The 56,891-nt window shown below is 65.3% G+C and carries 48 protein-coding genes, 2 tRNA genes and 1 pseudogene (1 of these 51 running past the window's edge); 15 read left to right on the top strand and 36 right to left on the bottom strand.

Going from position 1 to position 56,891, the window contains the following annotated elements; genetic code table 11:
- Positions 1 to 142, bottom strand: the 5' end (the start) of a protein-coding gene (glmU, locus tag FBZ87_RS08215) for a bifunctional UDP-N-acetylglucosamine diphosphorylase/glucosamine-1-phosphate N-acetyltransferase GlmU (protein ID WP_145609873.1). The gene continues 1,226 nt to the left of window position 1, outside the view; 142 of the gene's 1,368 nt are visible here — the first part of the coding sequence; its start codon is at positions 140 to 142; its stop codon lies beyond the left edge, outside the window.
- Positions 143 to 305: 163 nt separating this feature from the next.
- Between glmU and gph the strand changes: the two genes are divergently transcribed.
- Positions 306 to 980 carry a phosphoglycolate phosphatase gene (gene gph, locus FBZ87_RS08210; protein WP_145609872.1) on the top strand — a complete coding sequence of 225 codons (675 nt, stop codon included), beginning with the start codon at positions 306 to 308 and terminating at the stop codon, positions 978 to 980.
- A 40-nt stretch (positions 981 to 1,020) separates the two neighbouring features.
- On the top strand, positions 1,021 to 2,100 hold the full coding sequence (locus FBZ87_RS08205) for a hypothetical protein (protein ID WP_186454650.1): 1,080 nt from the start codon (positions 1,021 to 1,023) through the stop codon (positions 2,098 to 2,100).
- 45 nt (positions 2,101 to 2,145) lie between these two features.
- Here FBZ87_RS08205 and FBZ87_RS08200 read toward each other — a convergent pair whose 3' ends face one another.
- The 5 genes from FBZ87_RS08200 to FBZ87_RS08180 form a co-directional block, all read right to left on the bottom strand.
- Complete coding sequence (locus tag FBZ87_RS08200; protein ID WP_145609870.1) at positions 2,146 to 2,661, bottom strand: hypothetical protein; 516 nt, start codon at positions 2,659 to 2,661, stop codon at positions 2,146 to 2,148.
- A 157-nt stretch (positions 2,662 to 2,818) separates the two neighbouring features.
- Positions 2,819 to 5,467 carry a valine--tRNA ligase gene (locus tag FBZ87_RS08195; protein ID WP_145609869.1) on the bottom strand — a complete coding sequence of 883 codons (2,649 nt, stop codon included), beginning with the start codon at positions 5,465 to 5,467 and terminating at the stop codon, positions 2,819 to 2,821.
- Between the two features lie 112 nt (positions 5,468 to 5,579).
- Complete coding sequence (locus tag FBZ87_RS29645; RefSeq protein WP_484213839.1) at positions 5,580 to 6,149, bottom strand: PopZ family protein; 570 nt, start codon at positions 6,147 to 6,149, stop codon at positions 5,580 to 5,582.
- A gap of 326 nt (positions 6,150 to 6,475) precedes the next feature.
- Positions 6,476 to 7,849, bottom strand: a complete 1,374-nt coding sequence (locus tag FBZ87_RS08185; RefSeq protein ID WP_246134304.1) for a TolC family outer membrane protein — start codon at positions 7,847 to 7,849, stop codon at positions 6,476 to 6,478.
- Between the two features lie 313 nt (positions 7,850 to 8,162).
- Positions 8,163 to 8,816: a protein-L-isoaspartate O-methyltransferase family protein gene (locus FBZ87_RS08180; protein WP_145609866.1), complete on the bottom strand. Its 654-nt coding sequence runs from the start codon at positions 8,814 to 8,816 to the stop codon at positions 8,163 to 8,165.
- Between the two features lie 309 nt (positions 8,817 to 9,125).
- Between FBZ87_RS08180 and FBZ87_RS08175 the strand changes: the two genes are divergently transcribed.
- Positions 9,126 to 9,199 (top strand) — tRNA-Cys (locus tag FBZ87_RS08175).
- Between the two features lie 139 nt (positions 9,200 to 9,338).
- On the opposite strand, the gene FBZ87_RS08170 is transcribed toward FBZ87_RS08175, so the two are convergent.
- From FBZ87_RS08170 to FBZ87_RS08150, 5 genes are all read right to left on the bottom strand, one after another.
- Entirely contained in the window at positions 9,339 to 10,280 is a 942-nt protein-coding gene (locus FBZ87_RS08170) for an aldo/keto reductase (RefSeq protein ID WP_145609865.1), read from the bottom strand.
- 2 nt (positions 10,281 to 10,282) lie between these two features.
- Positions 10,283 to 11,770, bottom strand: coding sequence for an efflux transporter outer membrane subunit (locus FBZ87_RS08165; RefSeq protein WP_145609864.1), 1,488 nt, complete (start codon positions 11,768 to 11,770; stop codon positions 10,283 to 10,285).
- A 17-nt stretch (positions 11,771 to 11,787) separates the two neighbouring features.
- Positions 11,788 to 13,275: a DHA2 family efflux MFS transporter permease subunit gene (locus FBZ87_RS08160; protein WP_145609863.1), complete on the bottom strand. Its 1,488-nt coding sequence runs from the start codon at positions 13,273 to 13,275 to the stop codon at positions 11,788 to 11,790.
- Positions 13,272 to 14,399 carry an HlyD family secretion protein gene (locus tag FBZ87_RS08155; protein WP_145609862.1) on the bottom strand — a complete coding sequence of 376 codons (1,128 nt, stop codon included), beginning with the start codon at positions 14,397 to 14,399 and terminating at the stop codon, positions 13,272 to 13,274. The genes FBZ87_RS08160 and FBZ87_RS08155 overlap by 4 nt, the downstream gene beginning before the upstream one ends.
- 75 nt (positions 14,400 to 14,474) lie before the next feature.
- A complete protein-coding gene (locus FBZ87_RS08150) occupies positions 14,475 to 14,846 on the bottom strand; it encodes a hypothetical protein (RefSeq protein WP_145609861.1) in 372 nt (123 codons plus the stop codon).
- Between the two features lie 259 nt (positions 14,847 to 15,105).
- Between FBZ87_RS08150 and FBZ87_RS08145 the strand changes: the two genes are divergently transcribed.
- The 7 genes and pseudogenes from FBZ87_RS08145 (at position 15,106) to glgX (ending at position 28,407) form a co-directional block, all read left to right on the top strand.
- On the top strand, positions 15,106 to 15,729 hold the full coding sequence (locus tag FBZ87_RS08145; RefSeq protein WP_145609860.1) for a TetR/AcrR family transcriptional regulator: 624 nt from the start codon (positions 15,106 to 15,108) through the stop codon (positions 15,727 to 15,729).
- A gap of 14 nt (positions 15,730 to 15,743) precedes the next feature.
- A complete protein-coding gene (gene mug / locus FBZ87_RS08140) occupies positions 15,744 to 16,277 on the top strand; it encodes a G/U mismatch-specific DNA glycosylase (RefSeq protein ID WP_211106892.1) in 534 nt (177 codons plus the stop codon).
- Between the two features lie 408 nt (positions 16,278 to 16,685).
- Entirely contained in the window at positions 16,686 to 19,100 is a 2,415-nt protein-coding gene (locus tag FBZ87_RS08135; protein WP_145610421.1) for a glycogen/starch/alpha-glucan phosphorylase, read from the top strand.
- Positions 19,101 to 19,110: 10 nt separating this feature from the next.
- Positions 19,111 to 21,330, top strand: coding sequence for a 1,4-alpha-glucan branching protein GlgB (gene glgB / locus FBZ87_RS08130; RefSeq protein WP_145609858.1), 2,220 nt, complete (start codon positions 19,111 to 19,113; stop codon positions 21,328 to 21,330).
- 129 nt (positions 21,331 to 21,459) lie between these two features.
- A pseudogene (gene glgC / locus FBZ87_RS08125) lies at positions 21,460 to 22,689 on the top strand (glucose-1-phosphate adenylyltransferase); the annotation flags it as partial.
- A gap of 49 nt (positions 22,690 to 22,738) precedes the next feature.
- Positions 22,739 to 24,193, top strand: coding sequence for a glycogen synthase GlgA (gene glgA / locus FBZ87_RS08120; RefSeq protein ID WP_145609856.1), 1,455 nt, complete (start codon positions 22,739 to 22,741; stop codon positions 24,191 to 24,193).
- Positions 24,190 to 28,407: a glycogen debranching protein GlgX gene (glgX, locus tag FBZ87_RS08115; RefSeq protein ID WP_145609855.1), complete on the top strand. Its 4,218-nt coding sequence runs from the start codon at positions 24,190 to 24,192 to the stop codon at positions 28,405 to 28,407. Before glgA ends, glgX begins: the two co-directional genes overlap by 4 nt.
- Positions 28,408 to 28,416: 9 nt before the next feature.
- Here glgX and FBZ87_RS08110 read toward each other — a convergent pair whose 3' ends face one another.
- The gene (locus FBZ87_RS08110; RefSeq protein ID WP_145609854.1) at positions 28,417 to 29,052 is read right to left on the bottom strand and encodes an NUDIX hydrolase; all 636 of its coding nucleotides are present in this window, start codon (positions 29,050 to 29,052) and stop codon (positions 28,417 to 28,419) included.
- A gap of 300 nt (positions 29,053 to 29,352) precedes the next feature.
- On the opposite strand from FBZ87_RS08110, the gene FBZ87_RS08105 reads away from it, so the two are divergent.
- From FBZ87_RS08105 to FBZ87_RS08090, 4 genes are all read left to right on the top strand, one after another.
- Positions 29,353 to 29,428, top strand: a tRNA-Asn gene (locus FBZ87_RS08105).
- A 216-nt stretch (positions 29,429 to 29,644) separates the two neighbouring features.
- Positions 29,645 to 30,886 (top strand): tyrosine-type recombinase/integrase, encoded by a 1,242-nt coding sequence (locus FBZ87_RS08100; protein WP_186454649.1) that lies wholly within the window; start codon positions 29,645 to 29,647, stop codon positions 30,884 to 30,886.
- Between the two features lie 340 nt (positions 30,887 to 31,226).
- Entirely contained in the window at positions 31,227 to 32,651 is a 1,425-nt protein-coding gene (locus tag FBZ87_RS08095; protein WP_145609852.1) for an SMEK domain-containing protein, read from the top strand.
- On the top strand, positions 32,648 to 34,054 hold the full coding sequence (locus FBZ87_RS08090; protein ID WP_145609851.1) for an argonaute/piwi family protein: 1,407 nt from the start codon (positions 32,648 to 32,650) through the stop codon (positions 34,052 to 34,054). The genes FBZ87_RS08095 and FBZ87_RS08090 overlap by 4 nt, the downstream gene beginning before the upstream one ends.
- 127 nt (positions 34,055 to 34,181) lie before the next feature.
- Here FBZ87_RS08090 and FBZ87_RS08085 read toward each other — a convergent pair whose 3' ends face one another.
- The 15 genes from FBZ87_RS08085 to FBZ87_RS08015 form a co-directional block, all read right to left on the bottom strand.
- Positions 34,182 to 34,490, bottom strand: coding sequence for a DUF736 domain-containing protein (locus FBZ87_RS08085; RefSeq protein WP_246134303.1), 309 nt, complete (start codon positions 34,488 to 34,490; stop codon positions 34,182 to 34,184).
- A 2-nt stretch (positions 34,491 to 34,492) separates the two neighbouring features.
- On the bottom strand, positions 34,493 to 34,789 hold the full coding sequence (locus FBZ87_RS08080; RefSeq protein ID WP_145609849.1) for a DUF2274 domain-containing protein: 297 nt from the start codon (positions 34,787 to 34,789) through the stop codon (positions 34,493 to 34,495).
- Position 34,790: 1 nt separating this feature from the next.
- Complete coding sequence (locus tag FBZ87_RS08075; RefSeq protein WP_145609848.1) at positions 34,791 to 36,011, bottom strand: TraB/TrbI/VirB10 family type IV secretion system protein; 1,221 nt, start codon at positions 36,009 to 36,011, stop codon at positions 34,791 to 34,793.
- On the bottom strand, positions 36,008 to 37,009 hold the full coding sequence (trbG, locus tag FBZ87_RS08070) for a P-type conjugative transfer protein TrbG (protein WP_145609847.1): 1,002 nt from the start codon (positions 37,007 to 37,009) through the stop codon (positions 36,008 to 36,010). The genes FBZ87_RS08075 and trbG overlap by 4 nt, the downstream gene beginning before the upstream one ends.
- Positions 37,006 to 37,725, bottom strand: coding sequence for a conjugal transfer protein TrbF (gene trbF, locus FBZ87_RS08065; RefSeq protein WP_145609846.1), 720 nt, complete (start codon positions 37,723 to 37,725; stop codon positions 37,006 to 37,008). Before trbF ends, trbG begins: the two co-directional genes overlap by 4 nt.
- A 4-nt stretch (positions 37,726 to 37,729) precedes the next feature.
- Positions 37,730 to 38,920 (bottom strand): P-type conjugative transfer protein TrbL, encoded by a 1,191-nt coding sequence (gene trbL / locus FBZ87_RS08060; RefSeq protein ID WP_145609845.1) that lies wholly within the window; start codon positions 38,918 to 38,920, stop codon positions 37,730 to 37,732.
- Positions 38,921 to 38,931: 11 nt separating this feature from the next.
- Positions 38,932 to 39,648 carry a P-type conjugative transfer protein TrbJ gene (trbJ, locus tag FBZ87_RS08055; RefSeq protein ID WP_145609844.1) on the bottom strand — a complete coding sequence of 239 codons (717 nt, stop codon included), beginning with the start codon at positions 39,646 to 39,648 and terminating at the stop codon, positions 38,932 to 38,934.
- Positions 39,645 to 42,089, bottom strand: a complete 2,445-nt coding sequence (gene trbE / locus FBZ87_RS08050; protein WP_145609843.1) for a conjugal transfer protein TrbE — start codon at positions 42,087 to 42,089, stop codon at positions 39,645 to 39,647. The genes trbJ and trbE overlap by 4 nt, the downstream gene beginning before the upstream one ends.
- Entirely contained in the window at positions 42,083 to 42,370 is a 288-nt protein-coding gene (locus tag FBZ87_RS08045; RefSeq protein ID WP_145609842.1) for a VirB3 family type IV secretion system protein, read from the bottom strand. The genes trbE and FBZ87_RS08045 overlap by 7 nt, the downstream gene beginning before the upstream one ends.
- Positions 42,370 to 42,681, bottom strand: a complete 312-nt coding sequence (locus tag FBZ87_RS08040) for a TrbC/VirB2 family type IV secretion system protein (RefSeq protein WP_145609841.1) — start codon at positions 42,679 to 42,681, stop codon at positions 42,370 to 42,372. Before FBZ87_RS08040 ends, FBZ87_RS08045 begins: the two co-directional genes overlap by 1 nt.
- A gap of 14 nt (positions 42,682 to 42,695) precedes the next feature.
- Positions 42,696 to 43,664, bottom strand: coding sequence for a P-type conjugative transfer ATPase TrbB (trbB, locus tag FBZ87_RS08035; protein ID WP_145609840.1), 969 nt, complete (start codon positions 43,662 to 43,664; stop codon positions 42,696 to 42,698).
- Positions 43,661 to 44,059 (bottom strand): ribbon-helix-helix domain-containing protein, encoded by a 399-nt coding sequence (locus FBZ87_RS08030; RefSeq protein WP_145609839.1) that lies wholly within the window; start codon positions 44,057 to 44,059, stop codon positions 43,661 to 43,663. Before FBZ87_RS08030 ends, trbB begins: the two co-directional genes overlap by 4 nt.
- Positions 44,060 to 44,195: 136 nt before the next feature.
- Positions 44,196 to 46,268: a DUF4238 domain-containing protein gene (locus FBZ87_RS08025; RefSeq protein ID WP_145609838.1), complete on the bottom strand. Its 2,073-nt coding sequence runs from the start codon at positions 46,266 to 46,268 to the stop codon at positions 44,196 to 44,198.
- A gap of 352 nt (positions 46,269 to 46,620) precedes the next feature.
- Complete coding sequence (locus FBZ87_RS08020) at positions 46,621 to 48,669, bottom strand: conjugal transfer protein TraG (RefSeq protein WP_145609837.1); 2,049 nt, start codon at positions 48,667 to 48,669, stop codon at positions 46,621 to 46,623.
- 84 nt (positions 48,670 to 48,753) lie between these two features.
- Positions 48,754 to 49,323, bottom strand: a complete 570-nt coding sequence (locus tag FBZ87_RS08015; RefSeq protein ID WP_145609836.1) for a hypothetical protein — start codon at positions 49,321 to 49,323, stop codon at positions 48,754 to 48,756.
- Between FBZ87_RS08015 and FBZ87_RS08010 the strand changes: the two genes are divergently transcribed.
- Positions 49,322 to 49,525, top strand: a complete 204-nt coding sequence (locus FBZ87_RS08010; protein WP_145609835.1) for a helix-turn-helix domain-containing protein — start codon at positions 49,322 to 49,324, stop codon at positions 49,523 to 49,525. The two genes, FBZ87_RS08015 and FBZ87_RS08010, sit on opposite strands and share 2 nt — an antisense overlap.
- Before the next feature lie 129 nt (positions 49,526 to 49,654).
- Here FBZ87_RS08010 and FBZ87_RS08005 read toward each other — a convergent pair whose 3' ends face one another.
- The 9 genes from FBZ87_RS08005 to FBZ87_RS07965 all read right to left on the bottom strand — a co-directional run bounded on the left by FBZ87_RS08005 (position 49,655) and on the right by FBZ87_RS07965 (position 56,888).
- On the bottom strand, positions 49,655 to 50,149 hold the full coding sequence (locus FBZ87_RS08005) for a Ros/MucR family transcriptional regulator (RefSeq protein WP_145609834.1): 495 nt from the start codon (positions 50,147 to 50,149) through the stop codon (positions 49,655 to 49,657).
- A 153-nt stretch (positions 50,150 to 50,302) separates the two neighbouring features.
- Positions 50,303 to 51,661, bottom strand: a complete 1,359-nt coding sequence (locus FBZ87_RS08000; RefSeq protein WP_145609833.1) for a hypothetical protein — start codon at positions 51,659 to 51,661, stop codon at positions 50,303 to 50,305.
- Positions 51,658 to 53,643 (bottom strand): relaxase/mobilization nuclease RlxS, encoded by a 1,986-nt coding sequence (rlxS, locus tag FBZ87_RS07995; protein ID WP_145609832.1) that lies wholly within the window; start codon positions 53,641 to 53,643, stop codon positions 51,658 to 51,660. The genes FBZ87_RS08000 and rlxS overlap by 4 nt, the downstream gene beginning before the upstream one ends.
- Positions 53,644 to 53,923: 280 nt before the next feature.
- Positions 53,924 to 54,289 (bottom strand): hypothetical protein, encoded by a 366-nt coding sequence (locus FBZ87_RS07990; protein WP_145609831.1) that lies wholly within the window; start codon positions 54,287 to 54,289, stop codon positions 53,924 to 53,926.
- A gap of 285 nt (positions 54,290 to 54,574) precedes the next feature.
- Positions 54,575 to 54,835, bottom strand: coding sequence for a hypothetical protein (locus tag FBZ87_RS07985; protein WP_145609830.1), 261 nt, complete (start codon positions 54,833 to 54,835; stop codon positions 54,575 to 54,577).
- 213 nt (positions 54,836 to 55,048) lie between these two features.
- Positions 55,049 to 55,642 carry a lytic transglycosylase domain-containing protein gene (locus FBZ87_RS07980; protein ID WP_145609829.1) on the bottom strand — a complete coding sequence of 198 codons (594 nt, stop codon included), beginning with the start codon at positions 55,640 to 55,642 and terminating at the stop codon, positions 55,049 to 55,051.
- Positions 55,630 to 56,178 (bottom strand): conjugative transfer signal peptidase TraF, encoded by a 549-nt coding sequence (gene traF / locus FBZ87_RS07975; RefSeq protein WP_145609828.1) that lies wholly within the window; start codon positions 56,176 to 56,178, stop codon positions 55,630 to 55,632. Before traF ends, FBZ87_RS07980 begins: the two co-directional genes overlap by 13 nt.
- Complete coding sequence (locus FBZ87_RS07970) at positions 56,175 to 56,414, bottom strand: helix-turn-helix transcriptional regulator (protein ID WP_145609827.1); 240 nt, start codon at positions 56,412 to 56,414, stop codon at positions 56,175 to 56,177. Before FBZ87_RS07970 ends, traF begins: the two co-directional genes overlap by 4 nt.
- 177 nt (positions 56,415 to 56,591) lie before the next feature.
- Complete coding sequence (locus FBZ87_RS07965; RefSeq protein ID WP_246134352.1) at positions 56,592 to 56,888, bottom strand: DUF736 family protein; 297 nt, start codon at positions 56,886 to 56,888, stop codon at positions 56,592 to 56,594.
- Positions 56,889 to 56,891: the final 3 nt, after the last annotated feature.

Genomic DNA, 56,891 nt, shown 5'->3' with positions numbered 1-56,891 from the left:
CCGACGCCGCCCGCAACACATGGGCCACCATGGGCTCATTGGCGATGGGGTGCAGGACCTTGGGCAGGTCGGACTTCATCCGGGTGCCCTTGCCCGCGGCCAGCACGATGCAAGCGAGGGCGGTCGACGTCTGAGCGGTCATGGCGATAACCTTATTCACGGCACTGTTTGGATTCACGGCACTGTTTGGGGCGCGACACGTCGTCAGATGGGATGAGCCCCAGCCCGACGCCATTGCCAGCGAGGCCCCCTTACTGCCACAACGATGGTGTCTCGCGAAACCGCCATCGCCCGGATGCCGCCCCATGAGCCTCATGCCCGCTGCCGTCCTGTTCGACTTCGACGGAACGCTGATCGACAGCGCGCCCGACATCCTGACCGGCATCAACCGTCTGCTGGATGAGGAGAACCTGCCCAACCTGGACCTGGCGCAGGTGCACCAGTTCATCGGCGACGGCGCCCCGATGCTGGTGACCCGCACCTTCGCCGCCGTCGGCCGGCCGCTGGATCCCGACTCGGTCCCCGCCATGACCGACCGCTACATGGCGATCTATGAGTCCCTGCCGGCCGATCCGTCCTGCGTCTTCCCCGGCGTGGCCGAGACGCTGGCGCGGTTGAGTGCCGACATCCCCCTGGCCCTGGTGACCAACAAGCCGGAGCGGGCGACCCACGCGGTGCTGGAGGCCATCGGCCTTGCCCCCTATTTCAAGGCCGTGGTCGGGGGCGACAGCCTGCCGACGCGCAAGCCGCACCCCGGCCCGCTGTTGCACGCCATGGCCCACCTGGCTGCCGCGCCCGGCAAAACCATCATGGTGGGTGACGGCGCCAACGACGTGACGGCCGGCCGCGCCGCCGGCTGCCAGGTCGTATGCGTTACCTATGGCTATCCGCGCATGCCCGTGGAACAACTGGGGGCGGATCGGTTGGTGGATCATTTCCGCGACCTGCCGTCCGCCCTGGCGGATTTGGCGGCGGGGTGACACCAGGCCGACGTCACCGGCTTATTGGGGAAAGTCGCATATGCGTGGTTTGGATTTGCGGGCCGATCGGGAGGAATACCTGGACGCCCTGCTGGTCACGGGCACGGCCTTCATCCTGGCGGTGGCGCAGTGGCGCCACATCGTCCACTTCTTCGATCAATACCTGCTGCAGAACCTGCAGGCTGAGGTGGGGGTGCTGCAAGGCTATCCGCACTGGCGCTTCTTCCAGTCGCGCGTACTGGCGCCCTTCCTGGAACATCTGATCGAGCTTACGGGCGTGAACCTGACCAGCGCCCACGCCGTGGTCGCCGTGTTCGGCCTGACCGGTGCCGGCCTAGCCCTGTTTTACGCCGCCCAGGCGGCGGCCGGCCAGGGAGCGGCCAGCCAACGAGTGGACGGACGGCAGAAGGCCTGGACGGCCTTGCTGGCCATGCATGTCCTGTTCATGGCGCTGATGTCGAAGCCTTGGCTGTACATCTGGGACTTCGTGCTGCTGTTGACCACGGCGGTGTTTTACCTGCTGGTCCTGACCCGGGCGCCGTGGTGGGCCTTCCTGGCCCTGCTGGGCGTGGCCTGCTTCAACCACGAATCGGCCGTGTTCATCGGCGGCTACATGATGGCCAAGGCCGTCATCGACGCATGGGTGGAAAAGCGCCGGCCGGACTGGCGCTGGCTGGCGTCCGGCCTGCTGGGCAGCGTCGCCGCCTTCGCCATTATCGAATTCCTGCGCAAGATGCTGCTGAAGGAAGAAGTCGGCTATAAGATCTTCCGCGACATTCAGAAGTCATCCTCCACCACGTTCGACGCCTATTTCCATATCCAGGTGGGGGAGAATTTTGGCCAGTTCTACGACTGGATCACCGATCCCAGCCTGTCGCTGGATCTTCTGATCCCCGTCTACCTGGCCACGGTGCTGGGCCTGACGGCGGTGATGGTGAAGCGGCACGGCGTCCGCGCCCTATCGCTTGCTGCCTTCGTCCTGGTGCAGGTGCTGGCCGTGCTGGCCTTGGGCCTGACCAATGAGACCCGCACCCTGTTGCACCTGATCCCCTTCGTGGCCCTGGCGGGCATCTGGCTGAAGAAGCCGACGGCGGCAGCGCCCGGCCCCTTCGCACCTTGACGCGGGGGCCCCCTGAAGCGGCCCTGGCGCGACCGGGCACCATCCTCAAGGTGCGATGGGCTTGGGCGGGGCAGCGCCCTGGACGTTGCCCTGAATGTTGATGGTGTAGGTCTGTTTCTGGGCCGTTCCCATGGGATAGAAAACCTGCACCTCCAGCACGTCCGCGCCGGTATAGCCGGGGGCGGGCTGGTACCACAGTTGTTGGGCGGGCATGGCCTTCTTGTTGCAGGCGGCGCGGGGATTGCCGGCGGGGAAGGTCGGATAGTCCGTCCCATCGCGCAAGCTGGCGGTGCCGTGGGCTGGCGCGGTGAGGATTTCCACCGTGATGCCAGAAATCGGGGCGCAATCCTCATGCAGGCCCTGATAGAAATTCAGCTCGCGCTCCTGTCCCACGGGAACGGTGCGGGTCAGCATGACCTTTTCCGGCGTGCCGACCGTACCAGCCGGCCGGGGCGCCGTGCCGCCGTTCATGGTGACGGGTATGACCTGCACATGCTGCACCGCACAACCGGCCACGAGGGCCACGGCCGCCATCATCACCGTCCAACGCCCAGCGGTCATTTCATCCTCAGGGTGGGAATCAGGACGCCGCCCTGCGCGGCACCTCCCGCATAGGTCGCATTATTCCAATGAATACATCCATGTGACAAACGGCCGCCCCGGGGCTTTTCCCGGGGCGGCCGTCCATCACATCATCCTTACCCAGGCGAGCCCGGCATCAGCCCAGGCGAGACAGCGCCTCGGCCAGCTTGGCACGGGTGCTGTCGGCCTCGGCCCGGCGCTCGCGCTGTTCCTCAATCACCTCGGGCGGGGCCTTGTCCACGAAGTTGGGGTTGCCCAGCTTGGCATCGACCTTGGCGATCTCACCCTCCAGCTTCTGGATTTCCTTGGCCAGGCGGGCCTTCTCCTTGGCCAGGTCGATGAAGTCCGCCAGGGGCAGGACCAGGGTCGCCTCATCCACCACCGCCTGCACGGCGCCAGTGGCCGGCGCCTCCTCCGTCAGGGTGATGTCGGACAGGCGGGCCAGCTTCAGGACCAGGTCGCGGTGGGTACCCAGGCGCGCAGCCGTCTCGGCCCCGGCGCCCTTCACCAGCAGCGGCAACTGGGCCGATGGCGGCACGTTCATTTCCGACCGGATGGTGCGGATGGTGGAGATGAAGCGCACCACCCAGTCCATCTCGGCCAGGGCGCCGGCGTCCTTGTAGGCGGCCGGGTACTGCGGCCAGGCGGCGGTGATCAGGTCGCCGCGCTGCTGGCCCTCGCCCAGCTTCTCCCACAGCTCTTCCGTCAGGAAGGGCATGATAGGGTGCAGCAGATAAAGAACCTGGTCCAGCACCCAGGCGGTGACGGCGCGGGTCTCGGCCTTCGCCGCCTCATCCTCGCCGTTCAGGATGGGCTTGGTGAATTCCAGGTACCAGTCGCAGAAGCTGCCCCAGGCGAAGTGGTACAGGGCGTTGGCGGCATCATTGAAGCGATAGCCCTCCAGCGCCTCGGTCACCTGCGCCGCGCAGTCGGCCACGGCGCCCACGATCCAGCGGTTGACCGTCTGGGTCAGGCCGGTGGGGGCAAAACCCGGGACGGGCGCCACCTGGTTCATCTGGGCGTAGCGTGCGGCGTTCCACAGCTTGGTCGCGAAGTTGCGGTAGCCCTCGACGCGCGAGGTCGCCAGCTTGATGTCGCGGCCCTGGGCCGCCATGGCGGTCAGCGTGAAGCGCAGGGCGTCGCAGCCGTACTGGTCGATAAGGTCCAGCGGATCGATGACGTTGCCTTTGGACTTCGACATCTTCTGCCCCTTCTCATCCCGCACCAGGGCGTGGATGTAGATGGTGCGGAAGGGCACGTCGCCCATGAAGTGGATGCCCATCATCATCATGCGGGCGACCCAGAAGAAGATGATGTCGAAGCCGGTGACCAGCACATCGCCGGGGTAATAGCGCGCCAGCTCCGGCGTCTTCTCCGGCCAGCCCAGGGTGGAGAAGGGCCACAGGGCGGACGAGAACCAAGTATCCAGCACGTCGGCGTCGCGGGTCAGGGGCGTGGCGGCGCCGTAATGGGCATCCGCCTCGGCCTGGGCTTCGGCCTCCGTCTCGGCGACGAAGAACTTGCCGTCCGGCCCGAACCACGCCGGGATCTGGTGGCCCCACCACAGCTGGCGGCTGATGCACCACGGCTGGATGTTGCGCATCCACTCGTAATAGGTGTTTTCCCACTGCTTGGGCACGAACTGGGTCCTGCCCTGCTCCACCGCCTCCAGCGCGGGCTTGGCCAGGGTGACGGCGTCGCAATACCACTGGTCGGTCAGCCAGGGCTCGATGACCACGCCGCTGCGGTCACCGTGCGGCTGCATCAGGGTGTGCGGGTCGATCTTCTCCAGCAGGCCCAGGGCCTCGATCTCCTCCACCACCTTCTTGCGGGCGGCGAAGCGATCCAGCCCCTGATACTCGGCCGGCGCATGCTCGTTCAGCTTCGCGTCGCGGTCGAACAGGTTGATCATAGGCAGGTTGTGCCGCTTACCCACCTCGAAATCGTTGAAGTCATGGGCGGGGGTGATCTTCACCGCGCCGGTGCCGGTCTCCGGATCGGCATACTCGTCGGCGACGATGGGGATGCGGCGGCCGGTGATGGGCAGGATGACATGGCGGCCCACCAGATCCTTGTAGCGCTCATCGTCCGGATGCACGGCGACGCCGGTGTCGCCCAGCATGGTCTCGGGCCGCGTGGTGGCAACGGTGATAAAGGTGTCCGCCATGCCTTCCACCGGATACCGGAAGTACCACAGGCTGCCCTTCACCTCCTTCTGCTCGACCTCCAGGTCGGAGATGGCGGTGTGCAGCTTGGGGTCCCAGTTCACCAGGCGCTTGTCGCGATAGATCAGGCCCTGGCGGTACAGCTCGACAAACACCTTGCGGACGGCGGCGTTCAGCCCCTCATCCATGGTGAAGCGCTCACGCGACCAATCGGGCGAGGCGCCCAGGCGGCGCAGCTGGCGGGTGATGGTGCCGCCGGACTCGGCCTTCCACTCCCAGACCTTCTGCAGGAAGGCCTCACGGCCCATCTCGGCCCGCGTCTTGCCTTCCTTGGCCAGGTTGCGCTCCACCACCATCTGGGTGGCGATGCCGGCGTGGTCCGTGCCCGGCTGCCACAGGGCGTCGCGCCCGCTCATGCGGTGATAGCGGATCAGCAGGTCCTGCAGCGTGAAAGTCAGTGCGTGGCCCATGTGCAGGCTGCCCGTCACGTTGGGCGGCGGCATCATGATGGTGTAGGGCTGGGCGTTGCTGTCCACATGGGCGGCGAAGGCGCCGGAGCGCTCCCAGCGCTCATAGCGGCTGCGTTCGACATCGGCGGGGGAGAAGGTCTTGTCCAGCATGGCGGGCACCTGAATCACGGGCTCAAAACAAAAGAAAAGGGCGGCGCGGGGTAGAGCGCCGCCCCCTATGAAATTACCTGGGGCTTGGCAAGGTTTATCGAAGCGGCGCGCCTCAGTCGAGTCCGCGCCGTACCACCTTTTCAATCTCGCGCTTGACCAGGCGCTCGACCAGGGAGGGCAGGTTCTCATCCAGCCATTCGCGCAGGATGGGGCGGACCAGGACGTGCACGATCTCCTCCAGCGTAACGTCGGAGCGGCCGATGGGCCCCTCCCCCGTCAGGCTGGGGCCGCCGCGACGGAAGCCCGACAGACTGGAGAAGGCGCGGCTGGCGGCTTCTTCCGTGAACTGCGACATCAGCCGGTCGTCGTCCATGGGCGGCGGCGGGCGGCGCGGCGGCGGGGGCGGCGGCTCATACGCGAAGGGGTCCGGCAGGGGCTCGGGCTCCGGCTCGGGCTCGTCCGGGATGATGTCCGTCAACTCCAGCACGTCGTCCTCCGGCGGCGGAGGCGGAGGAGGGGGAGGAGGAGGCGGCGGCGGAGGCGGCATGGGCACCGCCTCGAAAATGTCGTCCTCCGGCGGGGGCGGAGGGGGAGGAGGAGGAGGAGGCGCCTCCGGCTCGGGCGGCGGCGCGTCGGTGTCTTCAGAAATGATCCGCCGGATGGAGGCGAGGATTTCCTCCATCGAAGGTTCTTGTTGTGACTTGTCAGCCATTGTTTGCCTAACCTGACCTGTAACGGCGTGGACCTGTAAGCGCGCCGGCCCCGCACCGACGTATGGGTACCGACATTCGGGGCAGCCTAGGGCAAGAACAGTAAAAATGCCATTGGGTTAATCACGGGCGCGCCGGTCGCCAATGCTGGCCCGCGTCATCCCACCCTGCCCTATTCGCCCCCGCTATTGCTTCTCCTCAAGAATAGGGTGCGCCGCCGCCTGTCCACAAAAGAAAAAGGCGGCCCCAAGCCATGGAGCCGCCCCGTCCGGCGCGTGCGATCAGGCTCGATCGCCGCTTACTTTTCGATGGAAGGGCCCCAGAGCTTGTCCTTGACCTCTTCATAGTGGGCCTTGGCGTCGTACAGCGGGACGTTCAGGCCCAGCTTGGCGGCAGTCAGGTCGCCCACGGCCGACAGCACCTCGTAGGACGCCACCTGCTCGTCATGTTGGGCGCGAACCAATTGGACCTTGGCGTTCACCAATTCCTGCTCGGCGTTCAGCACGTCGAGGATGGTGCGGGAACCCACCGACTGTTCCTGACGCACGCCTTCCAGCGCGATCTCGTTGGAGGCGACGGCGCTCTTGTAGGCCTCGATGGCGGCGCGGGCCGTCACCAGGGCCTGCCAGGCCTTCACCGCCGTCTCGTCGGCCGAACGCACGGCCTCCATCACTTGGGTGCGGCGCTGCTGTTCCGTCTGCTTGGCGCCGCGCACCTTGGCCGAGGTGCCGCCGCCCTCATACAGCGGAATGGTGACGCGGGCGGAAATGACGGCCGTGTCGTACTGCACGCCCGGAAGCGACTGGTCCCAGTTGCGGTAGTATTGGGCGCTGGCCGACAGCTGCGGCAGCATCTGACCAAAGGCGCCGTCAACCGCGTCCTGCGACGCCTTGTGATTGTAGCGCGCGGCAACGACCACCGGGGCCGATACCTCGGCCGCGGCCATGGTCTCTTCCTGGTTCACCGGCAGGTGCACCAGGCGGGTCGGCTGCTTCAGCGTGCCGGGCACCTGGCCCATCAGCTTGGCATAGGTGGCGCGGCTGGCGGCCAGGGCGCCCTGGGCCGAGATGCGGTCGGCGGTGGCGCCGGCCAAGCGCGACTCGGACTGGCTGACGTCGGTGCGGGTCAGCTCACCCACGCGGAAGCGATCGCGCGACGCCTCCAGCTGCCGGGTCAGCACCTGTTCGTTGTTGATGTTCAGGTCCAGAACAGCCTGGTCGCGCACCACGTCCAGATAGGCGGTGGCGGCGGCCAGCAGCACCTGCTGTTCGGTGTCCAGCAGGCTGGCCCGGCCGGCCTCCACCTGATTCTCAGCCTGGCTGATGCCGGCCTGGATGCTGCCGCCGGCGTAGATCGCCTGGTTGATGGTGACGCCGGTCTGCGCCGGATTCATGTGCGTGATGGCGTTGCCCTGGCTCAGCCGCTCCTTGCCCAGGTTGCCGTCGGCCGTGACGGTGGGCAGCATGCTGGCGCGGGCCTGGGGCACGCCTTCATCCGTGGCGCGTTGGCCGGCGCGGCCGGCTTCCAGCGTGGGATTGTTCTGGTAGGCCTGGCTCAAGGCGTCTTCCAGCGACTGCCCGTGGGCTGCGGTCGCCACGGTCAAGGCCAGCGCCGTCAGCGGCAGGGCGGCGGCCAGCCGGCGCGCCCGCTTCACCCAATGTCCGGTTCCCATGCCCTCTGCCCCACATCCAGCGGTGTTCACTTGCATCGCCATTTTCCCCAAACACCTTAAATAAATATTATAGGCGGGGCGCGACCGACGCACGCGACCGTAGCGGAACCGCACCCCGAATCCCCATCGGCGCCAACGCGCCCCTTAAAAAACACTCTGTAACATGATCGGTGGAACCGCAAAGGTCCACTTAAGGCCATGTTTCGGGGGACCGTCTCTCCCCCAATCCGCCCCTTCCCGGCCCAGGTCGGCCGTGAAAGGGAGAAACGAAACCCCACGGCGGACAGCGAGCATCCGGCCGTGAGGCTTCGGATCAGAACACGAATTCGGCACGACGCTCGAAGCCCGGCAGGGGCCGGACGGCGGCGTCGAACAGGATGCGGTGCGACACCACGCCACCCACCTTGCGGTAATAGCGCGCCTCGCCCAGGCCGGCGGCGTTGATGACCACCGCCACCAGGCGCCCGCCCTCGGGCAGCTGGTCCAGCAGGCTGGCCGGCACCTCGGGCACCGAGCCGTCGATCAGGATGGCACCGTAGGGCGCCTTGGCGGGGTGACCGGCGGCCAGGTCACCCTGCACCACGGTGACACCCGCGACACCGGCCAGGGCCTTGCGCGCGGCCTCGACCAGGGCGGGGTCGCTTTCCAGCGCCACCACCGAACCGGCCATCTCGGCCATGATGGCGGCGGCGTAGCCGGTGGCCACACCCACGGCCAGCACCTTGTCGGCGCGGGTCAGGGACAGTTCCTGCACCAGGCGGGCCAGGACCATCGGCTCCATCAGGTAGCGGCCGGGGGCCACGGGCACATCCTCGTCGACATAGGCGACGCCGGCCAGCGCCTCGGGCACGAACCGCTCACGCGGGATGGCCAGGAAAGCCTCAACCACGAAGGGGTCGGTGACCTTGTTGGGGCGAATCTGTCCCTCGATCATGTTGACGCGGGCGGCGGTGTAGTCGGCGGCCATGGGATATACCGATCTGATGGAAACGAGGCGGAGGAAGATGCGCGCCACAGGGCCGTTCGACCCGCACACGCTTGAAAAACCAGGATCGGTATATATCTCCCCCGCCGCCCGAAGACAATTGATGCCTGCACCGGGCGTCCATCCGCCGCCCCCCGCCAAGCCCTCGGCCCGGCCGTGGCCCCGTGCCGTCACCGAAACGTCAGAAAGCGACGCCAGCATGCTTGACCGCCCCGACGGGCGACGCTATAGAGGCGCCCTGCCCTGACCGCAGGCGCCGCTGGACGGCCCCTCCGGTCGGTTCTCGTGGATGGCGCGGTGGCAGAATGGTGATGCAACGGACTGCAAATCCGTGAATCCGGGTTCGATTCCCGGCCGTGCCTCCAACTCCCTTTTTATATATTTGTGTTAAGCGGCCCAAAGGTTGCGCAAAACGGCGCATAATCCTGCGCGATTCGGCGCATAGCCGGCCAGTCCAAGGCGCGCAGCGTCCAGAACGAAGCCGGCGGCACGGGCAAGACCGCACTATCTCGTCCGGGGGATGAAGCCGGGCACCCCGGTTTCGACCACTGTATTGAACCGGATGTTCGTCCCGATGTCGTAGCGGATCTCCTGCATGGCCGCTTCCGGCAGTGCCGTGATCTCGAAGTTTTCCCGTATATGGTCGGGATTGATCGATGTCGTCAGAAACGCGGTGCCCCGCTGCACGGCCCAGGCCAGCGCCACCTGCGCGGGCATCCGGCCAAGACGGGCCGCGATGGCGACCAGCACCCTGTCGTCCAGCACACGGGGTTCCATGGCGTGCCCCAAAGGCGCGAATGCCTGCATGAGGATGCCGTGCTGCCGGCAGAAATCGAGCAATTCCCACTCCTGCAGATAGGGATGGGATTCCACCTGCACCATGGCGGGCTTGATCCGGGCGATGGCGACGATGTCCCGCAGCGCATCCAGCGTAATGTCCGACAGGCCGACCGAGCGGCACCGTCCCTCCTCCACCAGGCTTTCCATAGCGCGCCAGGTGTCCGCCAGCGTGACATCGAGATCATAGATCACCTGCCCCTGCGCATCCCGCGGATCCTGCTCCTCACCTGGGCGAAAGGCGAAGGGCGTGTGGATGATGTAGCAGTCAATGTAATCGACCCCCAGCCGCCGGCAGCTCGCCTCGAAAGCGGGGCGGACGCGCTCCGGGCGATGGTTCGTGTTCCATAATTTGGTGGTCAGGAAGACATCTTCACGCTGAACCCCGCCCGTCCGAAACGCCTCCTGCAGCGCCTCGCCCACCGCCGCCTCGTTGCGGTAGCGTTCCGCGCAATCGAAATGCCGGAACCCCGCCTCCAAGGCGGCCTTGACCGCCCGTTTCGTGGCCGCGGCGTCGGGGATCAGGGTACCGAAGCCCATGACCGGGATCTGTCCCGCCCCATGGTCGGACGGGAAGGTCGTACGGAAAAACGTCTCATTGGTGGTCATGATCATGGTTCCTTGCTTGCGCTGGCCACACGCCCGTAAGAGCCGGAGGCATTGCCGCCGAGCGCGATGAAGAATTGCACCGTGTCCAGATACCGGGCCGTCTTCGCCCGGATCTGGCCCAACAGAGCGCGTTGATAGGCCCGTTCGGCATCGAGCACCTGCAGGACACCTGTCTCACCCGCCCGGTAGCCGTCCCAGTTCAAGCGCAAGCTGGTCGCCGCGGCGGCCAGCGCCCGCTCCTGGGCCCAATACTCGTCGCCGTCGTGGTCGAGCGCCTGAAGCACATCAGCGACCTGTCCCAATGACCGGACCACGGTCCGCTGATAAGTCGCACGCGCCGCGATGTAGCCGTCAACCGCGGCCCGGCGGTTCGCTTCCAAGGCACCGCCGTGGAAAAGGGGGCCGGCCAGGCCGGCGGCGACACCCCAAAGCGAATTGCCGGCCTGGAACACCGATGTGGGATCGGCACCGGCCTGGGTCAGCGAGCCAGACAAGGTCAGGTGGGGGTAAAGGTCGGCCGTGGCCACGCCCACGGCCGCGCTGGCGGCCCGCAGGGCGGCCTCGGCCTCAAGCAGGTCGGGGCGGTCGTGCGCCATTTCCGACGGCAGGCTGAGCGGCAGATCCAGCGGCAAGGTGAAATCATCCAGGTCGAAGTCCGGCACCATCCCCTCCGCCGGCCCCTGCCCCGCCAGGACAGCCAGCGCGTGGCGCGCCGCGTCCCCTTGCTGAGCCAGCGGCGGCAACAGGGTCTGGTCCTGCGCCAGCTGCGTTTCAGCCAGTGCGACGTCGGGCTGGGCGACACCGCCCTGCATGTGCGCCCCGCGCAGAAGGGCCAGCGTGCGCTCGTCGTCGGCCAGCAAGGTCCGCACCGCCGCGATCTGGGCCTGTGCGGATGCCAGCAGAAAGGCTTGGCTCGCGACATCGCCGGTCAAGGTTAGATAGGCCGCGTCGAAACGATGTTTCTGCGCGTCGGCCAAGGCACCCTGTTGCTCGATAAGCCGCTTCGTCCCGCCGAAAATATCGAGGTCGAAGCTGACCCGCGGGCCGACGGCATAGAAGGTGGAGGTCGCAGGCGTCGGCGCGTCCGACCGGCCCCGGCCGATCTGGGCCCCCCAATCCACTTGCGGATAGAGATCGCCCCCAGCCGCCCGGACGGCCTCCGACGCCTGTGCTATCCGCGCGTCAGCGATCTTGAGATCGAAATTCGCGTCGATCGCCCCGCGCATGGTGAGGTTGAGCCGCGGCGAGTGGAACACCGTCCACCAGTCCCCGTCCAACGCTTCGCCAAGCTTGATGCGCTGGTCGCCCGGCCGATCACCGCCAGAGGCGAGCCGGCTTTCCGCCTCGCGATCATAATGCGTCGATACCGGCGGCGCCGGCGGCGTGTAATCGGGACCGACGGTACAGGCCGGCAGGAGGACCAGCGACAAAACCGCCGCCACAGCCGTCCGGGGAAGGCGCCTGTCGGGCAGGGATGCAAGGGACGCCATTTCACGGACCTCCTGGATTAGCGATTGGCGGTGCGCGGCGTGCGGAGAAGCGCGACGAGCGGGCTTACGGCCAGCACCGCAAGCATCAGGATCTTGAATTGGCCGACAATGGCGACCGTGGCCGCCTGGCCAGTGACCAATTCATTGAACCGGGCCAGCGTCGGTCCGGCGGCCCGCGCCAGACCATGGGCCGCGGCGCGATAAGGCGTCAGATCCTTGGCCAGCGCCAGGTGCATGGCCTGGGTGTTGCCGTAGAAGAAGATCTGGACCACCGCGATGCCGATGGTGCTGCCGTACAGGCGCGACAGGTTGAAAAGCGCGGCACCGTCCGGGTGGAACGTCCGATCGAGCGTGCTGAACGCCGCCCGCCCCAGTGCCGGCAGCACGATGCCAAGGCCCAGACCTTGCAGCAGGCCGGCAATGGCAACCGGCCGCCAATCCATCGCCGGCGAATAGCCCAGCATGCGCCAGTTGGCGTACACCACCAACGCCAGGCCAATCAGGATAAGGACGCGATTATCCACACGCGGCGGCATCCGGCCGGCCAGCATCAGCGCCCCCACCAACGCGACGCCGCGCGGGATGGCCATATAGCCGGTGGTATCGACCGGATACCCGAAGAGTTCCTCCAGCATCGGCGACGTCAAGGCTAGGGTCGGCAGCAGGACGAACCCAGCGGCGAAAACCATGATGACCGACAGGACGAAATTACGATCCTTGAACAGCGCCTTGTCCAGAAAGTGGGCCTGCGCCGTCAGGACATGGACGATGAAAAGATAGAAACCGAGCGCCGCGGCGATGGCCTCCGCCCAAATCTCCGGCGCGGCGAACCACTCCAGCCGCTCACCCCGGTCGAGAAGCATCTGCAGACCGACGATGCCCAGGGAAAAGGCCGCCCAACCGAAGAAATCAAAGTGCGGGTTGCGCTCGGCCTTCTTCTCCGGCAGCCAGAGCGCCATCGCCAGGAACACGAACCCCGCCAGCGGCAAGCTGATATAAAAGATGGAGTGCCAGCCGTGATAATCGCTGAGCCATCCGCCGAGAGGCGGGCCGCTGCTGATGCCGAGCAGCGTGCATGCCGTGTGCGCCACCCCGGCCTGGGCGTGCCGCGCCGGTGGCTGCACATCAAGCAGGAGTGCCAACGCTAGGGGACCGAGCGGGCCACTCGCCGCCCCCTGGATGATGCGGGCCAGGACGAACTGGGTAGAGGTCTGTGCCAAGACATCGAACACGAGGCCGGCGGCAAAGACAGCGATTGACCACTGGAAGAGTGCCTTCTGCCCCAAGCGGCCAGCGAGCCAGCGTGTCATGGGCAGAACAACGATGCCGGCCGTGACATAGGCGGTGAATATCCAGCCGATCTGATCATCCGCCATCGACAGCGTGCCCTGCATGTGCGGCAGGGCGGCATTGGGGATGGATATGTTGACGCCCTGCATGAAGGTCGCCGCGAAGGCCGCGATGGTGAGCACCCGGCGGCCTTCGGAAGGGGCTCCAGCGGTCATTTGGCGCCCCCCGCCCCGGACGCGGGCTCAAAAGGTGCGAACCAGTTACGCCGGTGCGCGGTATCGACCCGGGCCGTGACGCTGATGCCGGAGAACAGCGGCCCGTTTGGCGTCGGGCCATCGAGTTCCAGGCGCACCGGCAGGCGCTGCACCACCTTAACCCAATTGCCGGTCGCGTTCTCAGGCGGCAGGACGGCGAAGTCCGACCCCGTGCCCGGGCTCATGCTGACGACATGGGCGCGGAAGCGGCTGTTGGGAAAGGCATCGATGCGGATGGTCGCGGACTGGCCAGGTTTCATATGGGTCAGGTCGGTTTCCCGGAAATTGGCTTCCACCCAGACATGCTGGCTGGACAACAGGGTGAACACGGGTGCGCCGGGGGTGACGAAGTCACCGACCTGCAGCTCATCGACCCGAGTCACGATGCCGTCGTCGGGCGCGGTCACGGCCGTGTAGGAGAGGTCGAGCCGGGCCCGGTCGAGTTCGGCCCTGGCCGCACGCACAGACGGGTGGCGGTCGATTGCGACATCCGGATCCCCGTCCAGGGCGACCACGGTGCTCGCCATTTGTTGCTCCAGGGATGAGATGCGCCGGCGTGCGACCTTGAGGTCCGTCTCCGCCCGCTCATAAACGGCGCGCGAGGCGAAATCCGACGCGACGAGCGCCTTCTTACGGGCATAGTCGCGATCATAGAATTCGGCGGAGTCCCTGGCAGACTGCAGCTCCGCCAACTGTTGGCGGTAGGTCGCCTTCAACGCGCCGATCTGAAGGCGCGCCGTGTCGAGCCGCGCCTCCGCTTGGTCGACCACCAAGCGGTAAGGCTGGGGATCGATCTGGAACAGCAGTTGCCCTTTGCTGACGCGCTGATTGTCCCTGACGGCTACGTCGACAGCCTGGCCACCAACACGGGCGTTGACCGATTCCTTGGCCATGCGGACGAAGGCGTCGTCAGTCGAAACATAGGGTTCGTCGGCGATGTACAGCCGGGCGCCCGCCGCGGCCAGCACCAGAGGGAACGCCACAAACAGGGGCAGGCGCAGTCGTTCCCTGAGGCTCTTCCCCGGCTTCGCCGCCGCCGTCCCCGGCGGGTGAACATCAAGCGGCCTTTCGATTTGCGCGTCCATCACGGGACCTCCCGTTCGAGGATGGTTGATCCGGCGGCCGCGCCCCCTGCCGCGGGGACGCGGGCCGGAACCAGGTCAATTGGGGGCCAGGCGGGCCTGGATCAGCGCGCCTTCCAGGTTGGCGGCACAGCGGGCATAGCCCGCGCTGCCGGGCAGCAGGCCGACCTCGGTGCAGGCGGAGCTGCCGCCGGGCGCACTGTGCCGCTCTGCAGGCAAGGCCACGGCCAATGCCTGTTCCAGCGTGGTGACGCAGGCGGCATAGTCCACGTCGTTGATCGTCAGGCCCAGGGTCTGGTGGCAGGTGTGCCGGACGGCGGCGGCGTCCCCGGCCGCGATCGGCGCGGTGGCCGCCGCGGCGAAGGCAGCCGGAGCGCCCAGAACCGCTGCCCCCGCCAGCACGGCGGCAGTGATGTATTTGATCGAATTAGACAAAGTCCGGGTATTCATGGCCTTTACTCCATGGTCGAGTGGGTCGGATTTTCAGTGGGGTGATCTTCAGCGTCGCCCATGACGGCGACGGGCAGTCGCCTCAGCCGGGGGGACTGGAGCCGGAATGCCGAGGCGCCGAATGGCGCGTCGGCGGCCCTTCACGTTGCGCGTTCATCATGGAACCTCTTTCAGGAAGGCGGCACTGCGCTGCCCTTGTTTTTGTACTGCTCAGTATATATATCCATCCCAAGACCCGCGTCAAAGGATTTTATGCGATATGGTACAAAAAAAAGATGGCGACGAAGCGAAGCGTCGCGGCCGCCCCCGCGCCTATGACCCGGAGGAGGCCCTTCGGCGAGCGATGGACGCATTCTGGAAAAGCGGCTACTCCGGCACCTCGCTCGATGACCTTTCCGCCGCGACAGGCATGAACCGGCCCAGCCTCTATGCCGCGTTCGGCGACAAGCGCTCGCTCTATCTCAAGGCGTTGGCTTATTATTGGCAGGTCGCCTTGGGCACCATGCGCGCCGATCTTGCCCAGGACAGGCCCTTGGCGGATTCGCTGATGCGGGCCTATGAGGGGGCCCTATCGATCTATTTTTCGGGAGACGATCGCCCACGCGGCTGTTTCGTGGTGGGCACCGCGGTCACGGAAGCGATGGAGGACGCCGAAATCAGAGAAAGCCTGATGACGGGCTTCCTGGAATTCGACGCGGACTTCGAGGCGCGGTTCCGGATGGCGCGGGACAATCGCGAGCTGCGGGAGGACGCGGACCCGGCCACGCTGGCGACGCTCGCGACCGCGGTGATGCACACCATCGCCATCCGGGCCCGGTCCGGCACCCCTCGCGCCGACCTTGCGGAATTCGCACGCAAGGCAGTCAGTGCCATTTGCGGATGACGGTAACATCGACATTGCCGGACATCCTGGCGCCCGACCTGGACGTCGTCTTCTGTGGCATCAACCCTGGCCTGGCCGCCGCGGCGGCCGGCCACCATTTCCTCGGCCGGGGGAACCGTTTCTGGCGTGTCATCCACCTCGCCGGCTTCACACCGGTGGAAATCCGGCCCGAGAACGACCGGTCGATCTTGCAGTACCGGTGCGGATTGACGGCCGTCGTTGATCGCCCAACGGCCCAGGGGGCGCAGGTGGCGGTGCAGGAGTTCGTCGCCGCGACCGCACGCTTCGAACGAAAGATCACGCATTATGCGCCACGCTTTGTCGCCTTCCTGGGAAAGGCCGCCTATGCCGCCCTGTCCGGCCAGGCCGCCCCCGCGTGGGGCCCTCAGAAGCAACTTTTTGGCGGGGCGACCGTGTGGGTTTTACCGAATCCCAGTGGGCGGAACCGGGCCTTTACCGTCGAACAGTTGGTAAGCGCCTACCGCCGTCTCCATCGGGCGGTGGCCGAAGACCGGCAAAGCGGCATGCCTCTTGCCACCCGGCCATAGGCGCGCCGTCCGTCGTGATTCGGCCGCGCCGCCCCTGGCCTCATGCCCCACCCCCGGTATCCGCGATGGAACCAGCGGGCAGGGATGACGGTTGCCACCGCCGAGACCACCGTCCGCGGCCCCCATTTCCATTTCCCGACAGGGCGTCGCATGGCGGCGCGTCCCCCGCAAAATATTGTCATATCAAAGAGGTGACGCGGGCGGGTGGCGGCCTATCTGATGGTGTCGGTCAATATTGCCGCGGTGCAACAGACATGCAAAGCTGATGCGGCGATGTCTTGCTTCGAAAGGAATGACAGCGTGATCGACCAGCCTGTCCCGTCCGTCCCCCCAGAAGACTCCGTCCAGGCAGACCCCGTCCCTATCGCTGATGAAGCGGCGCCGCCGGCGCCCGTGGACCGTGACACGATGCGCGCGGCCATCGTCGCCAAGCTGATGTACGCGGTCGGCAAGAATCCCGAGGTCGCCAGCCAGCGCGACTGGTTCATCGCCACCACGCTGGCGGTGCGCGACCGCATCGTCGACCAGTGGATGGCTTCCACCCGCGCGACCTACGAATCCAAGCGCAAGCGGGTCTATTACCTGTCGCTGGAATTCCTGATCGGCCGCCTGCTGGTCGACGCCCTGATGGAAACCGGCCTGACCGAGCCGGTGCGCCAGGCGCTGGACGACCTGGGTGTGGACCTGGATCAGCTGCGCAAGATCGAGCCGGACGCGGCCCTGGGCAATGGCGGCCTGGGCCGCCTGGCCGCCTGCTTCATGGAAAGCATGGCGACCCTGCAGATCGCGGCCCACGGCTACGGCATCCGCTACGACCACGGCCTGTTCCGCCAGGTGATCAAGGACGGCTGGCAGCGCGAATATCCGGAAAACTGGCTGACCTTCGGCAACCCCTGGGAATTCGAGCGGCCCGAGGTCGACTATTCCGTGGGCTTCGGCGGCACCGTGGAGACGGTGGAGGTCAGCGAGGAGATCACCCGGCACTACTGGCGGCCGGAGGAGACGGTGGACGCCATCGCCTTCGACACGCCGGTCCCCGGCTGGCGGGCGCGCCACGTCAACACCCTGCGCCTGTGGTCGGCGCGCGCGCCGGACGCTCTGCGGCTGGACGCCTTCAATCAGGGCGACCACGTCGGCGCCCTGGCCGCCCGCGTGCGGCTGGAGGCCATCTCCAAGGTGCTGTACCCCAGCGACGCCACCCCGGCCGGCCTGGAACTGCGCCTGCGGCAGGAGTACTTCTTCGTCTCCGCCTCGATGCAGGACATCATCCGCCGCCACAAGCAGCACCATGGCGAGCTGGAACTGCTGCCCGAGAAGGTGGCGATCCAGCTGAACGACACCCACCCGGCCATCGCCATCGCCGAGCTGATGCGCGTGCTGATCGACCTGGAGGATTTCGGCTGGGACGAGGCGTGGGAGATCACCAAGGCCGTCTTCTCCTACACCAACCACACCCTGCTGCCGGAGGCGTTGGAAAGCTGGCCCGTCCCGTTGATGGAACGCTTGCTGCCCCGCCACATGCAGATCATCTACATGATCAACGCCCGCCACCTGGACCTGGTGCGGTCGAAGGGCGAGCATGACGGCGGCGTGCTGTCGGAACTGTCGCTGATCGACGAGAGCCACGGCCGGCGCGTGCGCATGGGCAACCTGGCCTTCATCGGGTCGCACAAGATCAACGGCGTGTCGGCCCTGCATTCCGACCTGGTGCAGCGCACCCTGTTCTATCAGCTGAACCGCTTTTATCCCGGCCGCATCGTCAACAAGACCAACGGCATCACCTTCCGCCGCTGGCTGTTCGAGGCCAACCCCGGCCTGACCGAGCTGCTGGTCGATTGCTGCGGCTCGCGGGTGATGGACGACCCGGCCGCCCTGATCGACTTCGAGAAGTACGCCGGCGACGCGGGCGTGGTGGACCGCTTCCGCGCCATCCGGCGGGCCAAGAAGGCGGAGCTGGCCGGCCTGATCCGCCGCCGGCTGGACGTGTCGGTCAGCCCCGACGCCCTGTTCGACGTGCAGATCAAGCGCATCCACGAGTACAAGCGCCAGCTGCTGAACATCCTGGAGATCGTGGCGCTGTACGACGCCATCCGCGCCAACCCCGGCGGCAACTGGGTGCCGCGGGTGAAGATCTTCGCCGGCAAGGCCGCCGCCAGCTATCACCAGGCCAAGCTGATCATCAAGCTGGCCAACGACGTGGCCCGGCTGGTCAACCGCGACCCGGTGGTGCGCCGCCTGCTGAAGGTGGTGTTCCTGCCCAACTACAACGTCAGCCTGGCGGAGGCCATCATCCCCGCCGCCGACCTGTCGGAGCAGATTTCCACCGCCGGCATGGAGGCGTCGGGCACCGGCAACATGAAGCTGGCGCTGAACGGTGCGCTGACCATCGGCACGCTGGACGGCGCCAATGTCGAGATCAAGGAGCATGTCGGCGACGACAACATCTTCATCTTCGGCCTGACGACGGAACAGGTGGAAGAACGCCGGCGCAAGGGCATCGACATGAGCGACGTCATCGCCGCCTCCCCCCTGCTGGAGGAGGTGCTGGACGCCGTCGGCGCGGGTGTCTACTCCCCCGGGGAGCCGGGCCGCTTCGGCGACCTGGTGAACAGCGTCCGCCACCACGACTATTTCATGGTGGCCGCCGACTTCGACGCCTATTACGCCGCCCAGCGCGCCGTCGATGCCCGCTGGCAGGACACGGCGGCGTGGTGGCGCTCGGCCATCATCAACACGGCGCACATGGGCTTCTTCTCGTCCGACCGGGCCATCGCCGAATACGCGACGGACATCTGGGGCCTGCCGGCCCCCCGCATTGGTTGAGGGAGGCCTGATGGCGCGGACCAAAGGCGAGGCATCCTGGACCGCCCGGCAGGAGGACATGGACGCCTTGCTGGGCGCCCGGCACGACGATCCCTTCGGCGTGCTGGGGCCCCACGTGTCGGAGCGGGGTGTCACCATACGCGCCTTCGTGCCCGGGGCGGAAACGGTGGAGGCGGCGACCCCCGACGGCACCCTGGTCCTGCCGCTGACCCGTGTGCATGACGCCGGCCTCTTCGAAGGCCGGGCCGCCCGGCGCAAGCGCCCCTTCCGCTACCGCCTGCGCTGCGCCAACGCCGGCGGCGCCTGGGAGTTCGACGACCCCTACAGCTTCGGCCCCCTGTTGGGCCCCATGGACGACTATCTGTTCGCCGAAGGCACGCACAAGCGGCTGTATGAAAAGCTGGGCGCCCATCTCAAGACCCACGAGGGCGTGGACGGCGTGCACTTCGCCGTCTGGGCCCCCAACGCCCGCCGGGTGTCGGTGGTGGGCGACTTCAACGGCTGGGACGGACGGCGCCATCAGATGCGGCGGCGGCTGGACAGCGGGGTGTGGGAGATCTTCGCCCCCGGCCTGGGCCAGGGTGCCGTCTACAAGTACGAAATCGTGGGACCCGACGACACCGTGCTGCCGCTGAAGGCCGACCCCTTCGGCTTCGCCAGCGAGTTGCGCCCCTCCACCGCCTCCGTTGTCACCCGCACCGACAATTTCACCTGGGCTGACGACGCCCACATGGCGCACCTCAAGACCATGGACGCGCGCCGCTCGCCCATCAGCATCTATGAGGTGCACCTGGGATCCTGGCGGCGGGGTGACGGCAACCGCTATCTGACCTGGGATGAGCTGGCGGACCAGCTGGTGCCCTATGCCGCCGACATGGGCTTCACCCACCTGGAATTCCTGCCCATCTCGGAATTCCCTTTCGACCCCTCCTGGGGCTACCAGCCCATCGGCCTGTTCGCCCCCACCGCCCGCTTCGGCACGCCCGACGGCTTCGCCCGGCTGGTGGACCGCGCCCACCGCGCCGGCTTGGGCGTGCTGCTGGACTGGGTACCCGCCCACTTCCCCACCGACGTGCACGGCCTGGCCCGGTTCGACGGCACCGCGCTGTACGAACATGCCGACCCGCGCCAGGGCTTCCACCCCGACTGGAAGACCGCCATCTACAATTTCGGCCGGCATGAGGTGGTGAACTACCTGGCGGCCAACGCCCTCTACTGGATCGACCGCTTCCACGTCGACGGGCTGCGCGTGGACGCCGTCGCCTCCATGCTCTACCTCGACTATTCCCGCAAGGACGGGGAGTGGATCCCCAATCGCGAGGGCGGCAACCAGAACCTGGAGGCGGTGGCCTTCCTGCAAGCCGTCAACACCCTGGTCTATGGCGAGCATCCGGGCGCCATGACCGTGGCGGAGGAGTCCACCTCCTGGCCCGGCGTGTCGCAGCCCACCTACGCCGGCGGCCTGGGCTTCGGCTTCAAATGGAACATGGGCTGGATGCACGACACCCTGGAATACGTGTCCAAGGAACCGGTCCACCGCAAATGGCACCATGACAAGCTGACCTTCGGCCTGCTCTACGCCTTCTCGGAAAACTTCGTCCTGCCGCTCAGCCACGACGAGGTGGTCTACGGCAAGCGCTCCATCATCGAGAAGATGCCGGGCGACGACTGGCAGAAGTTCGCCACCGCCCGCGCCTACTACGCCTTCATGTGGGGGCATCCCGGCAAGAAGCTGCTGTTCATGGGCCAGGAGTTCGGCCAGCGTGCCGAATGGAATTTCCAGCAGAGCCTGGACTGGCACCTGCTGGCCTATCCGGCGCATGAGGGCCTCCGCCGCCTGGTGCGCGACCTGAACGCCGGCTACCGCCGGGAACGCGCGCTGTATGAGACCGATTGCGTGCCCGAGGGATTCCGCTGGATTGTCGCCGACGACAAGGACCAGTCGGTGTTCGCCTTCCTGCGCTTGGGCGGCGAGGGCGCGCGGCCCGTGGCCGTGCTGTGCAACTTCACCCCCGTGCCGCGGCCGAACTACCGGGTGGGACTGCCCAAGGCGGGCCGATGGCTTGAGATTCTCAATACCGATGCCGGCGGCTATGGCGGCACCGGCATGGGCAACCTGGGGGCGGTGACGGCCACCGACCAGCCCGCACACGGCCTGCCGGCCTCGGCCGTGGTGACCTTGCCGCCCTTGGCCACCCTATGGCTGGCTCTTGACGAGCATCAAAGCTAAGCGACGGATAAAACTTGATAATTTCAGGCGGCGCGAATAGCCGCCCCAGGGAGGAAGAACGTGACAGGACCCGCGAAGCGTTTCAATAGGGCAACCAGCGATCGTCACGCCGGCCGCGGTCCCCTCGCCCGACATGCCATGGCCTATGTGCTGGCGGGCGGGCGCGGGTCGCGCCTGATGGAATTGACGGACCGGCGGGCCAAGCCGGCGGTCTACTTCGGCGGCAAGTCGCGCATCATCGACTTCGCCCTGTCCAACGCCCTGAACTCCGGCATCCGCCGCATCGGCGTTGCCACGCAGTACAAGGCGCACAGCCTGATCCGGCACCTGCAGCACGGCTGGAACTTCTTCCGCCCGGAACGGAACGAGAGCTTCGACATTCTGCCCGCGTCCCAGCGCGTGTCGGAAGAGCACTGGTATGAGGGCACGGCCGACGCCGTCTACCAGAACCTGGACATCATCCAGGACTATGAGCCCCGCTACATGGTCATCCTGGCCGGCGATCACATCTATAAGATGGACTACGAGTTGATGCTGCAGCAGCACGTCGACTCCGGCGCCGACGTCACCGTGGGCTGCCTTGAGGTCAGCAAGGAAGAGGCCAAGGGCTTCGGCGTCATGCATGTGGATGCGGAGGACCGCATCATCTCCTTCGTGGAGAAGCCCAAGGATCCACCCACCATGCCGGGGTCCACGGACCGCTGCCTAGCCTCGATGGGCATCTATGTCTTCAACACCGAGTTCCTGTTCGACCAGCTGCGCCGCGACGCCGCCACGCCGGGATCCAGCCGCGATTTCGGCAAGGACATCATCCCCTACATCGTGAAGCACGGGAAGGCGGTGGCCCACCACTTCTCCCGCTCTTGCGTGCGCTCCAGCTCTGAGGCCCAGCCCTATTGGCGCGACGTCGGCACGGTGGATGCCTATGCCGAGGCCAACCTGGACCTGACGGACCTGGTGCCGGGCCTGGACCTTTACGACCAGGACTGGCCCATCTGGACCTACAGCGAGATCACGCCACCCGCCAAGTTCGTCCATGACGAGGAGGGCCGGCGCGGCCAGGCCATTTCCTCCCTGGTGTCGGGGGGCTGCATCGTCTCCGGCGCATCGCTGAAGCGGGCGCTGCTGTTCACCGGGGTGCGCATCAATTCCTTCTCCTCCGTGGAAAACGCCGTGCTGCTGCCCTATGTCGATGTCGCCCGGTCGGCCCGGCTGACCAATGTCGTCGTCGACCGCGGCGTCCACATCCCCACCGGCCTGGTAGTGGGCGAGGATCCGGAGGAGGACGCGCGCCGCTTCCGGCGCAGCGCCAACGGCACCTGCCTCATCACCCAAGCCATGATCGACCGCCTCGCTTGATTTGCCTGCCCTGATCGCCTGCCCTGATCGCCTGAAGGACTGATGCCCCATGCCGATTTCCGTGCTCTCGGTCGCCTCGGAGGTGTTTCCCCTGATCAAGACCGGGGGGCTGGCGGATGTGGTGGGGGCCTTGCCCGGGGCGCTGGCGGCCGAGGACGTGGCCGTCACCACCCTGGTGCCGGGCTACCCCGCCGTGACCGAGGCCCTGCAGGACGGGCAGGAGGTGCATGCCTTCGCCGACCTGTTCGGCGGGCCGGCACGGCTGGTGGCCGGCACGGCCCACGGCCTGGACCTGATCGTGGTGGACGCCCCGCACCTGTATGCACGGTCGGGCAACCCCTACATCGGCCCGGACGGGCGCGACTGGCAGGACAACCCCCTGCGCTTCGCAGCGCTGTCGCGCGCCGCGGCGGAGATCGGCCTGGGCCGGGGCGGCGTGCCCCAGCCCGACATCGTCCACGCCCACGACTGGCAGGCCGGCCTGACCCCGGCCTATCTGGTCTATGACGGCTGGCAGCGGCCGGCCACGGTGATGACGGTGCACAACCTGGCCTTCCAGGGCCAGTTCGAAGCGACGCTGCTGCCCCGCCTGGGGCTGCCGGCGCACGCCTTCAACATGGAGGGTGTCGAGTATTACGGTGCGGTGGGCTACCTGAAGGCGGGACTGCAGCTGGCCGACCGCATCACCACCGTGTCCCCCACCTACGCCCAGGAAATCCGGGGGCCCGACGCCGGCATGGGCCTGGACGGCCTGTTGCGCGCCCGGGCGGGTCAGCTGAGCGGCATCATCAATGGCGTCGACACCGCCATCTGGGACCCAGCCGCCGACCCCTTCCTGCCCGCCCCCTTCTCGCCCAAGCAGATGAAGGGCCGGGCGGCCGCCAAGGCCGCGCTGCAGGAGCGCTTCGGCCTGGCCACCAACCCCAACGCCCTGCTGTTCGGCGTGGTCAGCCGCCTGTCCTGGCAGAAGGGGCTGGACCTGCTGCTGGAGGCCATCCCCACCCTGATCGCCGCCGGCGGCCAGCTGGTGCTGCTGGGCGCCGGCGAGGCCGCGCTGGAGCGCGGCTACCGCAACGCCGCCGCGGCCCACCCCGGCCGCATCGGCTGCGTCATCGGCTATGACGAGCCGCTGGCCCATCTGATCCAGGCGGGGGCGGAGGCGCTGATCGTGCCCTCGCGGTTCGAGCCCTGCGGCCTGACCCAGCTGTACGCCCTGCGCTATGGCGCCATCCCTGTCGTCTCCAGCGTCGGCGGCCTGGCCGACACCATCATCGACGCCAACGAGATGGCACTGGCCAGCGGCGTGGGCACGGGCCTGCGCTTCCAGCCGACCACCACCCTGGCGCTGGAGGGGGCCATCCAGCGCGCAGCCGCCCTGCATGCCGACCAGACGGTGTGGAAGCGCCTGCGCCGCAACGCCATGGCGACGGATGTGTCCTGGACCAATCCGGCCCGCCGCTACGCCGCCCTGTACCGCGACCTGCTGGGGAACCGCGCATCGTGAGCGTCCGCCGCCCCGCCGATGGCCCCGGCACCCCCGAGCCGCTGGGCGTCACCCTGACGGCGCACGGCATCAACGTCGCCGTCCATTCCGCCCACGCCACCGCCATTGAGCTGTGCCTGTTCGACGCGGGAACCGAAGGCGAGGCGCCGACTGAAACCGTCCGCGTCGCCCTGACGGAGCGTACGGGCGACGTCTTCCATGGCTTCGTGCGGGGCATCCGCGCGGGGCAGCGCTATGGCCTGCGGGCCCATGGCCCCTTCGATCCCCGCGCCGGCCACCGCTTCAACCCGGCCAAGCTGCTGCTGGACCCGCACGCCACCCGGCTGGACGGGCCTTTCCTGCCCCATCCCGCCCAGTTCGGCCACAAGCCGGGGGAGCCGGACGCCGACTTGGCCGCCGACGCGGTGGACAGCGCCCCCTTCGTGCCCAAGGCGCTGGTGGAGGGGCCGTTCGATCCCGGCCCGGTGACGCGCCCGCGCGTACCCTGGGGCCGCACCGTGATCTACGAATGCCACCTGAAGGGCTACACTGCCCTGCATCCTGAGGTGCCGGAGGCGCTGCGCGGCACCTTCGCCGGGCTGGGCCACCCGGCGGCGGTGGACTACCTGAAGCGGCTGGGCGTCACCACGCTGGAAATCCTGCCAGCCATGGCCTGGGCGGACGAACGCCACCTGGCGCCGCTGGGCCTCCGCAACGCCTGGGGCTACAACCCCATCGCCTTCTGTGCGCCCGATCCTAGGCTGGCACCGGGCGGGTGGGCGGAGGTGCGCGCCGCCGTGGCCGCCCTGCATGCCGCCGGCATCGAGGTCATCCTGGACGTGGTGCTGAACCACTCCGCCGAATCCGACGAACTGGGTCCCACCCTCAGCCTGCGCGGCCTGGACAACGCCAGCTACTACCGCCTGCGCCCCGATGATCGCCGCTATTATGTGAACGACACCGGCTGCGGCAACACCTTGCCTGTCGAGCGGCCGGCAATGATGCGGCTGGCGCTGGACGCGCTGCGCACCTGGGCGACCCGGGCTGGCCTGGACGGCTTCCGCTTCGATCTGGCCGCCACCCTGGGACGGACGGACAGTGGCTTCGACCCCAACGGCGCCTTCCTGTCCGCCCTGTCCCAGGATCCGCTGCTACGCGACCTGAAACTGATCGCGGAGCCGTGGGACATCGGCCCCGGCGGCTACCGTCCCGGCGGCTTCCCCGCCGGCTGGGGCGAATGGAACGACCGCTTCCGTGACGACGTGCGCCACTTCTGGCGGGGCGACGGCCACAAGCTGGGGGCGCTGGCCACCCGGCTGGCGGGGTCCGCCGATCTGTTCGGGGCCAAGCGCAGACCTTCGCGCAGCATCAACTTCATCGTCGCCCATGACGGCTTCAGCCTGGCCGATTTGGTGAGCTACCAGGCCAAGCACAACGAGGCCAATGGTGAGCACAACCGCGACGGCACGGACGACAACTCCAGCTGGAACCATGGGGTGGAAGGTCCCAGCGACGATCCGGCCGTGATCTCCGCCCGCCGCCGCGACATGCGGGCCCTGATCGCCACGCTGACGGTGGCGCGGGGCACGCCCATGCTGGGCATGGGGGCGGAGGCGGGACGCACGCAGGACGGCAACAACAACGCCTACGCCCAGGACAACCGCCTGAACTGGCTGGACCATGGCGCCATCGATGCCAGCCTGTACGATTTCACCCGTCGCGTCATCGCCTTGCGGCAGGCACACCCGGCCCTGCGCGCCGACCACTTCCTGACCGGTGAACCGGATACGGCCGGCGTGCCCGACGTGGAATGGCTGCGCGCCGATGGGCACGCGCTGTCCGGCGGCGACTGGGATGGCGAGGGCCCGCTGGTCGCGGTCTTCGCCGCACCGGCCGGGACGGGCGACATCGACCGCGTGGCCGTCATTGTCAACCGCGCCTGGGAGGCACGGACCATCACCCCGCCGTGGAACCGCACCGGCCACGGCTGGCGCCGCGTCCTGGATAGCGGCACCGAGGCCGACGGCGATGGCGACGACACCCCCGTTGACGGCCCCTTCCCCGTCGGGCCGCGCAGCGTTCTGGTCCTGGCGGAGCAGCCGGCCGACGAAGGCCGCCGGCGCTCCCCGCCCACAGCCGACCTGCTGGACCGCTACGCCCGCGCCGTCGGCATCGCGCCGGACTGGTGGGATGAGATGGGCGGCCACCATCCCGTGCCAGACCAGACCAAGCGCGCGCTGCTGGGCGCCATGGGCCTGGACGCGGAAACCCTGGGCGCTGTCCGCGACGGGCTGGAACGGCTGTCCGAAGAGGGACCGTTCCGCCCCCTGCCTCGCACCGTGGTGGGCACGGCCGCGCGACCGCTGCGCCTGGTGGTGCCCCTACCGGACATGCCGGCGCTGGACCTGGCGCTGCGGCTGGAGGACGGGACGGCCCGCATGCTGAAGGTGGCGCTGGATGGCCGGCGCCTGCCCGTCACCGCCCCGGACGGGCGCCGGTGCACGATGGTGGAGGTGACGTTGGACGCCTTGCCGGCGGGCGTGCACCGGCTCTGCCTGGCCAACAGGCCGGAGATCGCGGCCACCCTGGTGGTCGCCCCGCCCCGGGCCTACCAGCCGCCGACCCTGGTCGGCGCGCCGCGCTTCGGCATCGGCGCCCATCTCTACGCCCTGCGACGCGCGGGCGACCAGGGCGTGGGCGACTTCACCACCCTGGCGCGGCTGGGTGCCGGCGCGGGCGCGCAGGGCGCCGCCACCGTCGGCATCAACCCCCTGCACGCGTTGTTCGGTGGGGACCGCGACCGCGCCAGCCCCTACCAGCCGTCCGATCGCCGTTTCCTGGACCCCCTCTACATCGACCTGGCCGACCTGGGCGAGGCCGATCCCGCCGGCGCCGCCGCCGCCACGGTGGCGGCCGAGGGGGCGGCGTTGGACCAGCTGTCGGCCCGGCGGGCCATCGACTATCCGGGGGTGTGGGCCTTGAAGCGCCGGGCCTTGGCCGCTGCCCATGCCGGCTTCCGTGACCTGACACGGCGGCAGCCGGACCACGCCCTGGCGCGGGACCTCGCCGCCTTCGTCCACGCGGGCGGCGAAAGCCTACAGCGCTTCGCCCGGTTCGAGGCCTTGGCCGAGATGCATGCCGGCCCTTGGGCGCATTGGCCCGAAGTGGCGCGTGTGGCGGACGCCCCCGTCGCCCCGGAGGGCATGGACTTTTCCCTCTGGCTGCAATGGCTGGCCGACCGCCAGCTGGCCGCAGCCGACCAGGCCGCCCGCCAGGGCGGGCTGCAACTGGGCTTCTACCGCGACCTGGCGGTGGGGGCCGCCTTCGACGGGGCCGAGACCTGGGGGAATAGGGCGGAATTCGCGCTGGACGCCTCTATCGGCGCGCCGCCGGACCTGTTCTCGGCCGAAGGCCAGGTGTGGAACCTGCCGCCGCCCAATCCCCTGGCGCAGGAAGCCAATGCTGGCGCCGCCTTCGCGGAGTTGCTGGCCGCCAACATGCGCCATGCCGGCCTGCTCCGCATCGATCATGTCATGGGCCTGAAACGCCTGTTCTGGGTACCCAAGGGGGCCGCCGGCCGCGACGGCGCCTATGTGGCCGCCCCATTCGACCTGCTGCTGGCGCGCACGCTGCTGGAAAGCCAGCGGGCCGGGGTGGTCGTGGTGGGGGAGGATCTGGGCACCGTACCCGAAGGCTTCCGCGAACGGCTGGGCGAGGCCGGCATCCTGTCCTATCGCGTGCTGTGGTTCGAGCGGGAGGACGGGCGCTTCCGTGACCCGGCGCGCTGGCCGGCCAACGCCGCCGCCTGCGTCTCCACCCACGACCTGCCAACCCTGGCCGGATGGTGGGTGGGGGCCGACATCGCCGAAAAGCACGCCCTGGGCCTGCTGGATGACGCGGGCGAGGCCCAGGCCCGGGCCGCCCGGAGGGAGGAGAAGCGCGGGCTGCTGGACCAGCTGGTGGGCGCGGGCCTGCTGACCGACGGCGGGGATCTGGACGGAGAGCTGGACGACACCCTGGCCGCGGCCATCCACGCCTTCGTCGCGGCGGCGCCCTCAACCCTGATGCTGGCACAGGTTGACGACCTGGCCGGCGAGGTGGACGCCGTGAACCTGCCCGGCACGGACCGGGAGCGGCCGAACTGGCGCCGCCGCCTGGCCCCAGACGTGAACACACTGCTGTCCACCAGCCGCAGCCGCGCCATCATGGCAGCGGTGGCGCGGGAGCGCCGGTAGGGCCACCGCCTATCCGGCGAACCCGGCCGCCACCAGGGGCGCCAGATCGGGTGGCAGCGTGCCTTCCAGGTGCATGAGGCGCACCCGCAGCAGGGCGGCGATGGTCATGGCATCGAGAATCCCGCCCGACAGCGCCATGTCCAGCGCCGCGCGCAGGGGCAGGCGGCGGATGGTCAGTTGCTCCGTCTCATCCGGCGCCACCGGAACCTCAGTCAAATCCCACGCCAGATAGAGATGGGCATGCTCGTTGCCGACGCTGTTGGACATGTCCATGCGTTGGATTTCCAGCCAGCGGCCGGCGCGCAAGCCCGCCTCCTCCCGCAGTTCCTCGGCGGCGCCGGCCAGGGGTCCGATCGCCTTGGGACCCGCCAGGGGTATGCCGCCCTCCACCATTTCCCAGCTGTAGCGGCCGGCGCCGAAGCGCCACTGGCCGACCAGCCAGGTGTCGCCGTTGGCCGCCACGGGCAGGACGCCCACCGCCACGGTGGCGAACTCCACCGTGCCGAAGATGCCCGGGCTGCCGTCGGGGCGCAGGACCTCATGATGGAACACGCGCAGCCATGGGGTCTCATACCGCAGGTCGCGCGACAGCACGGTCCACGGGTTCTGCTCGGACGATGGCGGCGGGCGGGCGGGGTCGGACATGGGCTTTCGGATTCCTGATGGGGCATCGGCCCTAGGGATACGGCAAACGGCGCCGGGGTTCACCCCCTATCCGGCGATGCGCCATCATCCATTGCTTCGGCCACCACCCGCAAAGGACTGTTTTCCAAGCTTTTCCCGAAGGGGGCACCCCGCCCCCACCCCTCTCCATCCGGGGTCCGCCATATTTTTTTCGATTTTGCCAAACAAAGGGGTTCCCATCCCAAAAACGCTTTGCTATATCACCGCCCACCGCAGCGCCGCTGACTGATCGGTCAGACGAAAACGAAGCAGGCGCGCTGATCCCAGGTAGCTCAGCCGGTAGAGCAGGTGGCTGTTAACCACCGGGTCGGGGGTTCGAGTCCCTCCCTGGGAGCCAATAGAGCCCCCGGAACCGCAAGGTTCCGGGGGTTTTTCTTTGCCTAACGGGCTACCATCCCCTTGATCCACATGGAATTTCTGGCACGTCGTCGCACCGGGGCGTAGGCTGGCGCAGGTGGTCCAACGAGGGCCGCTGTACGGAATTGTTGGTATGTTTGTTGGTAGAGCACGCCCCCTGTTGGTATCCTGAGATACCAACAGAAAGGTGATTGCCATGCCTCTCACCGACATGAAATGCCGCATGGTTCGGCCATCTCCCAAGGTCCAGAAGCTTTCGGACGGCGGCGGGCTGCAGCTGTGGATACAGCCGACAGGCGGCCGCCTGTGGCGCCTGGCCTACCGGTTCGACGGCAAGCAGAAGCTCCTCGCCCTCGGCGCCTACCCAGCCGTATCGCTCGGCGATGCCCGGAAGGCCCGCGACGAAGCCAAGCAGCTGCTGCGCGACGGAATCGATCCCTCTTCCGACAAGAAGACGCGGAAGGCCGAGGAGGAAGGTGAGACGTTCCGGGGAATCGCCCGGGAGTACATCGCCCGCCTTGAGAAGCAAGGGCGCGCCGACGCCACCATCACCCGCACCAAGCGCCTACTGGAAAGCACCTACCCTTCCCTAGGCGCCCTCCCCCTGAAGGATATCGACACCCCTGCGGTCCTGAAGGTCCTTCGCCTGGTGGAGGATCGCGGTCACTATGAAACTGCCCGCCGGCTCAAGTCGACCATCGGCTGCATCTTCCGTTACGCCATGATCACCGCCAGGGCGGCCTCTGACCCAACCCTCCCCCTCGCCGGCGCGTTGATTCGACCAACGGTGACACCCCGAGCCGCCATCACCGAACCCAAGGCCTTCGGCACCCTTCTTCGAGCCGTTGATACGTTCGAGGGCCAGGTGGGGACGCGGGTGGCGCTGCAACTCATGGCCTTGCTCTTCCCCCGGCCCGGGGAGCTGCGCCTAGCGGTCTGGCCGGAGTTCGACCTGGAGAAGGGCGTGTGGGACATCCCAGCAAGCCGCATGAAGATGCGGCGCCCGCACCGGGTCCCCCTGCCCCGACAAGCAGTCGCCCTCCTCCGGCATCATCGCGAAACCACCTCGGCCGGCCTCTACCTGTTCCCAGGCATCCGAACCGCCGCACGGCCCATTTCCGATGGCACCCTGAACGCCGCTCTGCGCCGCCTGGGCTATGAGAAGGAAGAGGTCACACCCCATGGCTTCCGGGCGACCGCGTCCACGCTGCTGAACGAGTGCGGGAAATGGCATGCGGACGCCATTGAGCGACAGCTTGCCCACGTGGAGAACAACGACGTCCGTCGCGCATACGCCCGAGCGGAATATTGGGATGAACGAGTCCGGATGATGCAGTGGTGGGCCGATTATCTCGACAGTCTCAAAAAGACCGGCTCTCGGTCGCCCCCTCCGAAACAGAGAAAAAGCCCCCCGTTCGGAGCCGGAGCACTATCTTAAACCCGATCCACCTCCAAAAGTTGATCATCCTGTCGCCGATGTCCCATTCCAATACCTATTATGACTTGACGCATCCAGCGAAGATTTCGACCAATATGGACCGAAAGCAAACTGTCTGATCCTAGGTCGTCGCTAGAAAAATTTCAGTCTGCAACCAACAAACCTCCGGTCATCGAACGGCTTGCACATAAAATATTGCTTCCGGATAAGTTTGCTGTTCAGGTGCTCGCCAGCATGAACCGTAGCGGCCTGACGTTTGCCAATCGTCAACGTCGTTCCCTCTTGACATGTTCCCGCTGCGTTCCCATTGCTAAAGGGAGGCTTAGTGGAGCGGGATGGAATGCGGCAGCTCGATGTAGAGAACAAACTTCGCGATGTTGTTAGTCGGATAATGCTGCAGGTCGAGTTGGCGACATCGCAGGGTCGCACGGACATTAATTTGGCCTTGGAGGACGCATTCATACCTATCCTCAGGCCGGTGTATAACCTGCCCCAGCTTATCAATCTCAACCGGAAGCAGAAGAATTTCCCAGGAATCGACCTAGGTGATGACCATGATCGCGTCTGTTTCCAAGTCACCTCAACCACCTCGCTCGACAAGGTGAAGGCAACAGTCCGCCAGTTCATGGATCGCTCGTACTTCAACAGCTTTGATGAACTGTATGTTCTGACCCTCACGAAGAAGCAGGCATCCTACAGCCAGGCTGCAGTCAACGAGCTCGTTGGTGCTCGCTTTGCATTCAACTGCAAGAAGCACATTATCGACCTGGTCGATTTACTCAGCCTCGTCGCAGCGTTGCGCATCACCGCCCAAGAGCGTGTTCTGGAAGAATTTCAGCGGATACTTGGCGAAGTCGATGCCTACATAGCATACAGCTCGGACAGCATTCCTAAACCAACGGCCATCACCACCAACCTCCAGCGTATTCGCCTACCGCAGGCCGTCTATGTCGGGGAACTCACGATCAACGACAAGGAGGTGATCGAGCAGGCGCGTAATTCTCTATCTTATCAGGGCAAGGCGCGGAGCAGAAGTTCGGTAGTAAAGATGGCCCTCCTCCTCAACGACGTCCACACGGATGCCTGGGTTTGCCACGACAATAAGCTCTTTGCCTTTCACGACATGAAGACAAGCGGCCTGATCGGCATTGTGGACGAAGGGTCAGTTGAGCGGCTGGACGTTTCTGACCTCGCGGACTCCACCGAAATCGATAACGTCAACGTCCTTAAACAGTTGCTTATTGCCGAGGCCCGAGAACTGCTCAAGGCGCGACATGTGCGCATGCAGCCCAAAGACCGCTTCTTTTACTTCATTGCCACTGAGGAGGGACAGACAGAACGCAAGGAGTCCTGGATTGGGAAGCAGAAAGCGATCCGACGTGTGTACTTCGCCAGACCATCGAAGAAGGACACCACCAAGGTCGCACACCACCAGCACCTCTCGTTCGAGCTAACCTTCGCAAAGCTCGACGACAGCTGGTACGCGCAAATTGTGCCGAGTTGGTTCTACTCCTTCGACGGTTTCCGTGCGTCGAACTGGCACGACGACCTTCTCTCACAGCAGAAGCGGCTCGAGAGAAATTCCAGCGTCCGCAACCAGGTTCGCTTCATCGCCTATTTTCTTACAGCCAGCGGCGACGAGGAAGGCCTCGTCTTTGAGCCCCTCATTGAATTCGACGTCGGTGAGGATACCGACGACGTTGCCGACGATCTTGACGATACAGACATCAGCGACGACGCTGACAAACGAGAAACCGCAGCATGAAGCTCACCACCCTCGCAGAGCCGCTTCTCGAGTTCGGCACAGGCACCCACATTTGCCCGCGCACCGGTATCGAACACATGGGAGTATACGACCAGCGCGACGAACTGCGCCGCACAGAGCTGCGTATCGGGGTCGTCGGCCGCGGCGAGGGCGTTGACCTGCTCGACGAATGGCTAGCTCAGTGCCGCAGTGGCATCGAGCGGAAAAAGGAGTCGCAGCTGCTCAACCTCTTCCGCGGCTTCGGTGGTATCAATCAGAACTACGGCTTCCTTACTCGACTCATTAACTCGCCCCAATATACCCGCACGCTGCAGAAGTCCGAAGTCACCGCCGTCGTTAAGCTTTCATCGCGCGCCGAACGTGTCGAACGTGCCGTTGAACTCTACTATGAGCAGATCCGCTTCCTCGCCGAGAACCGTTCAGTGGACGTCATCGTCTGCGTCGTTCCCAATGAGATGTTTGATTCTATCACAGCCTCAAGCGGCGACGAGGACGAGGAAAGCGAACTTGAGCACAACTTCCGCCGCATCCTTAAGGCGAGGTGTATGCATCTCGGCACACCGTTGCAGTTAGTGCGCGAGAAAACAATTCTCATCACAAAACAGGTCGGCGAGCAGCAGGACCCCGCTACTAAAGCATGGAACTTCTGCACCGCTCTCTATTACAAGGGCAATCGGACCATCCCGTGGCGCCTTGTTGAGGACACGGCCAAGCTGCGCTCCTGCTACATCGGCATTGGCTTCTACAAGAGCCGCGACGGCGAGACTATTTCGTCCAGCCTAGCCCAGGTCTTCGACGAATTCGGCCACGGCATCATCCTGCGCGGCACTCCTGTCTCTATCGACAAGCGCAACCGCCATCCCTACCTCAGCGAGGATCAGGCCTACGAACTACTGCGCGATGCGCTCGAAGAGTATGATCGTGCCCTCCAGCATATGCCTGCCCGTATCGTTATTCATAAGTCGAGCCATTTTCGCGACAGCGAGCGTAAGGGTTTCCTGCGCGCCCTTAACGAGAAGGGCATCCGTTCAAAAGACTTCGTCGCCATCATAGACACCGACATTCGTCTCTTTGGCGATGGTGACTATCCACCCAAGCGCGGCACCATGCTCGCAATCTCCGAGGCCGAGGGCGTTCTCTATACGCGTGGCACCGTCGACTTCTATAAGACCTACCCCGGCGCTTACATCCCCAAGCCCCTCAAGGTCACTGTTTACGAGCAAGACTCCTCCCTCGAGAGCCTATGCGGGGAGATTCTTGGCCTTACCAAAATGAACTGGAACAACACCCAGATGGATGGCCGCCTGCCGATCACGCTGGAGTGCGCACGAAAGATCGGCGATATCATGAAGTACGTCAGCCCCACAGAGAAGCCACAGGTCAGCTACAGCTTCTACATGTGACCACCCGCCCCGTACTTAAAGACTGCCGCTGGACCACCGATGGTTTTCGCGGGGACGTCGGCGAACGTCCGCTTTTGGCTGTTAGGTGGATGTACTTCCATGACCGTATGGGGACGCAAAGCAGAAGTTAACGTCGGCTCCAGACCAACTGCGCGGAGGCGCCATCCTCGCTCGGGAACAGCGCGGCACTGAGCGGTTCCGCCAAGCTGGGATCGTCGAGGCGCAGCCGCAGATAGGAGCGCTGATCATTAGCGGCCTGCGCTTCCCAAGCATCCCCGACGCGGTAATAGCCGATCAACACTCGGAAGGCCGGCGCGTTGACTTGTTCTCGGTTGTCGTTGGGAACCAAGCGGACCTTGGCGTTGATCAACAGGGTATGGATGGTGCCAGTCCAGCCGCCGTCCTTAGCGAGGATAAAATGCCCGATGACGCTCATGTTCAATCCTCCGGGTTTGAGGGGACGATGGTTTCGGAAGCGGATGCTTTGCCGCGGCCGCGACGGGGGCCGGCGACCTCGGCCATGGGCAATTCCTCCCGCTGCGCCTTGGCATAGGCGCGGTCGCTGTCGAGGAAGGCATCCAGCATGAAGGGGACCAGTTCGGCGACCGCCTCGGTCTCGCCATAGGTGGCGCGGTAGAGGGCGGCGTAGCCCTGGAGCCGCTGGTGGAGCTCGGGGCTCAGGGTGACAGTCAGCCGGACGGGCGTGCGGTCCGGCAGTTTCGCGAGCTTCAGCATGTCAGCCTCCGCGACAGGGGGAGAGTACCAGGTCCTTGTGGACGATGACCCGCAGCGGCCAACCGGCCCGCACGGTGAGGGTCGGCTGGATGTTCAGGTTCTTCTCAACGATGCGTTGGCCCGCCCGGTCGGCGTTCTGCTGGGTCGATTCCCGCAGCGCGCGGACCAGGTCGCTCTCGTTACTGCCGGAACTGATCTGGGTGCCCACCCCCAGCAGGGTGGCCATCCCGACGCCGGCCAGCAGCCGGCCGGTGTGATAGTCGACCTCATCCTCCAGCCCCGCCTGCCCGGCCGCGTCGGTGGCCGGGAGGTTGTCGATCTCGAGGGAGGACGCATCCGGCAGGATGATCCGCTGCCAGACCAACAGGGCCCGGCTTTGGCCAAAGGCCACCACACTGTCGTAGCGGCCGATGAGCCGGGAGCCCTGGGGGATCAGCAGGAAGCGCCCGGTCGCCGTGTCATAGACGTTCTCCGTCACCTGGGCCGTCACGAGCCCGGGCAGGTCGGAGTTGAGTGCCGGGAGCAAGGCCGCCGCGATGATGGTTCCGGCCAGGACGGTGTAGGGTGATCGGGGTTTCTGCAAAGCGTGCGGATTTTCCGTGCCGCTGCCATTCTTGCGGGTGACGAAGTCCAGCTTGCGCTGCTGGTTGTTCTGGTCGCGGTCGGGGTCCAGAGCCAAGCGATCCCCCTCCCCGCTATCCTGCTGGGGCTTTGCCCCCGCCTCCACGTTCGTGTCGGCGCCGGCACGAGCAGCAACGGGAGAGACCTGGCCGACACGAAAGAAGATGCCCGACTCCCGGGCCTGTACGGCTTGGCTCGCCCGGCGTTGCCGTTCGGCCTCCGCGGCGCGGTCGCCGTTAGTCGCCGACGTCAAGCCTAGCTGCTGCTGGTGCTCCAGCATGGGCCGGCCCAGGTCGCCGGGGAGCGGCGGCCCTAGCACGGGGGTATCAGGCTTCACACGGCTATAGTCGCCGGGCAGAGCGGCGAGCCCATCAGCAACCGGCTTGCGCTCCGTGCTGTACAGCTCCTCCTGCTTGCCGCCAGCCCGCGGCGTCGCTCCACGCAGCGCAAATATCGTCACCGCCAGAATGACCGCTGAACCCGCGGCGGCGACGCCGATCAGCAGGCCACGGCGGAAGCGCACGATACGGCGAGGCCGAGCGCGCAAGGCCAACTCGCCCGGATCAACCTTGCCTGGCTCCGGCGGGGTTGGCGCGGTCATGGCTGTCCTCCGTCACCGGTGGAAGCCGTGCCGGCCGCCGGGCCATCGGTGCGGCTGATGCGGACCACCTGCTGGGGATCGGCGCCCAGGCGCAGCTCAGCGGCACCGAACAGCCGGTCGACAATGTAGTAGGCATCGCGTACCCGGTAGTTGACCAGCTGGCCATCGCCGCTGGGCCCGACGACGAACAGCGGCGGCGCCTCGCCCTGGTCGAGACGGCGGGGAAACGCGATGTAAACCTTGTGGCCGTCATCGAAGGCCCGCAACGGACGCCAGGGCGGAGTGTCGCCTGAAATAGCGTATCGAAAATGTAGGTCCTGCAGCGCAACATCGGCAGTCACCGGCGCGCCAGCTTCCGCCTCGGCACTGCGCCGCTGGAGCTTCAACAGCTCGTCCTGCGGGTAGGTCCAGGAGACGGCAGCCATCGCTGTCTTGGCCGTGCTCTCCAGCTGGAGATGATAGACGCGGCGGTCGGTGGCGATCAGCAGGTTGGTATGCAGGCCAGGGGCGAAGGGCTTGACCAGGACATGCACCCGCTTCTCCGCACCGGAGCCGCTGGTGGTGTCGCCGATCACCCAGCGCACCGTATCGCCGGCCGAGATCGCCGAGAGGGTTTCCCCCGGCTGCAGCGCAAGGTCGCTGACCTGTTCCGGTGCCGTGTAGAGCCGATAGAGGGCGCCCTCCGTGTAGGGATAGACCTGCACCGCGTTGAGGTAGCCCAGGGACGCTGGCTCCTGCATTGCCGCCGCATTGGCCGCCGCCACCCGGGCAACCGGCGGGCGGGCATCGGGTACCAATGGCGTGGGCTCCGGCAGCAGTTGGCCAGGCAAAGGTAGCGGCACCGGGATTTGCACCACCTCCACCGGTTTGATCGGCGCCGGTTCGATCGCCGCCGGGTGCGGTTCTTCCCGGTCATAGGAGATGGCCGGCGGCGGCTTGGGCGTGGAGCACGCCGCCAAGGCCGAGGCGGCGATGGTGAGCAAGGCAAGGCGCTTCATGGCTCCCTCCTTTCCAGGGACTGGGCGGGTGTGGTGTCAAGGTCGCGGGACCAGTCGATGGCGTTGACGAACAGGCCTAGCGGGTTCTTGGCCAAGGCGTCGGTGGTGCGCGGGGGCTGGACGACGACGCCGAGGATGGCGGTCCAGTGGTCGGTCCGGGCCAGGCTGCCGCGCTCGAAGACCTGCTCGGTCCATTTGATCTGGAAGGAGCGGTCGGAGGCGCGGACAACGCTGGTCACCTGGACGGAGACGCCGCGTGTGCCGATCTGGCCGAAGGGATCGGCCGTCCTGGCATAGTCGTTGAGAAACAGGGCGGCGCGGTCGGTGGCGAAATCGTAGACCGCCAACCAGTTCTGCCGGACCACCACCGGGTCGACGGAGATCGAACGGGCCTTGGTAATGAAGCGCGCCAGATGCCAGGCGATCTGGGGATCAGAAGGCTGATAGTCCCGGGCCGCCGGCGCCACGGCCCGGGCCTCCCCCAACCGGTCCACCTCGACGACATAGGGTGCCACGCGGCTTTGGGCCGATTGCCAGACCAAGCCGACGGCGAGGCCACCGGAGAGGGTCAGGCAGCCGAAGGCCATCAGGCGCCAGTTGCGGGCCTGGACCCGGGCCGTGCCGATGCGCTCGTCCCAGAGCTGGGCCGCCTTCTGGTAGGGCGTAACCGGCTCCGGCGTGCGGCCGTAGCGTTGCGGGGATCGTTTGAACAGCATGGGTTTAACCATCCTTCTGATCGAGGGAGGGATTGGCGGCGGCACCGGGCCGCTCGCCTTCTTGGATGGAATGGGCGGTGGCCCGGGCCGCGTGGTCGGCACGCATGCGGCTGGCCCAGGCTGGGGGTGAACCGGAGGAAGTGGAGTTCGGGGACGATCCACGCCCGCCAGCACCGGAAGTACCGCCGGGCGTGCCTGTGCTGGTGCCGCCGGCGGTTGCTTGCCCCGTATGGCCGGCGGCATTGCCGCCGGAGCCCAAGGCAGAACCGGCCCGCAGGTCCGCCAGTGCCGCTCCGAACGTCATCCTGGCCCCGGCCACCGTGGCGCCGCCGACCAGCACCAAGGTGCCAGCGGCCGCCCCCACGGTTCCCAGCGCAGCGCCAGCGCCCAACTGCGGCGCACCGGAGACCAGGCCGGCCGCGACACCGGGACCAAAGATGCCCAGGCCCAGCAGCGCCAATGAGGCCAGGACCAGCGACAAGGCGGCGGCCATGTCCGGCGGCTGGCCGTTGAGCGCACTGGTGAAGGTGCTGAAGAAGCCGGAGCCGATGCCGACGACGATGGCCAGCACCATGATCTTGATGCCGGAGGAGATGACGTTGCCCAGCACGCGCTCCGCCAGGAAGGCGCTCTTGCCCCAGAGGGCGAAAGGCACCAGCACGAAGCCGGCCAGGGTGGTCAGCTTGAACTCCAGGACGCTGATGAACAGCTGCACCGCCAGGATGAAGAAGGCGACGATCACGAACAGCCAGGAAACCAGCAGGACGAAAATGGTGGGCGCGTTGACGAACAGCTCGGGGAAGCCGCCCAGGGCCACCACCTCCTCCAGCAGGGGATGGGCGGCCTGGAAGCCCACCCCCGCCAGCTTGCCCGGCCGCAGCAGGTCGGTCGCGGTCAGGCCGCTGCCGGAGGCGTGCAGGCCCAAGCCGGCGAAGCTGTCGTAGATGACGCCGGCGAGGTGCTGGAAGTTGTTGAGGATGAGGGCGAAGGTCCCGACATAGAGCACCTTGCGCAGCAACCGCCCCGCGATGTTGGCCTCGCCATCCAAGGCCCAGTACAGGCCGGCCAGGGTGATATCAATTCCCGAGAGGACGGTGGTCAGGAAGGCGACGTCGCCGGACAGGAGGCCGAAGCCGCTGTCGATGTAGCGGCTGAACGTCTCCAGGAAGCTGTCGATGATGTTGAGGTCGCTCATCACGCACCTCGTTACGGCGTGTAGGCGGTGCTGCTGCCCAGAAAGCGTTGCGCCGTGACGCGGGCCGCTTCCTCCGACTGCGCCTTGCGGGCCTGGTCCTCAGCCTCAGCACGGTACTGGGCGGCCACCAGGGTCTGCAGCTGCATCTGCTGCTTGGCCGACAGGGCGATGAGCTGGTTAGCGGCCTGGCTGACCTGCAGGGCTCCGGTGGCGCCCTGGCTCTGGGTCACCAGGTCATCCAGCAGCGGACGGTCGTCGCTCACGTTGGCGACCACCTGGGACTGGACGCGCATGGTCTGGTGATAGGCGTCCATGGCGTCCTGCCACCGCCCCCTCGCCTGCTGCACTAGGTCGGAGGGGGCCACGGTGGTGGCGTAGCTGCTCGGGAACTGTGCCGGCCACTGCGCCTCCAGGGCCGACAGATTGAAGCTCATGCCATCGACCTGGGCCATCAAGCTGTCGATGCGGGTCAGCGCGCTGGTGAGCTGGGACAGGCTGGAATAGTCCAGGTGCTGCAGGTTGCGCGCCATGTTGGACAGCATGGTGGCTTGGTTCTGCAGCGACTGGATCTGGTTATTGATCTGCTGCAAGGCACGTGCCGCCTGCAGCACGTTCTGGGAATAGTTGGACGCGTCGAACACGGCCCATTGCGCCTGTGCGGGAGCGGCCGCAAGGGCGGCCGTTTGCGCGACGGCGGCCAGCATGACGGTGCGGATGGCGGCTTTCATGCTGCCTCTCCTTTCGGGGTGAAGTGGCCCAGCAGGTCGGCGGCCCAGCCCAGGCCGCGCGCCGCGAGGAAGGTGCTGGCGAACGAGCCAGAGTCCTGTTCAGTCGCCGCCTTGGCCACGATGCTGTCGATGAGGGCTTGGGAGGCGGGATCGGAGGCGCCGCACAGGCTCAGCGCCACCGGCCCCAGGCCCAGCTGGAACAGCCGGTTACCCCGCCGCGATTGCAGGTAATAGTCCTGCTTGGGGGTGGCGCGGGCGATCATCTCGATCTGCCGCTCGTTGAGGCCGAAGCCCTCGTAAGCGCGGCGAGCCTGCGGCTCGACGGCCCGGTCGTTGGGCAGGAAAATGCGCTGTGGGCAGCTCTCGATGATGGATGGGGCGATGCTGCTGCCGGCGATATCGACCAGGGACTGGGTGGCGAAGACGACGGCGACGTTCTTCTTGCGCAGCACCTTCAGCCATTCGCGGATGCGGGCGGCGAACAGCGGATGGTCGAGATAGACCCAGGCCTCATCCAGGATCAGCAGCGTTGGCCGGCCGTCGAAGTGCTCTTCCAGCCGCTGCAGCAGGTAGGTCAGCACCGGCATCACGATGCCGGGCTGGTGCATCAGTTCCTCGGTCTCGAAGCACTGCACATCCGCCAGGGCCAGCCGGTCCTCGGCCGCATCCAGCAGATGACCGAAGGGGCCATCCAAGGTGTAGGGCTGAAGAGCGGCCCGCAGCCTACTGGACTGCAGCAGGACCGACAGCCCGGTCAGCGTCCGCTCCTCGGCTGGCGCCGTGGCTAGGCTGCCGAGGGCCGACCACAGGCCTTCCTTGACCTCCGGCGTCACCGCCACGTTCTCATGGGCCAGCACGCCGGCCAGCCACTCGGCGGCCCACGCACGAACGTCGGGCATGTCGATGCGACGCAACGGCTGGAACGCCAAGGTGCCCGCTGTCCCCAGGGCATGATGCAAACCGCCCATGGCCAGCACGGCGGCCCGCGCGGAGTTGCCCTTGTCAAAGATCACCACCCGGGCGCCCGGATAGCGGCGGAACTGCATCGCCAGCAGGGCCAGCAGCACCGACTTGCCGGCACCGGTCGGCCCCACCACCAGCATGTGCCCGACGTCGCCAACATGGGTGGCCAGCCGGAAGGGCGTGGCGCCGGCAGTCTCGGCGAACAGCAGCGGCGGGCCGTCCAGGTGACCGTTGCGCAGTGGCCCGGCCCAGACAGCCGACAGCGGCATCAGGTGGGCCAGGTTCAGGGTGTGGACCAGGGGCTGGCGGACATTGGCGTACACCTGCCCCGGCAGGCTGCCCAGCCAAGCCTCCACCGCATTCACGGTCTCGCGGATGACGGTGAAGCCCAGGCCGGTGATGACCCGCTCCACCAGTGCCAGCTTGTCCTGCGCTGCCTGCCGGTCCTCATCCCAGACCGTCACCGTGGTGGTGAGGTAGCCGAAGCCGACATGGTCGGCGCCCAGGGCCTGAAGGGCGAGATCAGCATCGGCAGCCTTGTTATCGGCATCGCTGTCGACCAGTTGAGCCGGCTCATTGGTCAGCACCTCGCGCAGCAAGGCCGCGATGGACTTGCGCTTGGCGAACCAGTGCCGGCGCAACCGCGTCAGGGTCCGCGTGGCCTGGGCCCGATCCAGCGGCACCCAGCGCGTCACCCATCGGTATGGAAAGTCCAAGTGGTTGAGCGCATCCAGCAAACCCGGCTGGGTCTGGCCGGGGAAGCCCAGGATGGTCAGGGTGCAGAGATGCGTCTCGCCCAGCATGGGCTCCAGGCCGCCGCTGAGTGGTGTGTCCACCAGCACCCCGTCCAGGTACATGGGCACGGCCGGCACCGCCACAGGATGGCGACGGGTGGAGATGGTGCCGTGCAGATAGGTCAGGGTCTCAGCATCATCCAGGGCCCGCACCTCGGGCAGGAAGCCCGCCAGCAGACCGGCCAGCCGGTCAGTCTCGTCCTGAAAGCGCGCCAACTCCTGCCGCCAGGACCTCCCCTCCTCCTTCCGGCCGGTCTCCACCAGGGCGTTCTGCGCCTGGACCTCGCTGTCCGGCGGCGGCAGGAACAGCAGGGTCAGGAAATACCGGCTCTCGAAGTGCCGGCCCTGGCGGTCATCCTGGAAGGCAGCCCGCCGTTCCTCCTCCACCAACCACGAGGCGGCATCGGGAAAGGAGGAGTGCGGATAGTCCAGCGCCTCGACTCTCGCGGCCTCGAAGAACAGGGCCCAGCCGGAACCCAAGCGGCGCAGCGCATTGTTGGCGCGGGCGGCGATGCCGACCAGTTCCGCCTCGGTGGCGCTGTCCAGGTCCGGGCCCCGGAACGCCAGGGTGCGCTGGAAGCTGCCATCCTTGTTCAACACGACACCCAGGGCCACCAACGCGGCCCAGGGCAGGTGATCGGCCAGGCGGTCCGCCCGGCTGCGGTATTCGGCCAGGTTCAGCATGACCACCACCCCCGTTGCCGGAGGTGGCGCAGCAGCACTGATGCGAAGTCGGGGTCGCGCTTGGTGGCGAACACCGCCAGGGCATGGCCGCCAACCCAGAGCGCCAGGCCGGCCATCCATTGCTGGAGCCCCAGCCCGATGGCGGCGGAAACGGTGCCGTTGGTAATGGCCACCAGCCGGGGGGCACCACCCAGCAGGATGGGCTCGGTCAGGGCCCGGTGCAGCGGCACCGTGAAGCCGGGGACCTGGCGCCCTTCCAGGGTGAGGTCGGAGGCGGGCATCAGACCAGCGCCCCGCCGCCGAAGGAGAAGAAGCTGAGGAAGAAGCTCGACGCCGCGAAGGCGATGCTGAGCCCGAAGACGATCTGGATCAGGCGGCGAAAGCCGCCGGAGGTCTCGCCAAAGGCCAAGGTCAGGCCGGTGGTGATGATGACGATGACAGCGATGATCTTGGCGACCGGGCCCTGAACGGAATCCAGGATCTGCTGCAGCGGCTGCTCCCAGGGCATGCCGGTTCCAGCGGCTTGAGCCGAAGCGGTCAGCAGGAGGGTGGTGGCCACGGTGCAGGCAGCACGACGCACGAACGTACGCATGGGCGTTCTCCTTCTCAGAGGGTTTGCAGGTCGGTGGGGGAGAGAGGGGTGACCTCGTAGTCACCGCGGGCATCCAGGCCGGCGACGCGGGCGATGGTCTCGACCCGTCGAGGCCCATCGCGACCTTGGATGAAGATCACCAGGTCGACGGCCTCGGCTATGAGGCGGCGGGAGACGGTGGTGACAGCCTCCTGGGCCAATTGCTCCAGGCGGTAGAGGGCGGCGGCGGCCGAGTTGGCATGGACCGTAGCGATGCCGCCGGGGTGGCCGGTGTTCCAAGCCTTGAGGAGGTCCAGCGCCTCCCCGCCCCGGACCTCACCGACGATGATGCGGTCCGGCCGCAGGCGTAGCGTGGACCGCACCAGATCGGCCAAGGAGACGACACCCGGCTTGGTCCGCAAGGCGATGCAGTCAGGGGCGGCACACTGGAGTTCGCGGGTGTCCTCGATGAGGATCACGCGCTCCTTGCTGTCGACCAGTTCCGCCAGCAAGGCGTTGGCCAGGGTGGTCTTACCCGATGAAGTGCCGCCGGAGATGAGGATGTTGCGCCGGCGGCGCACGACCCGACGCAGGGCCTCCGCCTCGGTGGCCGTCAGGATGCCGTCGGCGGCGTAGTCGGCCAGGGTATGGATGCGGGCCGCGGGCTTGCGGATGGCGAAGCACGGCGCCGTCGCCACCGGCGGCAGCACACCCTCGAAACGCTCCCCGGCGGGCAGCTCGGCCGAGACGATGGGTCGCTCCGCATGGGCCTCGGCCCCGACGTGAGCCGCCACCAGGCGGATGATGCGTTCAGCCTCCGCCGGGTGAATGACGCCGTTGGTCGTAACGATACCGGTGCCCAGCCGGTCCAGGCGCAGGACGCCATCGGGGTTGACCATCACCTCGATGACACGGGAATCGGCCAGCGCCTCGGCGATTAGCGGCCCCATGGCGGTGCGCAGCATGGCGCGGCGGCGATCGGCCGCCTCCGGGTTCGGCATCATGACGACGCCTCCCCGCTCCGCCCCAAGGTGCGGGTGGGGGCTGCCATCTGCCGGCTGACCTGGTCGATGAACTTCTGGAAGCGCTCCTGCCCGACAGCCCGGGCAGCCTTGTCGGGCTCCGGCAACGGGGCGGTGACGGTCAGCTGGTAGCGAACGAAAAGAGCCACGCTCTCCAGCAGCACCTGGACGTCGCGCTCTATGCGCTCCAGTTGCCGGGACTGCCGATCCAGCCGGATGCGAAGCGCCTCATCCAGCTCTCGGGCACCGCGCCGGCCGAGATACTGGCGCAGGGCATCCGCCACGATGGCCGACTTGGACGTTCCCGGCTTGGCCGCCAGGGCGTCCAATTGGGCGGTCAGCTCATCGTCGAGATAGAGGTGATGGCGGGGCTTCATGACCCAGCTCCGAAGCGCGTGGCGACAGAGCTAAGGGTCTGATAAGGCGCTCGAATCTCTTACGGCACTTATATACGACGTCACACGCCCAAAAGACATCAGATCATGGGCCGCATTATAATCAGTGCCGCTTTTTCTATTCTAGAACTCCGATATTATTTAATTTTGGCGGCGCAAATCTCTTGTCAGTCACTATTCTGAAAACATCATTACCTTGGATCCAAGCATATAACCCAAATGACCAGAGCAATCTCTCAGCATGTCGAGAAAGATTCTTAATTGAATCGATATTTAATCCCCTATCTACATCGCCGTGTGCAGCCTCCAGGTCACGACCAAATAACTCCAACCATTTATCGAGTCCATATTCCTTAAGCCGCAACGGCAGATCATCACCATTGAAACTTTGCCCCTCAGGCAAGCCAGCACGATGACCTAACCAATTTGCTGCATGAGCTAGAATGGCGACGATAGGTCCGCCCATCAGCTGTCCTATACTGTCAAAATTGCCCTTCTCTCTGCACGCAATCTGCTCATTGATAACTGCCTTATTAAGATCCTCGTAAACAGCCATCAGAAAATCCGCGTAGTATTTCCCTACATCGGGGGAAATATTCGCAGAATACCTGGCGCCAAACCATCTCACAGGCGCCGTAGCCACCATGGCTTTCAGCTCATTATCTATCAGATCTAGATCTATCCCGCCAAAAATATCCACACCGAATATTTCATTATATGAAAGGGATGCCAACTTCTTTACCAAGATATTCAAAGCAATAAAATGACCATCAACGCCCTTAGAACATAACCTATCCATCATATTTGCCCCGATGATGATGTGTTGCTTGCGCATGCCATCTGATTCAACGGGAATTATGATGGCGCTCTCGAGATCACGTTCCAGCGCCTGATTTACGGAATCTATTATACTCAGTTCCTGCTGATGGAAGGACGCAAGAGCCCCCCGTAAATCAACCGCAATACTAAACCCGTCGAGGTTTTGGAGCGGTATATGACGCGACACATCTCTCACGACATCGCCAATTATCTTAGCAAGATGCTCCGCGTCTTCATCTGTCCCAAAATCAACCAATCGGACAGAGTAAGAGAAATTATTATTATTTATACTATTATTTCTTATTAAAAAACAATCAGATGGTATAATTTTATTCTTAAATTCAATTTCATTCACGACACCTCCAATCATATCCTGAACTACACCACTTGGAATTAGACCGATTAGATCGGAATAATTTTTGCTATCAAAAGATTGTGCAGCCACAAAAAAAGAGCCGCTATTACGTGCAGCATTTGCGTTAAATTCATCCAAACTAATTATTTCCGCCCCAAACTCTTTCCCTATTAACATTCGATTTCGCGATATCGGCATTATCACCGCGCAGGTATTTTCCGTTGAGGTAAATATCAGAGGGCTGAATTTTCCTTCACGGTCGATAGAAAGAGCGACGACATCTGGAAGAATAAGCTCTTCACGATCCTCAACGCTCCACTCAAAATTGGATAGATATTTAATCCAACCGTTAGCTTCAGGCGACGTTTGCAATATGCGCGCTTGCACATCGCGCATCTTCTCTGATAGATCACCAAAGAACTTTTGGATAAGCGGCGACATGATAGGCACAGCATTCTTAACTAAATCTGGTCCCAATTCTCGCGCCAAATAAAATGCTACCCGCTCCGCAAGGGATCGTGGCGTTCCTGCCTCTTCGGACTCCAGTGCCATATTTTTTAGGCCGGTCATCACCACATCCGATAGGCTGGCCGTAGTCACGCCCAACATCGCCCCAAATCGCTCCGGCGACGTAAAGATCGCCTCCATTTCACCGCCGAGCTTGGTAACACCTTCTGTTAATATACCCCTCAAATGAGCCGTCCTAGTCACCAAATGCACTAAAAACTCAGCAGCCTCCTTCGCGGAAACAGGACTTCCTGTGGGTAGTCCGCGCATTTTATTAACAATTGCGCCAAGGTCATTTTCTGTATTTGTGATCACGTCATCCAGTGTGATTTCACCGTTCATGGGTTTCTTACTATAAAACCAGTCCTCCACTCCAATATGCCTAATACCAACTAACTTTGCCCCTTGCCCCCTTCTGTGAAGCCACGTGCGTTCACCTTCATCAGACGGGTCGTGTAAAAATCCACGCTGAAGCAGTCTTGGAACATAATGTTGGCGCTTTCCTGCCATCGTCCTCTCCCTTTCAGCTATGTACTAATAGTTTCTTATTTCCAATTCACTACATGGTAGCCGCTTCTTTGGTGATGAAAACATCACTGCCTACAAGGCAACGGCAGGCGAGATGTGGATTATGGCAAATATACAGCACCATTGTAGCAATACATACTATAAGGTTAATGCTCCCGATTGTATTTCGGGTCCATGATGACAATCCGAGCGGCAAAAAACAAGAATGCCTTCGTGGGCCAATTGACTCCTGTGAAGCCCACGCCTTCTCGAGAATAGACTTCAGCCGCACTGACAGCCATGTGAACTATCTTGAAATAAATGAATTCGCTGCTCAAGAGACGTGCCAAACATGTCATAGCGGCGGCAGCAAATCATCACTTCCCTCGTTGAGCCCGTAGGCGCGCGCGACGTTGGATAGCCTATCCATGGCATTCTTATCGGCCACCATGTCGGTCTCGTCTTCGCCCAAGCAAAATAGCTCCGGAGCGTCATGCTCAGAAGGATTTGTCTCAGCCTCCTCCGCCAGACCTGGATGCCGCTGCTGTTGGAGCCCGCCTTCGGCCATCTCATCCTGCGATGCTTCCTCAATTTCCTCAGCCAAACGCTGGTCCATCCCCCTCACCTGACTGCCCCAATCATTGGGCCGCGGCGGTGGCAGGTCGGACCAATTGTCATTGGCTGTCCCATCCGAGCCATTGTCGTTGGCGGGCATCGGCGCCGGCAGAACCCGGGCGGTGAAATTCCGATCTTCGTAGTAGCGCAGTTTCTTCGCCCGAATGGGTGCCAAGCCGGACACCAGCACCAGTTCGTCCTTAGGCGGCAGTTGCATCACCTCCCCCGGGGTCAGCAGTGGGCGGGCCGTCTCTTGCCGGCTGACCATCACATGCGAGAGCCAGGGGGCCAGTCGGTGGCCGGCGTAGTTGCGCTGTGCCCGAAGTTCCGTGGCTGTCCCCAACGCATCGGAGATGCGCTTGGCCGTCCGCTCGTCGTTGCTGCTGAAGGCAATGCGAACGTGGCAATTGTCCAGGATTGAGTTATTCTCGCCATAGGCCTTGGAGATCTGGTTGAGGCTCTGGGCGATCAGGTAGGCCCGGATGCCATAGCCCGCCATGAAGGCCAGGGCCGTCTCAAAGAAATCCAGCCGCCCCAGGGCGGGAAACTCATCCAGCATCATCAGCAACTGGTGCCGCCGGCGCTTGGCCGGATCGCCCTCTAGCCGCTCGGTCAGCCGGCGGCCGATCTGATTCAGCACCAGGCGCACCAGCGGCTTGGTGCGGGAGATATCCGATGGCGGAATGACCAGGTAGAGAGACACCGGCCGCTGCGCATCCACCAAGTCCGTGATGTGCCAGTCGCAGGCGGCGGTCGTGGCCGCCACTGTGGGGTCGCGGTAGAGGCCCAGGAACGACATGGCGGTGCTGAGCACGCCGGATCGCTCATTCTCGGACTTGTTCAACACCTCACGCGCCGCAGAGGCGACGACGGGATGCACCAGCGGCTGGTCCGGTGTCCCCAGATGGTTGGTGGCCATCATCCGCCGGAGCGTGTGCGCGAAGCTGCGCCGCGGATCGGAGAGGAAAGTCGCGACCCGGGCCAGGGTCTTCTCCTCCTCCGCATAGAGCACGTGCAGGATGGCGCCGACGAGCAGGCTGTGGCTGGTCTTCTCCCAATGGCTCCGGCGCTCCAATGCGCCTTCGGGATCGACCAGGATGTCCGCGATGTTCTGCACATCGCGAACCTCGTCCGGTCCCTTGCGCACCTCCAACAGCGGATTGTAGCGGGCCGAGCGCGGGTCGGTGGGGTTGAACAGCAGGCAATGGGAAAATCGCGCCCGCCAGCCGGCGGTGAGCTGCCAGTTCTCGCCCTTGATGTCGTGGATGACAGTCGATGCCGGCCAAGTCAGCAGCGTCGGCACCACCAGACCGACACCCTTGCCCGATCGGGTGGGCGCGAAGGCCATCACATGCTCGGGCCCATCATGGCGCAGATAGCGATCACGCAGACGGCCAAGGAAGACGCCGGCGGATCGAAACAACCCCGCTTGCTCCACCTCCCTGGCCGTCGCCCAGCGCGACGAGCCGTAGGTGGTGACCAGCTTGGTCTGCCGGGCACGCCACAGTGACCCAATGATCGCGGCACCACAGCCCAGGAGTCCGCTGCCCGCCGCCAGCGCACCGGCCTTTTCGAACAGGACCGGGGCGTAAGCCTCATACCAGTACCACCACCAGAACAGCTGCCAGGGACGGTAAATCGGCCAGCCGGCGACGACCACCCAAGGTGCGCCCAACTGCGCTTGGTACCCCAGCATCGCGGCCGCCCACTGCGTCGCCGCCCAAACGCCCAGGATGACGATGGTGAACACGACCAGGATCTGGCCGATCAGGAGCTTAGTCGGTGTCATGCCCTTCTCCCGTCTCAATGCCGGCGCAAGGGCCGGTCGACGGATAGGAGAGCAAGGGTCAAACTATTGAAAAATCGCGCTTATCTACGCCCGAAACGCACTCAAAGACCGAGGGACGGCAGCCGCCATGATAAGCAACCTGTCCACGACGGCGCTCTCGCCCATGGGCAGAACCAGGGCATTAAGGTCCGCACTGCGCAACCGTGGCCATCTGGGAAACCGTTGAAGGACTGGGCGAGCCTCGGATGCTGCCCAGCATGCCATTCCATGGATAGCGACCGGCAAGGCAAGCCACCCCTCCTCCACATCCCCAGTCCTCAGCAGGTCGGAAACCATCCGGCCATTGGTGTGCTGATGCCACCCCACCCCCACTTGGTCGAAGATCAGCAGGCTTTCAGCCCAGGGGCGCAAATGCGCCAGGGGCAACGCCTCGCGCGGCGGCAACATCCCGGCGCCGTACCCGGCACGGGCCCACATGGCCAACAACATCCATTGGCTCAAGGTGAAATCCTGCTGACCAGGCACCGGTTCACCGAACCGTGCGGTTGCAAGGGCCGCATAGAACTGGGTGGAGCAATTTTCGTCCATGAACCGCCCCGAATAGGAGGTATACATCCTGGAAGTATGCTTCACATTCGGCATGGTTTCCACCATGGACTTGATGGAAACCGTCTCCCGAAACCTTCGTCGGCTGCGCCATGAAAAGGGCCTGAGCCAGGAGGAGCTTGCTGGGCGGGCGGAGATCAGCGCCCGTTACTTGGGGGATTTGGAACGGGGCCAGTATAGCTGCACCGTCACCGTCCTGGGGCAACTCGCCAACGGCCTGGGCGTTCATCCTGCCGACTTCTTCGCTTAGGCCGATCCGCAAGCGCTTCGTCGTTGCCTCAGCGAAAGCCTTGGCAACGACCTGCGTCCAACCGCAAAAGCAGAGCCCCGCGAAACCGGTTCGCAGGGCCCTGCACAATTCCAAAACTGCCCTGAAGGATCACTCCGCAGCGGCGCGCTTTCCCTTCTTCGCCGGCTTGGCCTCCACCGCGGGCGCTTGCTCACGCTTGCCCAGGCCAAAGGCCTTGGCCAACCCGGAGCGCTGCTCGGCATAATTGGGGGCAACCATCGGGTAATCCGCCGGCAGCCCCCACTTCTCACGGTACTCTTCCGGTGACAGGCCGTAGGCGGTGCGCAGATGTCGCTTCAACATCTTCAGTTTCTTGCCGTCCTCGAGACAGACGATGTAGTCGGGCGTCACCGACCTACGGACCGGAACAGCCGGCGTGAGCTTCTCCGGCACAGCCGAAGCTGGCGGCTCTTGCCCCAGGATCGACAGGCTGGCGTAGGTGGCCGTGATCAGGCCAGGGACCTCGGCCGGTGCCACGTGGTTGCCCGCGTTGGATAGGTAGGCAGAGACCAACTGGGCAGTCTGCTGCAGGATCTCGAAATCAGCTTCGTTGGCCTTGGTCACAGTAGTGACGCTCCCGATCATTGGCAGGTAGGCAGTGCGGGCCCACGTTGGCAAAGGTTAGACTACCCCCCTTGTAGGAACAAGCGGCAGCCGGGCCTGGGACAGCGGTGTGAATGGCACTTCGAATAAGCCGTTTCCGTCACAAAAACAAGAATCATTGGCAATAATATTACTCTACAGATTTGGAGCATCGAGACCACAAGCATCAAATATTTTTCTCACGAATGACTTGATTGCCATATCTGGTTCTTGATCGGCCGCAAGCTCCCCCTGACTCTCAATAACGTCAACAAGAGAGACACCTCGATGGAATAAAGACTTACCGCCATCCACAAGAGAAGGCGCCCTTCCCCTTACTCCTTCGAAGCCAGCAACCCACTTATAAGGACCAAGAACCCCTAATTTCTTTAAAATTTCACGGTATTTTTTTATAGAATCAACCATCATCGGCCGATCAATCGATATATACCCTGTTTCCGCAGCAAGAACATAGGAATCGGCCCCCCAAATCTCCCCCGTCTCAAATAAGAAACTCGTCCAATGCACGAGATTGGATCCCCGAAGGACCACACGCGTGCCAAAGCCGTCAGCGTCTCGCAGAAGACCAATGCCAATATTTCCACCAGCTAACTTGTGATTATAAGGCATGAGATAAGAGCTAGAGGTAGTCGCCGCCGCCTTTAGATCCGAAAAACCCCATGTGCGTTGTGGGTCGGTGATTGGCATGAGTCGGAGCCAAGATACCGGGCCCGGCGCCAAGTGGATGGCCTGCAGGCCAATTCCACTTGGCAGATCGTCCGCATATGCTAACGGTAATTTTTCAGCTCGAAAGCGTCCAGGCGACGCCCCCGACGAACGCGGCTGGAAGATCGGCAACGGTGATGGCGATGCTTTGCCGATTTTGAGGATGTCACGAAGTGCAGAAACCAACACTCCCACGAGATTGGCTCGGACTTCCTCCATCTCATCAGACGAAACACCATCTGGTAGATGATAGCTGATTGGATGCCGCACATGGCGCATATCGAACGGCAAAGTCGCTGCCTCAGGCTTCCCATAGACAGTGTTCATCACCGTCAACACCCGATCATGCCCTAGACTCTTCAGAGCCCAACCATATTCGATCAACACATTGGGATTGGGAATGGGGTCGCCATTCAGCCGCCGCCCAACAAAGGTGACGTCCCCGATAAACGCTTCTGCTCTATCAATTTTAGAAAAGATAGTATCTACGATCTTGGGCGACCCAGGAACGCCCTTAGTATCCCGATCGACTTGGAGATCACGAACAGCTTCTTCTAATTCCACATCAGCGGCCAGCTTAGTAATCGCACGTTCAAGGCAACGCTCAATGAATCTACGGCCTGTCTTGTCTGGAGCGTCGGACTGCCAGGAAAAAAAGATCGTCGACACCACCCATTCCCTCCCCCACAAACCCTCGTTTCGCCAAAATAGCATCAAATGTCGATATTCAGCAGCGATGAAGAGTCGGGGAAATATCACCCCAAAGTTGTCGTCTTGCTCGACCTTCATTCCACCGCCGGCCCGCCTCGCTGCCGACCGATGGCCCAGGAAATTCCGTCGCCTCGAAGCACACCGGACACCTGCTGGCCAACGTGGCCGTCCAGCACCGGGCGCCAGGGCACGAGGGTGAAGTCGCAGCTGCGCTCAATCACCGCGATCTTGTCGCTGGACAGCGACACGAGGCGGCGGAGGGTACCTTCCACCGGCTGGCCGGACCGCAACTCCACATAGCCCAGCCCCAGCTCGTCGGAGAGTTGCCCCGCCACACGCTGCAGCTCGCGCCGGCGCAACGCCGTGAGCACTCCCGGGCGTAAGGTCTCGCGATCCTCTTCCTCGCGCACCAGCCCCTCGGCGATCAGCCATTGCCGGCGGCGGGCCTGGGCTTCCCGTACTTCTTGACCGAACCCGGCCTCCCGTAAGGGCTCGGCTTTGCTCGAGGCCATTTCGCGATCCAACCAGGTGGCACCGTCGGCACCGATCTGGCGGTCCAGCGGCAGGGCCGACAACACCTGCACCGTCACCGGCATGGCCCGCACCTGCTTCTGCTCATATGCCAAAGCCTGGTCCAGGTGGTTGGGAGCGATTATCCAGGTGCCGTCCGGTTCGCGCTCGACGGCGCCGGTCACCCGCCGGATTGCCTCCAGGCGCCGAACATGGGTCTCCGCATAGGCCTCCTTGGCGGAGAGGTCGTGCCGCAGATGGAGGTCGACGCTGTAGCGGCCGCCGCTCGCTGCAGCGACCTCCACCACGGTGTGGTCCGTCTTCCGGGTTTCGGCATGACGTGGTTGAATGCGAACGACCCCACCCTCCGGCAATGGCTCAATAGCCTCGCCTCGGCCGATGTCAACGTAATGGGTGCGGCCGTCCGTGGCGTCGATGATCAGATAGCGCCGGTCATTCAGTTCATCAGCCAAGCCGCGAGCCACGATGCGGCCAGTGATCGGCGCCGCCTGCGGTGAGACCGGACTGTGAATGACCAGGTCGGCAGGCGCGCGAGCCTGATCCCGGGCCGCCATCTCGCGGTGCATGGTCTTGACGATGTCGCCCCGCTTGCCCAGTTCGCGCAGAGTGGCTTCCAGATCGTCGGCCAAGTGCCAATGGCCGGGACGAACCTCATCCGCCAGGCCCATGCGCTCCAGCTTGCGCAGCCGTCCGACACGAAGGGCCTGGTGGAAAGGCGACCTGTCCGCTGCCCCGACCTGGCCATCGGCCCCCACGTCGCGTAGCAGCCGGCGATCGATGCTGGTCAGGCGGTCCCGCTCCACCTCGCGCCGCAGCTGGTCCTTGATCTCCAGGTCTGTGCGCGGGCCCAGATCCAAGCTGACAATCTCCGCAGCCCGCTCCCGCATGCCGACGGCCATATACTCTCGGGCGATGACCAGGTCCTTGCCACGGTCGTCCTTGCCCCGGACGATGATATGGCTGTGGGGATGGCCGGTATTGTGATGGTCCACCGCCACCCAGTCCAGGCGCGTGCCCAGGTCTTCCTCCATCTGCGCCATCAGGCGGCGAACCAAGGGCTTCAGGTCTTCGTACTGGTCGCCATCCTCGGCAGAGACGATGAAACGGAACTGTTGCCGATCCCCCTCGGCCCGATCCAGAAACGCCCGGCCATCAACCTGGTCATGCTCAGCGCCATAGAGCCGCCCCGGCTGGCCATCAGGCGACACGCCGTCACGCTGAATGTAGCGCAGATGGGCGCGAGCCCCCGCCGAACCCTTGCCCGCCAGCTTCACGATACGGGACTTGATGATGACCCGGCGCTGACGATAGGCGGCGAACTGGTCGCGCGCCGCCAGCACCCGGCCAACGCCAGCCCCGCGCCCGATCCGGCTCCCGGTGAAACCCCTGGCAGCCCGACCCAGACCCCCCGCCCCGCCCCGCGCCAATATGGTGGCGGCCAGGACGCGGTTCAGGTACTTCACCCCGCGCCGGCCGCTGGGGCTGCGCATCCTGCCCAGCCGGGGCTCGAAATCATCGTCCTCGCTCATACGTGACCTCCCGGCCCGGGCGCCAGGCACTGACCATGAGATCAACGGGTTGGCGCCTCCCTGGCGCCATCCGACTACCCCATGGCGCCACCGGCGCCCCTGAAAACAGATGTGCAGACAAATACTTGGCGATCGTCACCCTGGTGACGGCGCCATTCCTTTATCTTGCCTTAGACGGCCTTAATCACCGCCCGCGCTTACCCACGCCCTTCTACGATCTGTTGTCGGGAATGAAAGGGGAGCGACGGCTGGCGAACCGCCGCTCCCAAAGCGCCGCAGCCTACCGGGGAACCATGGCCTGGAACGCCGCCTCCGCCGCCCGCCGGTCAGCATAGGGTCGCTGCATGGTCGCGAAATACGGCCGCTCATCGCCATCAACAACGACACTGGCGACGATAAACTGGCCCCGGAAATGGCTTAGCACCAGGATGCAATGCCGGCTCTCCTCATGCTCATCTTCGGCCAGCCACTCGCCGAAATAATGCTCCTGGATGCGCCCCTCCCAGATGAAATCGGGCTCTTCCGCCGCGATGAAACGCTCGACATTCGCCACCAGGCCCTCGTCCCCGAATTCGGCACGGACGTCATCGACCAGAGCCGGAAAGCGGTCGGTCGCGGGCTGCGGATGGGCTGCGATGAACGACATGGGAACCTCCGTGGTTGCTGTCCTGCCTATCGAGGACAAGGTTCCCCCTCAGCCGGAGAGACGCCGGTCAAGAACGCCGAAGGCGCCGCGGAGCGGGACGCGGGGGAGCCGAAATGCGCCAGCATTTTGGGGGAACCGCGTCTCCTTGACGGGCGTTTCGGCTCGGCTGGTAGGATGGACCGACCGAGATGAGAAAGGTCTCTCGACGCTGGATCAGGGCAGCATCGAAACCCTCGGCATGGGAAAAAAGGAGCGGCACCGATGGTGGGCACCGCTCCCGCTCGCCTATACCGTGAGCAGCTTCAGCCGCAACTGCGCGCCCAGGATCTCCATCACCATGGGGGTGCCGCGCGCCTCATCCTGGAGAGCGCAGACGCGCTCCCACGGTCCGGTGTTTTCGATGAGATCGTCGCCGCCGACGTATATCGGCGCCTGGTTGCGCACCACGATGGCCCGCTCCAGGCGCCGGATGAAGGCAAACGCCTCATGCCGCGCCATCCAATAGGCGTCGGTCCCCGGGATCGGCTTGGCAGAATTGATCGACATGAGATCCTCCGTTGTTGCTGTCCTCCTCATCGAGGACGGCCCTCGCGGATCGGCCGGAGAGGTGCCGGTCACGGACGCCGACCGGCGCCGCGGAGCGGGGCGCGGGGGAACCGAAATGCGCCAGCATTTTGGGGGGACCGCGCATCCTTGACGGGCGGCTCGCTCCGGCCGGCACGATGGGCGGATCGAGAGGAAGACCCCTTCCCTGCCGGCCTATCGCCGCTCCTGGATAGGGCGCCCGAGCGGAACGAACAGGCCATTGGGGTTGGCCACCTCGCTCTTGCTGGCTGGTGTGTTCCCGCCGGTCAGCAGCGGGAAGAACAACGCGGACTCTCGCGGCGACACCGGCCCCTGGGGTATCCGGGTCAGCTCCGACAGATAGCGGCGCGTCTCTTCCGGCAGGGGCTCATTGCCTCGCAAATAAGCCTCGTAGCGGGCCGGCCCGGCGTTGTAGGCGGCGAAGAGACCGGGGTAGCCGAAGCGATCCCACATCGCCCTCAGATAGGCGGTACCGGCCAGAATGTTGTCGCCAGGGTCGAAGGGATCGCCCCCAAGGTGATAGAGCCCCCGCAGGTCGTTCCACGTCGCCGGCAGGAGCTGCATCAGCCCCATGGCCCCCTTCGACGACAGCGCATGCGGATCGCCATCACTTTCGGCGGCGATGACCGCCGCGATCCAGCCAGCCGGAAGGTCGAAGCGCCGGGCAGCTTCGGCGATCTGCGGTCGCCATTGGTCAAGGCTGGCGGCCGGTGCGGACGCGCTGACCATCATCACGACGCCGGCCACCGTCAGGCTTAACCGATCCATAGCGGCACCAGCTGGCCGATCACGTTCTCTATGCCCACGGGCCCGAAATAGCGGCTGTCGAAGGAGCCCGGCACGTCCGGCATCAGCAAGAACAGCTCGCCGGTCTTCAGCACCCGACAGCCTTCCCACGTGGGAAGCGGCCGGCCCAACCGATCCGCCTCCAGGCGCACGGCGACGGGTTCGCCGTTGATGAAAACCGAGCGCTCATCGCCACAAATGGTGGCCCCCTCCGTTGCCACCACGCGCTTGATCAACGGCACACCGGTGGGCACGTAGCCGCGCGCGGCGGCCAGGTCCGCCACTGCGGCCGGAGGGCGAACCAGGACTAGGTTCCCACGGATCAACTGCGTATTCGACCGAACCCGATAAAGGCCGATGGGCACTGATGCGCTGGCGTTCCACACCACCAGCGGACGGTGTTGCAGCAGCGACGGACCGCTGACGCCGCAGGTCCCCAGCGCACCGAAAGCCAGGACGATGAAGCGACCAAGGTGCCGACGCCGGCCGTCATGCCGCGCTGCCGATCGGGCGATCATGGCGCTTCTCCTTGATCGGAGGCGGTTTGCTCATTCTGCCCCACCGACCACGCATCAAGGTCGTCGATATGATAGCGCACATAGCGACCGTGCTTGCGGAAGCGCGGACCGCCCCCTTTCAGGCGCATTTTCTCCAGCGTCCGGTGCGACAGGCCCACGTAAAAGGCGGCCTGCGCGGTGTTGAGAAAGGGACTGCCCTTCTTGGCCTTGGCGGCCCGGCCAACCTCGTCTTCCATGCCCTCCTCCTCCAGCGGTGGCGGCGGGTGTCGCCGCAGATGGGCAAAGGATGGCGAGCGGAGGCGTGCTTGCGGACGCTCGAAAACCCACTCCCCTGGTTTTCGATCCCCCACATACCGAGCAAAGGAAAGGCCCCGTCCCGAAGGATCCGGAACGGGGCTGTGGAAAGATCCGGATCAGCGGTCGCGCGGCTCCCAGAGGGCCATGTGGGTGGGACCATCGGCGACGGGCTGCTCCAGCTTGACCAGACGGGCGCGAACCCAGCTGGGCCCGAATTCGGGGGCGCCGATCTTGAGGTTGACGTAGGTCTCGCCGCTGGACTTGGCGACCTGGCTCCAGCCGGCGCCGACCTCGTAGCGCTGGCCGTTACCGGCGTAGACGGTAAGCGTCAGCGGATCACCGCGTTTTTGCCTTTTTCGGCGCTGACCGGCGGGCGGCGATGCGGGCGAGCCTTTGCCTGACCGATTGCTCATGGA

It is taken from the genome of Nitrospirillum amazonense (assembly GCF_007828035.1).
Taxonomy (GTDB): domain Bacteria; phylum Pseudomonadota; class Alphaproteobacteria; order Azospirillales; family Azospirillaceae; genus Nitrospirillum; species Nitrospirillum amazonense.
This window is presented reverse-complemented; position numbering and strand designations above follow the sequence as displayed.

What these genes read in the sequence shown, in the direction of transcription:
- gph (WP_145609872.1), top strand. Translation starts at nt 306, where the DNA reads ATGAGCCTCATGCCCGCTGCCGTCCTGTTCGACTTCGACGGAACGCTG.
- FBZ87_RS08205 (WP_186454650.1), top strand. Translation starts at nt 1,021, where the DNA reads ATGCGTGGTTTGGATTTGCGGGCCGATCGGGAGGAATACCTGGACGCC.
- FBZ87_RS08200 (WP_145609870.1), bottom strand. Translation starts at nt 2,661, where the DNA reads ATGACCGCTGGGCGTTGGACGGTGATGATGGCGGCCGTGGCCCTCGTG.
- FBZ87_RS08195 (WP_145609869.1), bottom strand. Translation starts at nt 5,467, where the DNA reads ATGCTGGACAAGACCTTCTCCCCCGCCGATGTCGAACGCAGCCGCTAT.
- FBZ87_RS29645 (WP_484213839.1), bottom strand. Translation starts at nt 6,149, where the DNA reads ATGGAGGAAATCCTCGCCTCCATCCGGCGGATCATTTCTGAAGACACC.
- FBZ87_RS08185 (WP_246134304.1), bottom strand. Translation starts at nt 7,849, where the DNA reads ATGGGAACCGGACATTGGGTGAAGCGGGCGCGCCGGCTGGCCGCCGCC.
- FBZ87_RS08180 (WP_145609866.1), bottom strand. Translation starts at nt 8,816, where the DNA reads ATGGCCGCCGACTACACCGCCGCCCGCGTCAACATGATCGAGGGACAG.
- FBZ87_RS08170 (WP_145609865.1), bottom strand. Translation starts at nt 10,280, where the DNA reads ATGACCACCAATGAGACGTTTTTCCGTACGACCTTCCCGTCCGACCAT.
- FBZ87_RS08165 (WP_145609864.1), bottom strand. Translation starts at nt 11,770, where the DNA reads ATGGCGTCCCTTGCATCCCTGCCCGACAGGCGCCTTCCCCGGACGGCT.
- FBZ87_RS08160 (WP_145609863.1), bottom strand. Translation starts at nt 13,275, where the DNA reads ATGACCGCTGGAGCCCCTTCCGAAGGCCGCCGGGTGCTCACCATCGCG.
- FBZ87_RS08155 (WP_145609862.1), bottom strand. Translation starts at nt 14,399, where the DNA reads ATGGACGCGCAAATCGAAAGGCCGCTTGATGTTCACCCGCCGGGGACG.
- FBZ87_RS08150 (WP_145609861.1), bottom strand. Translation starts at nt 14,846, where the DNA reads ATGAATACCCGGACTTTGTCTAATTCGATCAAATACATCACTGCCGCC.
- FBZ87_RS08145 (WP_145609860.1), top strand. Translation starts at nt 15,106, where the DNA reads ATGGTACAAAAAAAAGATGGCGACGAAGCGAAGCGTCGCGGCCGCCCC.
- FBZ87_RS08135 (WP_145610421.1), top strand. Translation starts at nt 16,686, where the DNA reads ATGCGCGCGGCCATCGTCGCCAAGCTGATGTACGCGGTCGGCAAGAAT.
- glgB (WP_145609858.1), top strand. Translation starts at nt 19,111, where the DNA reads ATGGCGCGGACCAAAGGCGAGGCATCCTGGACCGCCCGGCAGGAGGAC.
- glgA (WP_145609856.1), top strand. Translation starts at nt 22,739, where the DNA reads ATGCCGATTTCCGTGCTCTCGGTCGCCTCGGAGGTGTTTCCCCTGATC.
- FBZ87_RS08110 (WP_145609854.1), bottom strand. Translation starts at nt 29,052, where the DNA reads ATGTCCGACCCCGCCCGCCCGCCGCCATCGTCCGAGCAGAACCCGTGG.
- FBZ87_RS08100 (WP_186454649.1), top strand. Translation starts at nt 29,645, where the DNA reads ATGCCTCTCACCGACATGAAATGCCGCATGGTTCGGCCATCTCCCAAG.
- FBZ87_RS08095 (WP_145609852.1), top strand. Translation starts at nt 31,227, where the DNA reads ATGCGGCAGCTCGATGTAGAGAACAAACTTCGCGATGTTGTTAGTCGG.
- FBZ87_RS08090 (WP_145609851.1), top strand. Translation starts at nt 32,648, where the DNA reads ATGAAGCTCACCACCCTCGCAGAGCCGCTTCTCGAGTTCGGCACAGGC.
- FBZ87_RS08085 (WP_246134303.1), bottom strand. Translation starts at nt 34,490, where the DNA reads ATGAGCGTCATCGGGCATTTTATCCTCGCTAAGGACGGCGGCTGGACT.
- FBZ87_RS08080 (WP_145609849.1), bottom strand. Translation starts at nt 34,789, where the DNA reads ATGCTGAAGCTCGCGAAACTGCCGGACCGCACGCCCGTCCGGCTGACT.
- FBZ87_RS08075 (WP_145609848.1), bottom strand. Translation starts at nt 36,011, where the DNA reads ATGACCGCGCCAACCCCGCCGGAGCCAGGCAAGGTTGATCCGGGCGAG.
- trbG (WP_145609847.1), bottom strand. Translation starts at nt 37,009, where the DNA reads ATGAAGCGCCTTGCCTTGCTCACCATCGCCGCCTCGGCCTTGGCGGCG.
- trbF (WP_145609846.1), bottom strand. Translation starts at nt 37,725, where the DNA reads ATGCTGTTCAAACGATCCCCGCAACGCTACGGCCGCACGCCGGAGCCG.
- trbL (WP_145609845.1), bottom strand. Translation starts at nt 38,920, where the DNA reads ATGAGCGACCTCAACATCATCGACAGCTTCCTGGAGACGTTCAGCCGC.
- trbJ (WP_145609844.1), bottom strand. Translation starts at nt 39,648, where the DNA reads ATGAAAGCCGCCATCCGCACCGTCATGCTGGCCGCCGTCGCGCAAACG.
- trbE (WP_145609843.1), bottom strand. Translation starts at nt 42,089, where the DNA reads ATGCTGAACCTGGCCGAATACCGCAGCCGGGCGGACCGCCTGGCCGAT.
- FBZ87_RS08045 (WP_145609842.1), bottom strand. Translation starts at nt 42,370, where the DNA reads ATGCCCGCCTCCGACCTCACCCTGGAAGGGCGCCAGGTCCCCGGCTTC.
- FBZ87_RS08040 (WP_145609841.1), bottom strand. Translation starts at nt 42,681, where the DNA reads ATGCGTACGTTCGTGCGTCGTGCTGCCTGCACCGTGGCCACCACCCTC.
- trbB (WP_145609840.1), bottom strand. Translation starts at nt 43,664, where the DNA reads ATGATGCCGAACCCGGAGGCGGCCGATCGCCGCCGCGCCATGCTGCGC.
- FBZ87_RS08030 (WP_145609839.1), bottom strand. Translation starts at nt 44,059, where the DNA reads ATGAAGCCCCGCCATCACCTCTATCTCGACGATGAGCTGACCGCCCAA.
- FBZ87_RS08025 (WP_145609838.1), bottom strand. Translation starts at nt 46,268, where the DNA reads ATGGCAGGAAAGCGCCAACATTATGTTCCAAGACTGCTTCAGCGTGGA.
- FBZ87_RS08020 (WP_145609837.1), bottom strand. Translation starts at nt 48,669, where the DNA reads ATGACACCGACTAAGCTCCTGATCGGCCAGATCCTGGTCGTGTTCACC.
- FBZ87_RS08010 (WP_145609835.1), top strand. Translation starts at nt 49,322, where the DNA reads ATGGACTTGATGGAAACCGTCTCCCGAAACCTTCGTCGGCTGCGCCAT.
- FBZ87_RS08015 (WP_145609836.1), bottom strand. Translation starts at nt 49,323, where the DNA reads ATGGTGGAAACCATGCCGAATGTGAAGCATACTTCCAGGATGTATACC.
- FBZ87_RS08005 (WP_145609834.1), bottom strand. Translation starts at nt 50,149, where the DNA reads ATGATCGGGAGCGTCACTACTGTGACCAAGGCCAACGAAGCTGATTTC.
- FBZ87_RS08000 (WP_145609833.1), bottom strand. Translation starts at nt 51,661, where the DNA reads ATGAAGGTCGAGCAAGACGACAACTTTGGGGTGATATTTCCCCGACTC.
- rlxS (WP_145609832.1), bottom strand. Translation starts at nt 53,643, where the DNA reads ATGAGCGAGGACGATGATTTCGAGCCCCGGCTGGGCAGGATGCGCAGC.
- FBZ87_RS07990 (WP_145609831.1), bottom strand. Translation starts at nt 54,289, where the DNA reads ATGTCGTTCATCGCAGCCCATCCGCAGCCCGCGACCGACCGCTTTCCG.
- FBZ87_RS07985 (WP_145609830.1), bottom strand. Translation starts at nt 54,835, where the DNA reads ATGTCGATCAATTCTGCCAAGCCGATCCCGGGGACCGACGCCTATTGG.
- FBZ87_RS07980 (WP_145609829.1), bottom strand. Translation starts at nt 55,642, where the DNA reads ATGGATCGGTTAAGCCTGACGGTGGCCGGCGTCGTGATGATGGTCAGC.
- traF (WP_145609828.1), bottom strand. Translation starts at nt 56,178, where the DNA reads ATGATCGCCCGATCGGCAGCGCGGCATGACGGCCGGCGTCGGCACCTT.
- FBZ87_RS07970 (WP_145609827.1), bottom strand. Translation starts at nt 56,414, where the DNA reads ATGGAAGACGAGGTTGGCCGGGCCGCCAAGGCCAAGAAGGGCAGTCCC.
- FBZ87_RS07965 (WP_246134352.1), bottom strand. Translation starts at nt 56,888, where the DNA reads ATGAGCAATCGGTCAGGCAAAGGCTCGCCCGCATCGCCGCCCGCCGGT.